Below are 56,117 nucleotides of genomic sequence, written 5' to 3' on the forward strand. Positions count from 1 at the left end.
CGCGAAACGCGGTCGCTAAGGGACTTGGCGTAAAGTCCTGGGTGAAAACCTCGCTCGCCCCGGGGTCGCCGGCTGCGGGCGCCCTGCTCGCCCGTGCCGGGCTGTTGTCGCCGCTGGAGCAACTTGGCTTCGCGATTGTCGGCACCGGCTGCACGACCTGTATCGGCAATTCGGGTCCGTTGATTCCGGCAATGGCTGCGGCAGTGCAGGCTGGCGTCGAGGCGGTGGCGATACTCTCGGGCAACCGCAACTTCCCCGGTCGTGTCCATCCGCAGGTGCGCGAGGGCTTTCTCGTCTCGCCGCCGCTCGTCATCGCTTTTGCGATTGCCGGCGATGCTGCCCGCGACCTTTCGCGTGAACCGCTGTGCCATGGCCCGGACGGGAAGCCGGTCATGCTTGCGGAACTCTGGCCGTCGTCCGACGAGATCGATCATCTCCTCGCAGCGGTCCGGTCGCCCGAAACGGTGCTGGCCTGCCATGCCGATGCGGAGGCAAACCCGGACTGGCGCGCGCTCGATGCCCCAAGTTCGGTGCGCTTTCCCTGGCGTCGCGATTCGACCTATCTGCGTCCTCCACCCTTTGCCCGGATCGAGGGCCGGGTGCCGCTGGACGGTGCGGTGGCGCATGTCCTGTTGTCGCTGGGCGACGACATCACCACCGATCACATCTCGCCCGCCGGTGCGATTGCGGCGGACAGCGGGGCAGCACGCTATCTGATCGCCAATGGCGCGATGCGCGATGACCTCAACGTTTATGCGGCGCGGCGCGGCAATTGGGAGGTCATGGTGCGCGGCCTGTTCACCAATCCATCGGTAGCCAATTTGCTCGACCCGTCGCTCAGGCCGGGATGGACCATATATGCGCCCAGCGGGGAGGCGATGCCGCTCTGGGATGCGGCGCGTGCCTATCGCGAGTCGCGAACGCCACTCGTGATCGTCGCTGGCGAACGCTATGGCGCTGGTTCCTCGCGCGACTGGGCGGCGAAGGGTCCCTGGCTGCTCGGCGTGCGCGCGGTCATCGCGTCCAGCTTCGAGCGGATTCACCGCAGCAACCTGATCAATATGGGTATCCTTCCACTCGAAGCGCCCCAGATCAGCGCGCCGGACCTGCGGTCGCTGGCGGCGGCCGATCGGGTCATCTTTCCCGATCGGCTCACGCTCGATCCGGGCGCACGCCTGCCGCTGCGCGTTCAGAGAACGACCGGAGATATCGGGATCGATGTGCGGCTTGCCGCCGAAACGCGAATGGAATGCGAGGTGCTGGCGCGGGGCGGCATGCTGCCCAACCTGCTTCGCCGCCTGCTCGATGCCGAAGGAACGAAGCAATGAGAATTACGGCGTTGCTGCTGCTGGGGTCCTGTCAGACCAATGCGGCAGCTGTTAGGGGCGGGGTATGCCGCGAAAATCCCGAGCCTTGCCGCCGAGCCCGTTCCGCCGCTTCAACTCGTCACCCGAGGTGATCCGGCTGGTGGTGATGATGTACGTTCGGTTTCCGCTTTCGTTGCGGAACGTAGAGGACCTGCTGTTCGAGCGCGGAATCGACGTCTGCCATGAAACGGTGCGGGCCTGGTGGAACAGGTTCGGCCCGATGTTCGCGGGCGACATTCGTCGCCAGCGTGTTAGCCGAATGCGAGGCTTTCGCCATTGGCGGTGGAATCTCGACGAGATGTACGTCAAGCTGAACGGCGAGATGGTCTACCTCTGGCGCGCTGTCGATCACGAGGGCGAAATCCTGGAGAGCTACGTCACCAAGACCCGCGACAAGCAGGCGGCGCTGAAGTTCATGAAGAAGGCGCTTAAACGTCATGGCGCCCCTGAGGCGATCGTCACCGACGGGCTTCGATCATATGGCGCAGCGATGGACGAGATCGGCAACCGCCAGAAGCAGGAAACCGGGCGTTACTTGAACAATCGCTGTGAAAATAGTCACTTGAGTCTGCGCAGGCGCGAGCGAGCGATGCTCAGATTTCGAAGGATGAAGTCCTTACAGAAATTCGCCTCCGTCCACGCCAATATTCACAACCATTTCAACCAAGAGCGCCATCTCGTCGACCGACAGACCTTCAAGGAACGCCGCTCGGCCGCGATGGTCGAGTGGCGGTCGCTGGCCAGCTAGGCGACCAATCTCAAAGCCCGATCTCCATCCTGTGGAGAGCGGTTCGCGTTAGACTGACAGCACCCTGCCGCGCTTTCGACGCGGCGGCCTTTACGCGAGCGCGCTCAGTAACGGATGCCCTTTGCCGCCAGCCGTGCGTGGAGCGCGGGATCGACGGCATCCTCATGCGCCTTGCGCAGCTGGATCAGCGAGGCGAGCGGGCATTCGACATAGTGGATCGCGCGCCAGCCATCGGGCGTGCGGCGCAGCGTCATGCTGATCCGCACCGGTCCGCCGAATGGCCGGGGGTACAGGCGATTGCCGGGAAGATAGGTGCTCCAGTTGGCGTGGAAGAAGGCGATGGCGACATCCGCCCCCGCCGCGACCGCGGTCAGGTCGTGCCAGGTGAGCAGCCGTTCGGCCTTTGACCGATCGACGCCCCAATAGCCCAGGATCGCGTCCCATCCGATATGCGGCTCGCACTCCTCTGCCAGATAGATCGCGTTCGGCTCGCTCTCGTCCCACAGCGCGCGCATGGCGGACACGTCATAGACGTTCCACGCGGCGAAATAGGCGTCGAGAAAGGTCGAGAGTTCGGCGTGCAGCTGATCGGTCATCGCGGTTCAGGCTCCCATCTTGCGCAGGGTGAGAGGGCGGCGGGGGATGCTGACCGCCTTCTGGCGCGTGTAAAAGGCCTCGGCCGCGCGACCGCCCTCCGCCCCGACGCCGGAGTCGCGGAAGCCGCCAAAGGGCGCGCGCAGGTCGCGGAACATCGGCGTGTTGCACCAGATCGTCCCGGCGGAGATGCGCTCCTGCGCCGCCATGATCCGTTCGATGTCGCGCGACCAGGCATAGCCGACCAGTCCGAAGCGCGATTCATTGGCGATGCGATAGGCGTCCTCGTCGCTGTCGAACGGCATCAACGCGGCGAACGGCCCGAAAATCTCGTCCTGGCACAGGCGGTGGTCGTTCGAATCGACCTCGGCGATCGTCGGCTGGAAATAGAAGCCGCGCTCGAACCCCTTTGCCCGACCGCCGCCGGCGATGATCCGGGCGCCGGTATCCCCGGTGGCCGGCACGAAACTCCTCACATGCTCGTAATGCTGACGGGTGGCGAGCGGGCCGATCTCGGTCGCGGCGTCGCGCGGATTGCCGACACGCACGCGGTTCGCGCGCGCCACGAAGGCCTCGACGAACTGCTTGTAGATGCCGCGCTGGACCAGCACGCGTGATCCCGCCAGGCATTGCTGGCCATTGTTGGTGAAGATGCCGATCAGCGCCCCGTCGAGCGCCGCGTCGAAATCGGCGTCGTCAAAGATGATGTTCGCCGATTTACCGCCCAGTTCCATGACCGACGGTTTCAGGTTCGCCCCCGCCGCCGACATGATGAGCCTGCCCGTGCGCGTCCCGCCCGTGAACGACACGCAATCGATGCCGGGATGCCGCACCAGCCGGTCGCCGACGCTGGCGCCGAAGCCGTTGAGCAGATTGACCACCCCTTCCGGCAGCGCGGCCTGGATCGTTTCGACAAGCAGGGTGAGGCCAAGCGGATCCTGCTCCGCCGGTTTGAGCACGCAGGAATTGCCGAACGCGATCGCCGAGGCGACCTTCATCGACCCCAGCGCCAGCGGCGAGTTCCAGGGCGAGATCAGCGCCGCGACACCGACCGGTTCGCGCCGGACATAGGTGAGGTAATTGGGGTCCTGTTCGTACAATTCCCCCGCCATCTGTCCGATATAGTCGGCAAAGAAGCGGAAATTCCCTGCCGCGCGGACCACCTGGCCGTTGCGGACCTGGGCATAGGGGATGCCGGTATTGGCGCATTCGACATCGGCGATGCGATCGGCCGCTGCGTCGATCGCGTCCGCACATGCGCGCAGTGCCGCCTGCCGTTGCTCCACGCTCATGCACCGCCAGTCGCCACGGTCGAACGCCGCGCGGGCCGAGCCAACCGCCCGATCGACCAGCGCGTCCTCCGCCTCGGGGATTTGCGCGATCACCTCTTCGGTGGACGGATCGACGACGGTGATCGGGGCGCCGGAGCCGGCGACGCGCCGTGCGTCGATGATGGCGGCGGGACAGCTGGTCATTGGTCGATGGCTCCTTGGCGGGGCGGGGAGAGCGCGGCGGCGAGCCGGGGCGCCCAGTCGGTGGGATCGGGTTCGGCAATGCCGATGGCGCGGCACAGGCTGCGCGCGAGGCACAGGTTCGACGACAGGATGACCGGTCCGGCGGGCGGGTCGGCCAGCAGTGCCAGCGAAGGCATGCCGGTGCCGCTGAGCAGCACCGCATCGACATCCATCTGCGCAAGCGCGTCAGCGGCCGGGCGCGCATCGGCGCTGCCCAGCGTGTAGATGCCGCGCGTATCGCCAATGCCGGTTTCGATGCGGCGTACGGACGCCACCTCATAGCCGGCCGCGCGCCAATAGGCGGCCGCCGCATCGACCAGTTCCGCTGGATAGGGGGCGGCCAGCGCGATCCTCCGCGCGCCGATGCGGCGCAGTTCGGCGTCGATCGCATCGGTCGCGGTGACGATCGGATAGCCGAACCGCTCCGTCAGCCCCGCGACCAGCGCGCGTTCGTGCGCGCGATCCGCCAGATAGGAGGAGCCGGTACAGGCAAATCCGTACACCGCCGGGCGCAGCGTATCGAACTGCCCGATCGCGACATGCATCCGCTCAAGATAATCGCGAAGGCGATCGAGCGACGCCGTTTCGGCACTGACCAGCCGCGATACGGCGAGCAGGACGTTGGGCGGCATCAGGATGCGCAGTTCCGCCTCGACTGTCGGGTTCGCCTGGGGCGTGCCGATGCCGACCAGCCCGGCGCGGCCATAGTCGTAACGCTGCCCGCTCATGCCACCGCCTCGGCCTTGCGCAGGCCGTCGATCATCGACGTGCGCAGCAGATGCGCGCGCGCCGTCGCCGGATCGCCCGCCACGCGTTGCAGCTCGGTCAGCATCTCGCGGCGGCGTGCCGGGTCGCGCTCCTGCATCCGTGCGCGGTTGCGATCGGCCTGGGTCAGAATCTCGTTCAGCGCGATCGGGCGGCGGCGGCGGGTATAGCGGTCGAGATGGGCGATCGGGGCGCCGTCGATCACCTCACGCAAGGTGGCGACCAGTTCGAACGCGTCGTGGATACCGCCGTTCATGCCCATTCCGCCCGACGGTGAATTCACATGCGCGGCGTCGCCGGCGAGCAGGATGCGACCGTGGCGATAGGCGTCCACGATCCGCATGTGGATGCGATAGGGGCGGATCTCCTCGACCCCATGGCCTTCCGCGCTGGGCGCGATCTCCTGCAACTTTCGCGCGATGCTCGCCGGTTGCAGCGCATCCTCGATGGTCTCCTCGCCATCGGGATAGAGGCTGCACCGCCACAGGTCGGGAAGGCGCAGCAGGCTGAACGTCCCGTTCGCCTTCCACACATAATTGACGTTGGACAGGCCGGGCAGGTGGTCGTGAAAGGGAAAGCGGGTCGTCGCCAGGATCGTGGTTTCGGGATAGGTCTTCCCCTCGAACGGCAGGTCGAGGCGGCCACGAACCACGCTGCGCGCGCCATCGGCGGCGATCAGGAAATCGCCGTCGAGCCGATGCGCGCCGCCATCGCCGTCGCGGGCGGTGACGATGACGCGATCGTCATCCTGTGCGACATCCTCCAGCCTGATCCCCATGCGCACGTCGCCGCCCTCCGCCACGACGCGGTCGAGCAGGATGCGGCACAGCACCGATTGTTTGCATTGCAGGCGATAGGGGTGTCCCGTCTCGCTCGCGATCGCGGCGAGGTCGAACACCGCACGATCGCCATCGGGGTGCATGCGGATCTGCCAGCTGGGGCTGATCAGGCCCTGTGCGATCAGCGGCGCGGCCACGCCCAGCGTGTCGAGCATGTCCAGCGTCGGGGGATGAAAGGTCGAGGCGCGTAGGTCGTCGGGCAGGTCCGTCTCCGCCTCGATCAGGGTGAACGGCACACCCTGGCGCAGCAACAGCAGCGCGGCGGTCAGACCCACCGGACCCGCACCCGCGATCAGCACCCGCTTCATACCCGATCGCCCCTTCCCATCGCCACCATACCGGCCGATCCCCCTTGCATTCCCATTTGTACTAGATATAAGACTATTCGCAGTCGCAAGCGCCCTTGTCCAGTGCGGAAAATGGCGCATGTGCGGCGCGGCGACCGGTTGGGGCCGTCCGGATATGGAGTATGCGCGATGGCTTCTGAGGCATTGATCGAGCTGCGGAATTCCGCGATCCCCGATATCGAGGCGCTGGCGAAGCCGACGCTGGAAGAGCGGGGGCGCCAGCGTTTTTGCAGCGCGCTGCGCCGTTACGCGATCCAGGACCTGCCGGAGATGCTGCGGACCGATTATGAGGATCGGGTGCGTCCTCGCCTGGCCGCACGGGGCGACGCGCCCGGGGATGCGCTGGAAATCGAGCGGGCGATGAAGGGGGAGGCGTCCTACCGCTTCTATTCGAGCGTCCGTTACAATGCGCAGGAAATGTGTTTCCTGTCGGTGCAGGACAGTATCGAGCGCGCCCTGCCCGAGATGATCGATGTCGCCCGCGACGCGGCGGCGCGCAATCCGGCGGGCGGGTCGCTGCGGCTGGACCCGTCGCTGGAGATGCCGCGCTATCTGACCGCGCTCGACGTCCACCTCACGCCGGGCTGCTTCCACAGCGAATGGATTGCCGACGACGTCGCGCAGGGCGCGGTCGTGAGCCTGGGCGCGCGCGTCTTTTCCGCGACGATGAACCACCGCAGCTGGGGCGGGGTGGCGCGGGTCATTTCGCGCTGGATCAAGCATGAGCGGCCCGATTTCCGGCCGTTGCGCATCCTTGATCTCGGTACGTCTTCGGGCAAGAATCTGATGCCCTATGTCGAGGCGTTTCCCGGGGTTGAGGCGCATGGCGTCGATCTGGCCGCGCCGCTGCTGCGCTGGGGCCATGCAGTTGCCGAACATGAAGGCATTCCGATCCATTTCAGCCAGCAGAACGCCGAGTCGCTCGATTTCCCCGACGGTCATTTCGACCTGATCGTGTCCAGCTTCTTCTTCCACGAAATCCCGGTGAAGGCGACGCGCAGCGTGCTGAGCGAGTGCCGTCGCCTGCTGCGGCCCGGCGGGATGATGGTGCATCAGGAACTGCCCGCCACCGGGCTGGTCGATGCCTGGGAAGATTATTTCTGGAACTGGGATACCGATAACAACAATGAACCCTTTTACACCGCGTTTCGCGCACAGGATCCGATCGCGCTGATGGATCAGGCCGGGTTCGACGTGGCGCGCGGTTTCGCACGCATCCTGCCCGACGTGAACGCCTATCCCGATCGCCACGGCGCGTTCGACTGGGACGAGCCGGGCCGGCCGCGTCATGGCAAGGGCGGCTGGTACGTCTTTGGCAGCAGCATCGCCTAGGCGCCGCAACGGATATTTCGGATTTCAGGACGGGGGAACGCGGTGGAGAAGAACGCAAGCTGGTACCGCTGGTACGTCGTCGTCCTGTTGCTGCTGGTCTTCGTCCTCTCCTATTTCGATCGCTACATCCTCTCGCTGCTGGTCGAGCCGATCAAGAAGTCGATGAACCTCAGCGACTTCCAGATCGGCCTGTTGCTGGGGCCGGCCTTCTCGCTGTTCAACGTCGTGGTGATGATCCCGCTGGGCGTGCTGGCGGACCGGGCCAATCGCAAATGGCTGCTGGTCGTGGGGATCGTCATCTGGTGTACGATGACCGCGATGAGCGGCTTTGCGATGAGCTTTCTGCCGCTGCTCCTGTTCCGCTTCGGCCTGGGGCTGGGAGAGGCGGTGGTCAGCCCCTGTTCGGTCTCGATCATCAGCGATTATTTCGGTCGCAAGGAGCGGGCGCGGGCGATCAGCCTCTATATGGCCGGCCCGTATCTGGGCGCGGGCCTCGCCTTTCTGGCCGGCGGCGCGCTGGTGTCGATGCTGCATGAATCGGGGCCGGTGGATCTGGGCATCCACACCTTCCAGCCGTGGCAGCTGGCGTTCCTTCTCGTCGGCATTCCCGGCTTCGTCTTCGCGTTGCTGATGCTGACCGTGCGCGAACCCGTCCGTACCGAGCGGATCGGGCCGCAGGGCGGGGCGCAGGCGAGTGCGGTGCGCTACATGCTCGAACGCTGGCGCGGGTTCGGCGTGCTGACGCTGGGTGCGACGTGCAATTTCGCGATGAGCACCCTGACGCTGTGGAACGTGCCGCTATTCCAGCGCGTGCATGGCTGGTCGGTGGTCGAGATCGGCGCGGTTACCGGCCTGTTCTACTTCACCGCCGGGCCGATCGGAACCGCGCTGGCGCTGTGGGCGAGCAAGGCGCTGGGCAAGGGCAAGGAGGACAGCGCGATGCGCGTGCTGATCCTTGGACTGTTCATCACCGTGCCGGCCAGCGCGCTCTATCCGATCCTGCCCAGCCCCGAGCTGGCGGTGGTGGCGATGTTCATCGCCTTTATCGGCAAGTCGACCGCGACGGCGGGCGGGCCGGCGGCGTTGCAGATGATCACGCCGGGCGAAATGCGCAGCCGGTCGGTCGCGATCTTCAATACCGTCATCATGCTCGTGGGGCCGCTGTTGGGACCGCCGCTGATCGGCGCGGTCACCGACTGGATGGGAACGCCCAAGGCGATCGGCGTCGCGCTGAGCGGATTTGTGATCGTCGTCGGGGTGCCGACGTTGCTGGTCGTCTGTTTCGGCCTCAAACATTATCGCGCGCTCGCGGCGCAGATGGCCGGAACGCTGGACAATGGCGGCACGACGGGCGGGGAGCCGGGTGTGGCGGACGGAAACCCGGCACCCGCCTGACCCCCGGCGCGGCGCGCCACATCATTGCATCGGGTAATGCGCTTGATTTCGCGGCGCATGCGTGATTTGCTATAAATCTAGTACATATGAGCGTTCGAGGGTGCGGCGCGTCCGGGGAGCGAGAGTGGTCGTTGCGACGGTGAACAGTGCGGAGCGGGCGACGCCCGGCGATGCCGCGGAGACGGATCTGCTGGTGGTCGGCGCGGGTTCCGCCGGGCTGCCCGCCGCGATCTTTGCCGCCCGGCGCGGCGCGCGCGTTCTGCTGGTCGATCATGCCGATCGCATGGGCGGATCGCTGTGGGTGGCGACCGGACAGATGAGCGCCGCCGGCACCCGGCTCCAGCAGGCACGCGGGATCGCCGACACGCCCGACCTGCATTTCGAAGATGTCATGCGGATCAGCCGGGGTACCGCCAATCCCGGCCTGGTTCGGCGCGCGGTCGATCACGCCGCCGCCACCTTCGACTGGCTGATGGATGAGGGGTTCGAGCCGCTTCCCGACCATCCGGTGACGGGGCTGGGCCATGAGCCGTATCGACTGCCGCGCTATTATTGGGGTCGCGACGGCGGCATCAGCATCAAGGACGTTCTGGTCCCCATCGTCGAGCGACTGGTCGCCGACGGGGCGGTGACGCTGTCGCTCGATCATGAGGTCGTCGCGCTGACGACGGACGCGGCGGGCGCGGTCACCGGCGCGCGCATATGCGGCCCGGACGGCGCGGAGCGAGAAGTGCGGGCGCAGGCCGTGCTGCTCGCCTGTGGCGGCTATGCCGGCGATGCGGAGGTCTTCGCGCGGCGTAACGGCACGCCGCATTACAATGCCGCGCCCTGGCCGGGATCGCGCGGCGCGGGCCTTGCCCTGGGCGAGTCGGTCGGCGGCTATGCGCGCGGCGCGGAGAACCTGTTCTGCAATTTCGGGACGCTGTTCGACACCGATGTCTTTCCCGCGCGCCAGATCGGCCGGATCGAGCATTTCCCGGAGCGCCGCCAGCCCTGGGAAATCTATGTCAACGCCGCCGGCCATCGGTTCGTGCGTGAGGATATCGGCAGCGTCGATGCGCGGGAGATGGCGCTGTTCGGCCAGCCCGGGCAGCGTTACTGGATCGTCTTCGATCAGCGCATCCTGACTGAAGCGCCGCCGATCGTGGTCGGCTGGTCACACGACCAGTTGCGCGCTGCATTCGACCGGGGCGGGCCGACCTTCCTGACGGCGGCGACTCCCGCGGAACTGGCCGCGCGGGCCGGGATCGATCCGGTGGCGCTGGAGGTGTCGATCGCGGGCTATAATTACGGCGTCCTCACCGGAAATGATTTCTTCGGCCGGGTGCATCATCCGCTGCCGATCGGCGAGGCGCCGTTTTACGCGATCCGGATGCAGGCAAGTGCGGTGTCCAGTTCGATCGGTCTGGCGGTGGACGATGACCTCCGCGTGATCCGGCGCGACGGCACGCCGATCGCGAATCTGTATGCGGCGGGCGAAATCCTGGGATCGAGCCAGACGATGGGCAAGGCCGCGTGCGGCGGCATGATGGTGACGCCGGCGATGACGTTCGGCCGGTTGCTGGGCGATCATCTGATCCCACTGAAGGTGGCCCGATGACGCTGCCGATCCTCACCGCGCTTCCCGGCGAACGTCGCGGCTATCTCGACGGGCCGTGCGGGCAGATTCACTATCGCAGCCATGGCGACGGCCCGGTCGTCCTGCTGGTGCATCAGGCGCCCTGGGCGTCGATCCAGTTCCGCCATGTCCTGCCGGCGATCGCCGCGCTGGGCCGGCGCGCCATCGCGATCGACCTGCCCGGCCACGGCATGTCGGACCCGCCAGCGCAGCCGGGCATCGGCATCTATGCCGAGGCGCTGGCAGCGGCGATCGCCCAGCTGTCGCCCGCTCCGGCGGTGGTGATCGGGCATCGCGGGGGCGGGCTGGTCGCCGGACATCTCGCGGCGGAGCGACCCGAACTGGTCGCCGGGCTGGTGCTGGACAATGCGCCCTTCCTGTCCTCCGCCGCTCGCGCCGCTCGCGCCGGGCGGTTTCCGGACGATCAGAGCATCGCCGCCGATGGCAGCCATCTGACCGATCGCTGGGCATGGGTGCGGCGCGTCGGCGATCCCGACTGGAGCGACGAGACGGTTCATATCTCGGTGCTCACCTATTTCATGCACGGCCCGTGGAAGGAACATGGGCATTCGGTGATCCCGCTTCATGATTTCGAAGCGGATGTACCGCGCATCACCTGCCCGACGCTCATCCTGGCGAGTCGTACCGATCCGCTGTTCGACTCGGGTGCGCGGCTGCACGGCGTGCGGTCCGACTGGGGGTATGCGGAACTTCCCGGCGGCCCCGGCATGGTGCTCGACCGCCCGGCTGAATGGCTTGTTCCGATTAGGGATTTCCTTGCCGAACGCGCGTGATCGGGCGCCGCAAAAATCGGTTTACAAACCCCAGTTTTGTTATAAACATATAACAAAATAATGACGTTCGCAGGACGCAACCATCAGCCGGAGCGGGCGCGGGGTCCGAACACGGCGGAGCTTCAGGGAGTCGGCCATGATTTTCAAGATGAGCAAGCTGGGATTCGTTGCGGGGGCTGTCCTGCTTTCGACGACATCGGCGATGGCGCAGGCGGTTTCCGCGCCCGCGCCCGCCGCCGATGACGAGCCGCAGGCCGGTGGCGGCGAAAGCGGCGACGGCAACGACATCATCGTCACCGCGCAGCGCCGCAGCGAGCGGCTTCAGGACGTGCCGCTTGCCGTGTCGGCCTTTTCCAGCGAGGATCTCGAAACGCGGCAGGTGAGCAACACGCTCGACCTCGTCAACTATGTTCCCAACCTGATCGGCCACAACAACACGGCGCTCGGGACGGCCAACACCTATTCGCTGCGCGGGCTGGCGAACACCGAATCCATCTCCACCTTCGACCCGCCGGTCGGCACCTATGTGGATGACATCTACATCTCGCGGCAGGGCGCGAACAATTTCTCGTTCTTCGACGTGGAGCGGGTCGAGGTGCTGCGCGGGCCGCAGGGAACGCTGTTCGGGCGCAACACCACCGGCGGCGCGATCAACGTGATCCTGCGCAAGCCGAGCGACCAATATACCGGCTATGTCGATGCCGGCTATGGCCGCTTCAACCGCTTTCAGATGCGCGCGTCCGTCGATGTGCCGATGAGCGAAAAGCTGCTCACCAAATTCTCGGGCTATTACAACCGCGCCGACGGCTATGTTCAGGATCTCGTCACCGGCGAAAAGCTGAACGGCGAAAAGAGCTGGGGCCTGCGCGGCGCGGTGCGGGCGCTGCTTTCGGACAGCGTGACATGGGATCTGACCGCCAGCCAGTCCTATTCGGCGATCGCCAACCTTCCCAATTTCTACGATGCGCAGAACGATCGGCGGATCAGCTACACGCCGCTGCGCACCGATCAGGGTCTGGGAACTGCGCTCGCATCGGCCGGGCTTGCGGACATTCCGCTGGGCAACCGGACGTGGTCGACACTGGTCAGCTCGAACTTCGAAGTGGCGGTGGATGACTCGCTGACGCTCAATTTCATCACCGGCTACAGCTATCTGCGCCAGAAATACATGACCGACAGCTTCGCCGGACTCAGCAGCGCGAGCGTCGTGTTCGACGGGGTCAAGTTCATCTCCGGCTCGCGCGGCACCTCGACGCCGCTGGTCAATGACAGCTGGAGCAAGCAGTTCAGCCAGGAAATCAAGCTGACCGGCAACGCGTTCGGCGACCTGCTGACCTATGTCGCCGGCATCTATTATGTGAACGAGCGCAACTACACGAACTTCGCGAACATCTCGCTTCCGCTGGCCGGCGTATCGGCGGCGCGGGTGAGCGGCGATCGCGTCATGCGCAACGATACCGAGGCCTATGCCGGCTATTTCCAGGGCGACTTCCACCTTACCCCGGAACTGACCTTTACCGCGGGCATTCGCTATACCGACGAGAACAAGACGATCTCGTTCAGCCCGAACGCCAGCCCGCTGGCCCGTTCGTCGGCGATCAACCAGCCGTTCGACACGCAGGACCTGGTCACCGCGGGTATCCCCGTCGAGCTGAAGTCGAAGGTGTGGACCCCGCGTTTCGCGCTGAATTACAAGCTCACGCCCGATGTGATGCTGTTCGCTTCTGCGACCAAGGGGTTCAAGTCGGGCGGCTGGAACTCGCGCGCCTATTACGCGGCGGGCGCGGCGGCGTTCACGAAGGAGACGATCTGGTCGTATGAAGCGGGCCTGCGCTCGGAATTCTTTGACCGGATGCTGAAGGTGAACCTCACCGGCTTCTACTTCATGGATTATGACGCGCAGCTTCCGGGCGGCGGCTATAACCCGGTGACGAACACCATCACCTATCTGACCCGTAACGTCGCCGACATGGAGAATTACGGGCTTGAGGGCGAAATCGCGCTCAACCCGACGCGTGCGCTCAGCCTGTTCTGGAATTTCGGCCTGCAAAAGGCGCGCTACACCAACCTCAATCAGGCGACGAAGGACCAGATCGCGCGCTGCCTGGGCGGCACCTATGCCAACAATTGCAACACCGGCATCGTGACCCCGACGGGTGCGGTCGGCGAACCGACCCGTGCGCCGCGCTTCACCTCGACGCTGGGGGCCAATTACGACTTCGATCTGGGCGGTGGCCTGTCGCTGAAGCCGAGCGTGAACTGGGCCTATGTGAGTGGCACCTGGGTTTCGACCTCGAACGATGCGGCCGGTTTCCAGCCCGCGCACAGCCTGTTCAACGGCGGCCTGACGCTGGCATCCGATTCGGGCTGGTCGCTTGGCGTCGAGTGCAGCAACTGCTTCAACAAGGTCTACAAGACCTCGTTCCTGATCTATCCGTATCTCAGCAATCCGGGCAGCTGGATAGTGCGGGCGCGCTACAAGTTCTGAGGCCGCGCGGAACTCAAGGGAAAGCGGGGGGCCTGCCCTCCGCTTTCCGTCATCTGGATGGAAGGCGATGGCGGAGACGACGAAGACCGATGTGAAGCTGCCGCGGATCAGCAAGGGAAAGCGCTCGCGCTTTTTCGATGATCCGGCGATCGATCAGGTCATGACCTTCCTGCTCGAACTGATGGCCGAAGTCTCCGCGATGCATGAGCGGCAGGATACGGTCGAGCGGCTGCTCGCCGAAAAGGGAACCGTCACGCGTGAGGAGATCGAGGCGTATCGCCCCTCCGCGCAGGTCGAGGCGGCGCGGGCGGACTGGAACAACGCCTTTATTCGCCGCGTGATGCGCCTTCACGATCCCGATTGAATGTGACCGCCTATCCCCATCTGTTCTCGCCGATCCGGATCGGCGGACATCTTTTGCCCAACCGCGTCGTTCACGCATCGACCTCGACCCATTATGCGCAGGACGGGCGCGTCACCGATCGGCTGATCGACTATTATGTCAATCGCGCGCGGGGCGGCGCGGCGTTGCTGGTGAGCGAGCCGATGGCGATGCTGCCCTGGCAGACGCTGCCGACCCGGCCGCAGGTGCTGTCAGGCGTCAACCGCGATGCGCTGGCCCGCTGGGCGGCGGCGGTGACACGGGCGGGCGGCGCGATGCTGGGCCAGGTTCAGGACAATGGCCGGGGGTTTCGCGCTGGCTTTCGCAACCTTGCCGCGCGTGGCGCCTCGGCGCTGCCCGACGATCTGAGCTGGACCGTGCCGGAGGCGCTGACCACCGATGAGGTTCGCGCGATGATCGACGCCTTTGTCGAGAGCTGTGCGAAGCTGGCCGATGCGGGCTTTGCCGGCGTCGAGATTTCGGCAGGCCATGGGCATCTGTTCCACCAGTTTCTTGCCAGCCGGTCGAACCGGCGCACCGATGAATTCGGCGGCGACCTCGCCGGGCGGACGCGGCTTCTGCGCGTGCTGATGCGCGATATCCGGGCGGCGTGCGGTGCGGGATTCATCATCGGCGCCAAATTGCCCGCGTGGGACGGGATGGAGAACGGTATCGACGAGGATGAGGCCGAAGCGATCACCGCGCTCCTCCATGGCGAGGGGGTGATGGACTATCTCACCTATTGCTGGGGCAGTCATTCGGACACGCTCTACACCCATCTTCCCGACAATCACGGCCCGCGCATGCCCTATGTCGAAACGATCCGGCGGCTCGGCCGATCGGCGGCGCCCGGCGTCCCGCTGGGGGCGCTGGGCCTCATCACCGATCCCAATGAGGGCGAACGGATCGTGCGCGACGGGATCGCCGATCTGGTGATGCTCGCGCGTCCGCTGGTCACCGATCCGGCCTGGGCGGCAAAGGCGCGCGACGGCCGCGAATCCGAAATCCGCTATTGCGTGTCGTGCAACAGCTGCTGGCATATGATCACGTCGGGTCGCGGCCTGTTGTGCGACAACAATCCGCGCGTCGGTGCGCCGGACGAGGCGGATTGGCGACCGGAGCCGGCGGCCGTGCGCAAGCGGGTGGTGGTGGTCGGCGCGGGAATCGCGGGGATGGAGGCGGCCTGGGTCGCGGCGGCGCGCGGGCATGACGTCCAGGTCTTTGGCGCGTCGGACCAGATGGGTGGCAAGACCCGCCTCCACGCCATGCTGCCGGGCGGCGAGGGACTCAGCAGCATCTATGATTATCAGGAACTCGCGGCGCGGCGCCACGGCGTGACCCTGCATCTGGGTGCGCGCGCCGATGCCGATGCGATCCTGGCATTGTCACCCGATGCGGTGGTCCTGGCGACCGGATCGACTCCGGCCTGGCCCGATTTCCTGCCGGCGGACTGGCGCGACGAAGGGCTGATCCCCGACCTGCGGGAGGCGGTCCGCCAGCTCGCGGACTATCCCGCGCGCAACCCGGGCATGGCGGTGGTGTGGGATGCCGATCATGGCGGTTTCACCTATGATGCCGTGGAATTCCTCACCACGCGGTTCGAACGGGTGACGATCCTCACCGCGCGCGACCGGATCGCCAGCGACGAATCGCTGATGGTGCGACAGGGGGCCTATTCGCGGCTGTACCGGCGGGGCGTGCGGATCGTCACATCGGTCCGCCCCTTGCCTGCGCCGCGGATCGAGGCGGGCGAGCTGGCCTATTCCAACATCTTCAGCGGCGCGGTCGAGGTGCTGACCGACGTCGCGTTCCTGACCTATGCCACCGCGCGCGTCCCGGACGATGAACTGGCCGCGCCGCTGCGCGCGGCGGGGATCGAGGTGCGGACGGTAGGCGACTGCAAGGCGCCGCGCATCGTCCTGACCGCCACCGCTGAGGGCTATCGCGCGGCCATGGATCTTTAGGAGCGAACAGCATGTATCCCGATCTCGAAGGAAAGGTGGCGATCGTCACCGGCGCCGGGCGCCGCAAGGGGCTGGGCGAGGCGATCGCACGCCGGCTGGCCGAGGATGGCGTGAAGCTGGTGATCCACGATCTGGGTCGGGTGGAGGGCGATCTTGCCCCCGCGCACGGGATCGGGGCGTCGGACGAGATGGCGGCGGTGGCGGACGATCTTCGCCGGATCAATCCGGACATCTCGACCTTTCAGGCCGATATGCGCGAGGAGTCTCAGGTCGCGGCGCTGGTCGCCCATGCGGTGGCGCGGTTCGGGCGGCTCGACATTCTCGTCAACAATGCCGGCGTCGGTTATCTGTTCGGCCCGCTGGTCGATGCGACTCAGGAGATGTGGGACACGGTGATGAACGTGAACCTGCGCGGCGCCTTTTTCGCGACCAAGCACGCCGTGCGTCAGATGCTGACCCAGGACGTGCATCCCGGATGGGGCAGGGGGCGCGTCGTTTCGATTGGCAGTCGCGGATCGAAATCGGGGTCCGCGCTGACCTCCTCCTATATCGCCTCGAAGCACGGGCTGGTCGGCCTGACCCGCTCGGCGGCGATCGAACTGGGGCCGGAGGCGATCACCGTGAACGCCGTCTGCCCCAATCACGTGACGACGGGGCTGGGCAGCTGGCAGAATGATTTCATGGCAAAGGCGCGGGGCCAGACGCTGGACGAATATATGGCGGCGATGCGCGGGCGCATTCCGCTGGGCCGGGTCGGCGAGCCGGAGGATACCGCAAATGCCTGCGCGTTCCTGTGCTCGGGTCAGGCGCGATACATCACCGGCGAGGCGATGAACGTGTCCGGCGGGGAGGAGATGCACTGATCGGCGCTGTGGTGCCGGTGCGGTGGTCAGTCGCCGCCGTCCAGTGCGCCGATCGCGGTTGCCGCGATCCGCTCGTCCTGATCGGCGGTGCCGCCTGAAATGCCGATCGCGCCGGCGACGACATCGTTTTCGGCGCGGATCGGCACGCCGCCCGCCATCGGCAGATAATCGGTGAGCGCCAGCAAGGCGGGATCGGACGCGACACGCTCGGCCAGCACCCTGCTGGGCGCGCGGAGCAGCGCGGCGGTGCGCGCCTTGCGCTGCGCGACATCGGCCGTCAGCATGCCGGCACCGTCCATCCGAGCGAGCGCCAGCGGATATCCGCCGGCATCGGCGACCGCCGCCGTGATCGCCACCCCCTCGCGCGTCGCCGCTGCCAGCGCGGCGTCGATCAGGTTCCGCGCGTCGCGCGCATCGAGATATGGCCTCAATTGCATGGGTATCGGACCTTTGCTGTTGTGGGTTATGGTCGAACCGGCCACCGCCCGGCGACCCTGCCGGGTCGCACGCGACGGACCGGGCCGGGGGCAATATTGGGGGAGTGTGTTTCTTGCCGGGTGAAAACGACGATATCGTCGCGGTCGATCGCGGCCAGGCGGTTCCGCTCTATCATCAGATTTTCCTGCAATTGCGCGAGGAGATCACGAGCGGCGAGCGCGCGTTCGGGTCGCGCATGCCGACGGAGCAGGAGCTGTCGGCCCAGTTCGGCGTCTCGCGCATCACAGCGCGCCGGGCGCTGGACGAACTGGCCGAAAATCATCTGGTCGAGCGCAAGCGGCGCGTCGGCACGACCGTGGTGTTCCGCTCTCCCGCCAAGCCGATCCAGGGCAATATCGAACAGGCGCTCGATTCGCTGCTGACCTTCGGCCGGGCGACGCGGGTCAAGCTGCTTGAGGTGGAAACCGTCCCTGCGCGGGCGCCGATTGACGAGGCGCTGGAGATTCCGGCGAACAGCGACGTGCTGCGCGTCGTGCGCGTGCGCTGGCTGGAGGATCAGCCGGTCGGCTATTTCATCAGCTATATTCCGGTCAGCCTGGGTGCAGGCATGACCCGTGCCAAGCTGAAATCGACGCCGATGCTGGCGCTGCTGGAGGAAGCGGGCGTCCATATCGGATCGGCGCGACAGACGATTTCGGCGACGCTCGCCGATGCCGCGCTGTCGTCGGTGCTTCAGGTCGATATCGGATCCCCGATCCTGCGGGTCAGCCGCACGGTGCTCGATACCCGGGGTGCGCCGGTGCAGCACATCCTGGCGCAATACAGGTCCGACCGATACCAGATCCGTCTCGATCTCAATTCCCCCAGCTCGGCGGCGCAGCTTTTGTGATCGCCGCCTCATTTGATATATAGATATAACAAAAAGGGCGCGCTATCCAGCCTGTCGTGATCGGATGGAGGAGCGCGGGGCAATGAGCGACTGGACGACGGACACGGACCCGGCACTGCTGCGAATCGTCGCGACGACCGCTTGCGTCCCCGATCTCGATGCTGCGGAGGCGGCATATACCGGTGTTCTGGGCTATCGTGTCGTCGAACGCGGGCCGGTCGATGCCGGGCTGGCCAGCCAATGGGGGGCGCCGGCGACCGCCGGGGCGCGGTGCGTCACGATGCAGTCGGACGGTGATGCCGACACATTCGTCCGCCTGGTCGAGGCACCGGCGGTGACCGGCTATCGCCCGCTCACCAGCTTTGGATGGACCGCGTTCGAAATCATCGTCGATGACGTCCACGCGCTCGCCGAACGGCTGGCCGATTCGCCGTTCACCGTCATCGGAGCGCCCCGCCCGTTGCAGTTCATGCCCTCCATCATCGCGATGCAGGCGATCGGCCCGGGCGGCGAATGCCTCTACTTCACGATGGAAAGCGGCGATCGTGACACCTCGATCCTGCCGCCACCCGGCGGGTTCGTCGGACGCACCTTCATCGTCGTGTGCGCCGGTCCGGATTTCACCGCCATGCTGCGCTGGTATGTCGATCGGTTCGCGCTGCGCGAGCGCCCGGTGCGCCAGAGCAAGGTGGAGATCATCCAGCATGCGCAGGGCCTGGCCGCCGACCATGTAATCGAACTGAGCGCGATCGGCATGCGCCAGCGCGGCAACCTGCTGGAACTGGACGGTTATCCAACCGGCCCCGGCAGGATCGCGGACGTGCGGCCGGCGCATCCGGGGATGCTCCCGCCCGGCAACGCGATCGTCACGCTGGAGGTCGCCGATCTGAGCCTGGTTGCCGACCTGCCCGGTGCGGCGCCGGCGGCGCGCGACGAGGCGGTGTATCGCGGCCGTGCGGCGCGGACCGTCATCGGCCCGGCCGGCGAACGGATCGAGCTGATCGCGGCTAGGTAATTGTACTAAGACTATATCAAATGTCTTGCGGTTCGGCGGCAGCCGTGGTTTTCTGTTGCCGATACGCTGTCCACGGGAGTTCAGGATGAAGGTTCGCGACCTGCAACACGAGATGCTGCCCGATACCAGCGTCGAAGCGCGCAGCCGCCAGGAGGCGGTCGTCGCGCTGCGTCGCCTGCTCAACACCCGCGTGCGGCCGCACAACGTCGCGGCGTTCGAGTGCGAGGCGCTTCCCGCGTTCGTCACCGCGAACGGACGCGCACCGCAATCGCCCGACGACGTCCGCGACGCGTTTCTGATGTCGCCCAGCTATCGTCGCTGGAGCGCGGCGAACCGCGCCGCGCAGGAGATGATCTGGGTATCGGTCGGCGAACCCATCTATCGCGATCTCGATCGTATGCGGACCGCCGCGCGCAGCCTGATGGATGCGCCGGATCGCAAGGGCAGCCTGTCGCTCGATCCGGCCTATGATCCCTCGCCGGAGGTGGCCGATACCGACATCCATCTTCAACCCGGCGGCTATGCGCTGGATCAGGGGGAGGACGATGTCGCCGCCGGGGCGCTGTACGAATGCGGCGGCAACGTCTTTTCCTTTGGTCAGGGAATCGGCCGGGGTGACAGCAAGGCCGGGGTGGTGCTGCGCCTGCTGGACGAGCATTTCGAGGGATTTCGCCCGCACCGCATCCTCGACATCGGCTGCTCGGCGGGTGCGGCGTCGGCGGCCTATGCCGCGCATGATCCCGAGGCGGAGGTCCACGCGGTCGATATCGGCGCCGGCATGCTGCGCTATGCGCATGCGCGCGCCGAATCGCTGGGTGTTGCGGTGCATTTTCACCAGATGGACGCCGCCGCGATGACGTTCGCGGACGAGAGCTTCGATCTGGTCGTCTCGCACAATCTGATGCACGAAATCGGTCAGGACAAGCGCCGCGCGATGATCCGCGAGGCGCGCCGCCTGGTGCGGCCCGGCGGGATCGTGATCCATCAGGACGTGGCGATCCGCAACCAGCCCACGCTGGTGCATCAGGTGGAACGCGACTGGGACACGCATTTCAACGGCGAGGTGCATTGGAGCACCTATGCGACCGCCGATCTGCGCGCCGACATGATCGCCGCCGGTTTTGCGCCCGACGAGGTGGTCGAGCATGATCTGGCGGCGCTTCAGGGCTTCGCCAACAACCGCTGGTACGCGATCAGCGCCCGGAAGCCGGCGGCGTGACGACCACCAGCGCGGAGGCATTGATCGCCCTGATCTCATCGGCCCGTGGCGAGCGCCCGCAGAGCATGGGCTGCGCGGAGGCCGAGGAGGTGTTGAACGTGACGCTGGCGTTGCTGGTCGAACTGTCCGTCGCCAGCGACCGGATCGATCGGCTGGAACGACTGGTCGCGGACCTGCGGAACGAGCCGGTGTCCGTGCTCCGCAAGGTCACCTGGGACGGCGACGATGCGGCACGCGAGCGCCAGGAGGCGCGCGAGGCGCTGCTCACCCGGGCGATGCGCATCTTCCTCGATCCGCGCGTCCAGGCGCATGACCCCGCCTGATCAGGTGCTCCGCCAGAAGGCGGGGGCTGTGGACACGGCGCCCGGTCGTCGCGCCGCGCACGTCGATCAGGCCTGTGGCACCCAGCAATCGACCAGTTCGCCGGCGGTCGCGAACCAGGTCGCTTCGTCCTCCGCCAGTCGCGCCAGCATCGTCTCGAACGCGTCCATGCGATAGGGCAGGCCGGTGATGTAGGGCGTGAGGGTGAAGGGCAGGACCCGCCCCGATCGATACCGCGCCGCTTCGCCTTTCAGCCAGTCCAGCGCGTCGCCCAGCTGCTGGGCCACGCTGTCCATCGACTGCTGCTGCACGCCGATCATCTGACGGTCGGACAGTTCGTGGTTGAACGGCACGCTCACGATCGTCCCCGCCGACGTGGTGGCGACGTAGGGAAGGTCGTCATTCACCCAGTCGCACATATAGTCGAACCCCGCCTCGACCAGCAGGCGCGGGGTGTCAAAGCTCTGCGACCGCGCGATCGACTGCCAGCCGCGCGGCGCGTGGCCGATCGCGTCGGCGAGCGTATCGCGTGCCTGCACGATGATCGCGCGTTCCGCGTCCTCCGCCATGCCGCCAGCGATCGTGGCATTCATGTCGGTCGAATGGGCGACGATCTCATGCCCCGCCGACAGGATATCGGCGATGATCGAGGGGTAGCGCGTCGCGATCGCGGCGTTCGCGGCCACCGTCACCTTCACCCCGGCCTTCGCGACGGCATCGAGCAGGCGATAGAAGCCGACCCGGGTGCCATATTCGCGCGCGGTATAGTGGCGATAGTCGGGATAGGGCGTGACCATGTGGCCCGGCGCGCGGAACGGCGTGTCCGCAGGCGTGATCGGAAACCATTCGAGGTTCACCAGCAGTGTCACCGCGACCGGCTTGCCACCCGGCCATACGACCGGCTTGCGCCCCGGCATGGGTGAGGGCGGGTAGAGCGTGTGGTCCATGCCGGCGCGACGCTGCGGATATTCGAGATAGGCGGGATCGAGGGTCATGCCGCTGCTCCGTGATAGCGTGCCGCATCCGCCGCGACGGCGTCATAGCCGCCGGACGACAGGAAATGGTCGGCGATGTCGCCGGACCGGGTGATCCACGCCCGCCCGTCGGCGGCGATGTGGCGCAGCACCTCCTCGAACGGGCCGATCCGGTGCGGCTGGCCGATCAGATAGCTGTGCAGCGGGATGCACATCACCGTCCCGCCCGGGCCGTCCGCCGCCTCCGCATCGGCCGCCAGCCGCTCATATTGGCGGATCAGCGTATCGGCATATTCGCGCGGCGACATGTTGTAGACGAAGAAGCCGTAATGGTCGTTCACCTCGATGCTGTAGGGCATCGAAACCAGCCGCCCCTGCTTCACATGGACCGGCGCGGGCTGGTCGTCATGATAGAGGTCGCAGGTGTAGGTCATGCCATATTCGGCGATCAGGTCGAGCGTGCGTGGCGTGTGCGTGAGTGCGGGCGCCAGCCAGCCGCGGATCGTCTGTCCGGTGGCGTCGCGCACCGTGCGGATCGAATCCTCGATGATCGCGCGCTCCTGGGCCTCGTCCATGCCGTAGCTGTAGCGGGTGTTGTAGATGCCGTGGCTGAAGAATTCCCAGCCCAGGTCATTGGCGTTCGCCACCACGTCCGGATGATGCTGGCACAGCGCGACGGAGAGCGACACCGATCCCTTGAACCCGTGCTTTTCCATCACCTCCGCCATCCGCCAGTGGCCGATGCGGTTCGCGTAATCGCGGTGACCATAGCCGACCACGTCGGGATGCGGCCTGGGCCAGCTCTTGCGCTGGGGATTGGCCGGTGGGTCGATCTCGTAGAATTCGAGATTGGGGGAAACCCACACGGCGACTTTCCTGTCGCCGGGCCATGTCAGTTTCGCCCGGTCGCGCCAGGGGCGGAAATCATACAGGCCGGGATCGGGCTCGCCTTCGCGCATCACCGCGCCTCCAGCCAGCCGATCACCTCATCCACCCCGACGACATCGGCATATTTGAGCTGAAGATCGGTCAGATTGGCGAAGTGATAGCTTTCATGCTTGTCCGCGCATGTCTCGATCGGGACGATGGTGCGATACCCCCGGCTCAGGCTGTCGACCGCGGTGGCGCGGATGCAGCCGGATGTCGATCCGCCGGTGACCACCACCGTGTCCACCTTGTGCCACACCAACAGGCTTTGCAGCGGCGTTTCGAAAAAGGCGGACGGCATGCGCTTGGTATAGATCGCGTCCCGGTCGTGATCGATCTCGCACCGGTCGTCGAATTCGTGGCGGCGCGACCCGTATTTGATGTTCTGGAGCGAATCGGGCGTGTCGGTCCGCGTTCCCCACACGCCGGCGTCGCTCGCATCCTTCATATAGGCGACATGGGTCCAGATCACCGGCATTCCGCGCGTGCGCGCCAGGCGGGAGATGGTGTTCACATATTCGATCTGGCGCGGGTCGGTCTCATAGGCGGTCTTGAACTCGTCGATCCGCGTATAGGCGTTCTGGAAATCGACGTTCACGATCGCGATCTTTTCGCCAAAGCCGAACCGGGCGCGGGCGGGGTTGGCCATCACCTCCTCGAACATCTGGCGCGCGGTCTTGTCCTCGCGGATCATTTTCGTGCCGATCGTCATTCCGCAGCCTCCATCCTGTGCGCGCGTGGTTCGGGAACGAAGCCGAGCGGAAGCCCCGCATCCGGCGTGAATCCATAGAGCGGTTCGCCCGGCAGCGCGTCGATCAGGATGCGCCGCACGTCGAGCAACGCGGCCAGGTCGATGCCCGTGCGAAGCCCCATCGCCTGAAGCATGAACACCAGATCCTCGGTCACGATATTGCCGCTTGCGCCCGGCGCTGCCGGACAGCCGCCGATGCCGCCCAGCGATGCGTCGATCGTGTCCAGCCCGGACTCAAGGGCCGCGACGACGTTCGCGAGTCCCAGCCCGCGGGTATTGTGCAGGTGGATGCCGGTAAGCGCGCGATCGCCCACCACGCCGCGCACCGCGCGCACCATCTTCCGGACGGCGGAGGGATCGGCGAAGCCGGTGGTGTCGGACAGCCCGACCTCGTCGCAGCCGGCGTCCATGAGCCGTTCGGCAAGCGCCAGGATCTGATGGAGCGGGATCGCCCCCTCCAGCGTGCATCCGAACACGGTGGACAGGCTCCCCTCGAAATGGGGGCGACGCTCACGCGGCTGGGCGGCGATCAGCCGGGCGATGCCGCGCGCTTCGTCGATCACCTGGTCGTGGGTGCGCCGCAGATTGGCCAGGCTGTGCGTTTCCGATACCGACAGCGGCAGGGTGATCTTGTCCGCGCCGGCCGCCACCGCCGCCTCCGCGCCGCGCAGATTGGGTACCAGGACCGCGACGGTCAGCCCGGGAATCGTCTTGGCAAAGCCAACGATTTCGGCAGTATCGGCCAGTTGGGGAAGGAGTTTGGCGGGGACGAAGCTTCCCACCTCGATCTCGCGCACGCCCGCCGCCGCTTCGGCGGCGATCCACGCTTTTTTCGCGTCGGTCGACATGATGCGGTCGATGCTTTGCAGGCCGTCGCGCGGCCCGACCTCGCTGACCAGAATTTCGGACGTCATCAAACCTCCGCTTGCTTTATTGTCCTATTTCTATATCAAATAGTCCCGGGCTGTCGAGACGCTGCGACGCAAAAGTTAAGAGAAACAGGGATGACCGAATCGCTGCCGCTTGCCGGTCTGAAGGTGGTGGAATTCACCCATATGGTCATGGGGCCGTCGGTCGGCCTCATCCTGGGTGACCTGGGGGCAGATGTCGTGAAGGTCGAGCCGGAAGGCGGCGATCATACGCGGCGGCTGCTCGGATCGGGCGCGGGCTATTTCCCGATGTTCAATCGCAACAAGCGCAGCGTGACGCTCGACCTCAAATCGGAATCGGGAAAGGCGGCCGCGCGCGATCTGATCGACGGCGCGGACGTGGTGATCGAAAATTTCCGCCCCGGCGCGCTGGCGAAGCTGGGCCTTGGACCCGAGGCGTTCAAGGACAGCAATCCGCGCCTCATCTACTGCACCGCGAAGGGATTTCTGACCGGCCCCTATGAACATCGCACCGCGCTGGACGAGGTTGCGCAGATGATGGGCGGGCTTGCCTATATGACCGGTCCGCCGGGTCGGCCGTTGCGCGCGGGCGCGTCGGTGATCGATATCGCCGGCGGCATGTTCGGGGTGATCGGCATCCTGGCCGCGCTGGAGCGGCGCCACCGCACCGGCCTGGGCGGTGAGGTCAAATGCTCGCTGTTCGAAACCACCGCCTTTCTGGTCGGCCAGCATATGGCGCAAAAGGCGGTGACGGGAACGTCCGCGCCACCGATGCCGGCGCGGATTTCCGCCTGGGCCGTCTATGATGTCTTCGAGACTGCCGATCCGGCGGAGCAGCTGTTCATCGGGGTGGTAAGCGACGCACAGTGGAAGGCGTTTTGCGAGGAGTTCGAACTCACCGACTTCGCGACCGATGAGAGCCTTGCCCGCAACAATGATCGCGTGGTGCAGCGCGATCGCGTGCTGCCGCCGCTCCGGGCGATGTTCGCGGCGATGCCGCGCGCGACGATCATCGCGCGGCTTGAGGTGATCGGACTCCCGTTCGCGCCGATCATGCGGCCCGACGACCTGTTCGAAGACCCTCATCTGCTCGCCAGCGGCAATCTGGTCGAGGTAACGCTCGAAAATGGCGAGAAGGCGAAACTGCCCGCGCTGCCGATCGAATTCGACGGCGCGAAGCCGGGCCTGCGCCGCGACCTTCCCCGCGCGGGCGAGCATGACGACGAGATATTGAGGTCGCCGGCAGGAGAGGATCGTCACCGTTGAACCGGACGATCTTCGACAAGATCTGGGATGCGCACCGCGTCGCCGGTGCGCCGGGCGGACTGGATCTGATCCTGATCGACCGGATTCTGCTGCACGAGCGGACCGGAGGTGTCGCCTTGCGCGGGCTGGAGGAGCGCGGCTTGCCGGTATTCGCCCCGGATCAGGCATTCGCGGTGATGGACCACATCATCGACACGCGCCCTGGCCGAACCGATCACACGCTGATGCCGACCGGGACCGACTTCATCCGTGCGACGCGGGACGCTGCCGGGCGGGCCGGAATCCGCCTGTTCGACCTTGATGACCCGCGACAGGGGATCGTCCATGTCGTGTCGCCGGAACTGGGGATCGTGCTGCCGGGCGCGACGCTGATCTGTCCCGACAGCCACACCTGTTCGCAGGGTGCGCTGGGCGCGCTGGCCTGGGGAATCGGATCGACTGAGGCGGAACACGCTCTCGCCACCGCGACGCTGCGCGTGCGGCGTCCGCCGCGCATGCGGGTACGTGTCGATGGCGAACTGGCGCCGGGGGTCACCGCAAAGGACCTGGCGCTCGCCTTGCTCGGACGGTTCGGCGTGGGCGGCGGCGCCGGCCATGTCGTCGAATATGGCGGACGCGCGATCCGTGCGCTGGATGTCGAGGGCCGGCTCACCCTGTGCAACATGGGGACCGAATTTGCCGCCTTCACCGCGATCATCGCGCCCGATGAAAAGGTGATCGACTATCTGCGCGGCCGGGACTTCGCGCCCGCGGGGGAGCAGTGGGACGCCGCCATCGACCACTGGATGGGGCTGGCCAGCGATCCGGACGCCGAATTCGATATCGAGCATGTCTTCGACGCGCGTGACGTCGCGCCGATGGTCAGCTGGGGGACCAGCCCGCAACAGGTCGCCCCGATCGATGGCGTGGTGCCGGCGCATGACGCGGAGACCCGGCAGGACAGCGACGATGCCCGCGACCGCGCGCTCGCCTATATGGGCCTGACCCCCGGTGACCGGCTGGCCGGCCTGCCAATCGATGCGGCATTCATCGGATCATGCACCAACAGCCGGATCGGCGATCTGCGCCGCGCCGCCGCCCTGCTGAAGGGGCGACGCGTCGCCGATGGCGTGCGGGCGATCTGTGTTCCCGGTTCGACGCAGGTGAAGCGACAGGCCGAGGCAGAGGGGCTGGACGCGATTTTCCAGGCCGCGGGCTTCGAATGGCGTGAATCGGGCTGTTCGATGTGCTTCTTCGCGGGGGGTGAGAGCTTCGGGGCGCAGGAACGCGTGATTTCGTCCACCAATCGCAATTTCGAAAGTCGCCAGGGTCCCGGCACGCGCACCCATCTGGCCTCGCCCGAGACCGTCGCGGCGTCGGCGATCGCCGGGCGGATCGCCGATCCGCGCAGGGTGGCGGCGTGATGCGGCCATTCACCCGCCTGTCTGCGCGCGCCGTGCCGCTGATCCGCGACAATGTCGATACCGACGCCATCATCCCTTCGCGCGAGATGCGCAGCGTTTCGAAAAAGGGGCTGGCCGACGGCTTGTTCGCGGGATGGCGGTACACCCGGATCGGCGGGCGTGATCCACAGGCGGAGTTCGTACTGAACCAGCCCCGCTATGCGGGCGCCGAAATCCTGGTGAGCGGCGCGAATTTCGGATGCGGTTCGAGCCGCGAGCATGCCGTGTGGGCGCTCGCGGAATATGGTTTTCGCGCGGTCGTCGCACCCTCGTTCAATCCGATCTTTCAGGGCAATTGCATCGCCAATGGCGTCGTTCCCGCGATCGTCGATGCTTCGACGATCGCCGCGATCGCTGCCGGGCTTGAAGGCGCCGACCCGCCGATGCTGACGATCGACCTTGCCGCGCAGACCGTGTCGCTTCCCGGCGGCGCGACCTGGACGTTCGCGATCGATGCCGAAGCGCGTGAGGCATTGCTGGCCGGGCGCGATCCGATCGCGCAGACGCTTCAGATGGCCGGGCAGATCCGCGCGTTTCGCGCCGGCGACATGGCCGCGCGTCCCTGGATCTACGATACCGTCGCTCGCGGGTAGGCGGGGCGTGTGATCGCGCCGTAACGAAAAGGCGCCGAGGTCTCCCCCGACGCCTTCGCATTCACAATCGATCGCTGCCCTCAGGCCGCCTTCGCGCGGCTCTGACGCTTGCGCTCGTGCGGATCGAGGAAGCGTTTGCGCAGGCGGATCGTCTTCGGCGTCACCTCGACCATCTCGTCGTCGTCGATATAGGCGATGGCCTGTTCCAGCGTCATCTTCTTGGGCGGGGTCAGCCGGATGGCGTCGTCCTTGCCCGACGAGCGGATGTTGGTCAGCTGCTTCGCCTTCATCGGATTGACCTCAAGGTCGTCCGGCTTGGCGTTCTCGCCGATGATCATGCCCTCGTACAGCGCCTCGCCATGGCCCACGAACAGGATGCCGCGCTCTTCCAGGCTGTTGAGCGAATAGGCGTTCGCCTCGCCCGCGCCGTTGGAGATGAGCACGCCGTTCTTCCGACCCTCGATCGCGCCCTTGTACGGGCCGTATTTCTCGAACAGGCGGTTCATGATGCCGGTGCCGCGCGTGTCGGACAGGAATTCGCCGTGATAGCCGATCATGCCGCGGCTGGGCGCGCTGAAGGTGATGCGCGTCTTGCCGCCGCCCGACGGGCGCATGTCGGTCATCTCCGCCTTGCGCAGGTTCATCTTCTCGACCACCGCGCCCGAATGTTCGTCATCGACGTCGATGATGACGGTCTCATACGGCTCCATGCGCTGGCCATCCTCTTCGCGGAACAGCACGCGCGGACGGCTGATGCCGAGTTCGAAGCCCTCGCGGCGCATCGTCTCGATCAGCACGCCAAGCTGAAGCTCGCCGCGGCCGGCCACTTCGAAACTGTCCTTGTCGGCGGCCTCGGTCACCTTGATCGCGACGTTCGATTCGGCTTCACGGAACAGGCGGTCGCGGATCATGCGGCTGGTGACCTTCGACCCCTCACGGCCGGCCATCGGCGAATCGTTGACGGCGAAGCGCATCGACAGGGTGGGGGGGTCGATCGGCTGGGCGACGATCGGTTCGGAGACGCTGGTATCGGCGATGGTGTTGGCGACGGTCGCGACGGTCAGGCCGGCCAGGCTGATGATGTCGCCCGCCTCTGCCTCGTCCACCGGCACGCGGTCGAGGCCGCGGAACGACATGATCTTCGACGCGCGACCGGTCTCGATCACCTTTCCGTCGGCGTCGAGCGCGTGGATCGCCTGGTTCGCCTTGATCTTGCCGCTGGTCACGCGACCGGTGAGCACGCGGCCGAGGAAGTTGTCGCGGTCGAGCAGCGTCACCAGGAACGTGAAGGGCGCGTCGGCGTCGAGCGCGGGCGGGGGGACGTGATCGACGATCTTCTGGAACAGCGGCTCGAGCGTTCCTTCGCGCAAGGACGGTTCCTCATTCGCATAGCCGTTGCGGCCCGATGCGTAGAGGACGGGGAAGTCGAGCTGTTCGTCGGTGGCGTCGAGGCTGACGAACAGGTCGAACACCTCGTCCAGCACTTCCTGGATGCGTTCGTCCGGGCGATCGATCTTGTTGACCACCACGATCGGGCGCAGGCCGAGCTTGAGTGCCTTGCCGGTCACGAACTTGGTCTGCGGCATCGCGCCTTCGGAGCTGTCGACGAGCAGGATGACGCCATCGACCATGGAAAGGATCCGCTCCACCTCGCCGCCGAAATCGGCGTGGCCCGGGGTATCGACGATGTTGATCCGCGTGCCGTTCCACTCGACCGAGGTCGGCTTGGCGAGAATGGTGATCCCGCGCTCCTTTTCCAGGTCGTTCGAATCCATCGCCCGCTCTTCGACGCGCTGATTGTCGCGAAAGGTGCCGGACTGGCGGAAAAGCTGGTCGACGAGCGTGGTTTTGCCGTGGTCGACGTGGGCGATGATCGCCACGTTGCGGAGGTTCATGTCATTTCCTGAATGCCGCAGAAGCGCGGTTCGGGCGCGCCCTTAGCGGAATTTGTGCGCCGCGCAAAGAGCGAGGGCGTCGGTCATCCAGCGATGTCGGTGTCGATCAGCGCCGATGCGCGTGCTTGATCTCGGTCATCCATCCGGCGCGGATGTCCGGCACGGAGAAATCGGTGCGGCGCTGGCGCGCGTTTTCGAGGCAGATCGGCCCTTCGAATTCAAGGCCGGCAACATCGTCTTTCAGCCAGGCGACGGTCGCCGTGACCGGTTCGGCGCACCCGACCAGGATCGTGACCTGATCGCCCGGAGCCAGTTTCCCCGCCTGCACGATTCGCACGCCCCGGGCCGACAGGTTCGACACGCGGTGCAGCGTCGGTTCGCCGCCCTGATGCCGAAAGACCTGCGCCATCAGCATCAGGCTGACGCGCGGAACGCGTTCGACATGATGGGGCATCGTCCGGAACATCCTCTCTGGCTGCGACTTCAGCGGCAACCATGACGCTGATTTCTTTGAAAATGCTTAATCGCGGAGCAACCGAAGCTGCACGCCGCAGGTCAGCGCGCCCAGCGCGCGACGATATCGGTGCGCACTTCGGTGAGGGCCAGGCTGCGGCCGCGAATTTCGAAGTTCAGCGTCGCGTCGCCGCCGCTGGGGCAGCAATTGCCGTCCTTGTCGCGCCACAGCTTGCTGAAGCCGCCCATGCCCTCGAAATCATAGTCGATGCCCTTCCAGATTCCGAACCCCTTGGGCAGGCGCGCGTCGAGGCCGTCGCGCCAGCTTTCCAGTTCGATATCCTGCCATGCCCCGGCACCGTCGTCCCAGCGGTAGAGAAGGTCGGCATTGCCCTCGCCGGTTCCCGCACGGCGGCCGGGGACCCAGATCAGGCCGCCCTGGGTGATGCGCGGCGGTTCGTAGACGACGCCATCGAACGAGAAGCCGATCAGCCGTGCCGTGCCATAGCCGCTGCCCGCCCAGAGCACGATGCCGGCGCCGACGCCATCGCGCGCCGACGCGCCCTCCATCATCTGCCAGTAGACCGAGCGACCGGACTTGTCCCACAGGATCCCCGAGGCGGTGACGCGGCATCCCTGGTTCAGCCACGACGCCATACAGGTCTCACCACGCGCGGACGGCGTCTTTACATAATCGCGCACGCCCTTCGCCTGCGAAAGCGCGGCATCGAGCTGTTCGATGAAGTCGCGGAAGCGCTGGGCCAGCGCGTCGTCGTCGATCGGCTTGCCATCATAATCGCGCGCGGTCCGGATCTCGCGAAGCGCCTCCGCCTGTCGCGCCTGCCAGGTCGCGGTACGGTTGCCGGTGGCGATCACCTGCATGAACTTGGCATGGAGTTCGGCGCGGAGCGGCGCCAGCGCCGCCGATCCGCAGACGCGGGGGCCATAGGCGGCGGCGCAGGGCGGCGGGGGCGGCAGCGGAGCGGAGGGCTGCGTCTGTGCCAGCGGCGCGGACGGGGCGGCGAACAGCGCCGCGAGCGCCAGCAGGCTAGCGCGCATCGCCGGGTGCATCGCCGGTCGCGGGTTTCAGGCGATAGACCTTGCCCAGATCGACCATCGACGGCTGCGTCGCCGCGGCGGTCGCGACCGGCACCCAGACCGCGATTGAACCGGCAATCATCATCTTCAGCCTGCGTTCCATGTCCTCACCTGTACCGCGTACATCTTAACAGCTCGCCCCATGCGAACATCTGACAAAGCCTGTCGGTTGCGAAGTTGATTATGTGTATTATATGAACGATACACTTGAAGGTGAAGCGGTTCCCGTTCATCTAGTCCGGAACCGCTGGAGAAATGTGGCATGGCGACCGAAACTGCGACTGCCGAAAAGACCGACGACCTGGTGTTGACCGCACCGGAACCGCTGAAGGAACGGCCGATCGAGAAGATGGCCGGGCTGGTGCCGGTCGATGACGCGAAGAAGAGCGAGCTGGTGACCCGGGTCGAAGGGTTCATCGACGATCTGGTCGCTCAGGATGTGAACTCGCCCGAATTCGGCAAGCGGGTCGATGCGATCACCGCGATGGGGCAGAAGGAAATCCGCGACGCGGCGGGCCAGTCCAACCGCTTCCTCGACCGGCCGGTCCGCGCGATGGACAAGGATGCGGGGGTGGGCGGCGACCTTGCCGAACTGCGCCGCACGATCGAGGATCTGGATCCCGGCAAGCGCGGCGACCTGTTGCAGCGCAAGAAGATTTTCGGAATCATCCCGTTCGGCAACAAGCTGCGCAACTATTTCGACAGCTACAAGTCGAGCCAGACGCATATCGCCTCGATTTTGAAGCGGTTGCAGTCGGGCAAGGACGAACTGTTGATGGACAATGCCGCGATCGACGTCGAGCGGCAGAATCTGTGGGCGGCGATGGGGCGGCTGGAACAGATGATCTACATCTCCAAGGAGATGGACCAGCGGCTGGAGGACAAGGCGAACGACCTGGATCACAGCGATCCCGCCAAGGCGAAGGCGATCCGCGAAACCGCGCTGTTCTACACCCGCCAGCGTACCCAGGATCTGCTGACCCAGATGGCGGTGACGGTGCAGGGCTATCTGGCGCTGGACCTGGTCAAGAAGAACAATGTCGAACTGGTGAAGGGCGTCGATCGCGCCAGCACCACCACCGTCGGCGCGTTGCGCACGGCGGTAACGGTGGCCCAGGCGCTCACCGCCCAGCGGCTGGTGCTCGACCAGGTGACGGCGCTCAACACCACCACCGCGAACATCATCGATTCGACGGGCAAGCTGCTGAAGGACAATACCGGCCGCATCCACGAACAGGCGGCGTCGAGCACGATCCCGATCGAAACGCTGCAACGCGCGTTCCAGAATATCTATGACACGATGGACGCGATCGACGTGTTCAAGATCAAGGCGCTCGACAATATGAAGACGACGGTCAACGTGCTGTCGAACGAGGTCGAAAAGTCCAAGGGCTATATCGCCCGCGCGGAAGGTGCGGCGCAGAACCAGGTGTCCGGGGGTGCCGAACAGTTCAAGCTGGAGGCGCTGTAAGCCCCGATGCCGACCGAAATCGACCGCCAGATCGACCGCGCGAGCGCGGTGCTGAATCGATCGCGTGAGCGCTACACGACGCTGAACGCGCGTGCGAAACGCCGGCGCGAGGCGGAGATCCTGACGCGCGTCGGCCGCATCGCGGCATCGGCGGGGGTGATCGTCGTCGGCGCGATGATCCTGGGCTGGTTCGTGCCGCTGGGCATGGGCGGCGCGCTGATCGTCATGGCCCTGTTGATCGCGGTGACGCTGTTCTTTGGCCTGGCGCCGACGCGAGGCGAAGTAACGCCCGAACGGTTCGGTGAGGTGCGGCTGGCAACGCTGCCGCTCCAGACCGAAGAGTGGCTGGACCGGCAACGGCCGATGCTTCCGGGCGCGGCGATGCCGCTGGTCGATGCGATCGGCGTGAAGCTCGAGACGCTGGCGGGACAGCTCAAGACGCTGAACGAGGGGGAGCCGGCGGCGGCCGAGGTGCGCAAGCTGGTCGGTGAGCAGTTGCCCGAGCTGATCAAGGGGTATCAGCGGGTGCCGGAAAATCTGCGCGGGGTGGACCGCTACGGGCAATCGCCGGACAGGCAGCTGGTCGATGGGCTGGGCCTGATCGACCAGGAGATCGCCCAGATGTCGGCACAACTGGCGCAGGGCGATCTCGATGCCCTGGCCACGCGCGGGCGCTACTTGCAGGTCCGCTATCGCGGCGACGACGAGGTCAGCGGATAGGCGTTCCCAGCGCCGCGACCGCGCGGGGACGCAGCCGGTCGGCGGCGGCGGCGTGGATGCCCGGCGCGGTGGCGAGCAGTCCGAAACTTTCCCCGCGCGGCGTGTTGAAGCGGAGTTTCCGGCCCAGCGCGTCGGTGATGGTCGCGCCCGCCTCGCGCGCGATCAGCACGGCGGCGGCGATGTCCCAGTCGGCACCCCAGCGAAAGGTGGCGAGGAGATCGGCCTCGTCCGCCGCGACCATCGCCATGCGCAGCGCGATCGAGTTCGGTTTTTCGACCCGAACCAGATCCGAATCGACCCTGGGCAGGTCGTCGGCCGGCACGCGCGCGCCGGTCAGTTCGCGCCGGAGCGATGCGGCAAGTGCGCGCCCGTCGCGGGTCGCGCCGCGTCCGGCTTGCGCGATCCAGTGTTCGCCCCGCGCGGGCGCGTCCAGCACCCCGATCACCGGCTGGCCATCCTCGACCAGCGCGACCGACACTGCCCAGCCGGGCCGGTGGCGCAGATAGTCGCGGGTGCCGTCGATCGGATCGACCACCCAGACCCGGCGGTGCGACAGGCGGGCAAGGTCGTCGGCGGTTTCCTCCGACAGCCAGCCGGCGTCGGGGAGCAGTGCAGACAGGCGGGCGCGGAGCAGTTCATCGACCGCCAGATCGACCTCGCACACGAAATTGTCGGGCGATTTTTCCCATTTGCGCACGTCCTGCCCGAACCGGCCGAGCGCGAGCCGCCCCGCCTCGGCGGCGATTTCGCTGACGGCGTGGCGCAGCGCGTCATCCACTGGCGACCGTCATCCCGTCGATGCGCAGCGTCGGCACGTTGACGCCGTACCGGAATTCGAGATCGTTCGCGGGGGTGAGGTCGCGGAACATCGATTGCAGCGTGCCGGCAATGGTGAATTCGCTGATCGGACCCGCGATCTGCCCCTTTTCGATCAGGAAACCGGCCGCGCCCCGGCTATAGTCGCCGGTGACGATGTTCACGCCCTGACCGATCAGGTCGGTGACATAGACTCCGTAATCGATGTCGGCGATCAGCGTGTCGGCGGGGACGTTGCCATTTTCCAGATAGAGGTTGCTGGGGGACGCGCCCGGCGCGCCGCCGATCCCGCGACTGGCATGGCCGGTGGGTTCGAGGCCAAGCTGGCGCGCGGCGGCGCTGTCGAGCAGCCAGGTCTGGAGCACGCCATCCTCGACCAGCGCGCGCGGGGAAACCGGAAGCCCTTCGCCATCGAACGGGCGCGAGCGCAGGCCATGGGGCCGGTGGGGATCGTCGAGGATCGCGATGCCCGGCGCGAAAATCCGGCTTCCCATCGCGTCGAGCAGAAAGCTGGTCCGGCGGGTGATCGCGCTGCCGGAAATGGCGCCGGCGAGGTGGCCCAGCAGTCCTGCGCCGACACGCGGGTGGAGGATGACGGGCATCGCGCCGCTGCGCACCCGGCCGGGATTGACACGCGCAGCGGCGCGCGCGCCCGCGCGGGCGCCGACGCTGGCGGGGGATTCGAGATGGCGGGCGTGGCGCGCGCTGTGGTACGCATGGTCGCGCTCCATCGCGCCGGCGGCGCCGGCCAGGACGCTGGCGGAGACGCCGTGGCTGGTCACCGCATAGGCGCCGGCGAAGCCGTGGCTGGTGCCGAGCGCCCAGATCGACCGGCTCGCCCCCGCACCGCCGCCTTCGCTGTTGGTGACGCCGGGGACCGCCCGCGCGGCATCCTCCGCCTCCAACGCGCGGACCCTCAGCGCGGCCGGGTCGCCCAGTTCGCCGTCATCGAGATCGAGATCGGGGATGGTCCCGTGAAGCAGCCGGTCGGCGGGGGCCAGGCCGGCCCATTCGTCCTCGGGCGCCTCCCGTGCCATCGCCACCACCTTTTCCGCCAGCGTGTCGAGCGCGGCGGGGGTGAGGTCGGTGGTCGAGATGCTGGCCGAACGCCGCCCGCAAAAGACGCGCAGGCCAAGGTCCTCATGCTCGGCGCGGCCCACATCCTCAAGGGCGCCGAGGCGCACCGAGACCGAGAGCGACTCGCCGGCCGAAAGGACGGCATCGGCGGCGTCGGCACCCGCCTTCATCGCGCGGGCGATCGCGTCCTGGACGCGGTTCTGTGCCTGATCTGGAACTAGCATCGACGCGATCTAGGAAGCCGGACGCGCCGCGTCAAAAGGCCGTCGTCCCGACGACGAAGCAGGCGGCGAACATCAGCAGCCCGGCATCGCGGTTGGACCGGAACCGCGCGAGCGCATTGGCGCCGTCGGCGCGGTGCAGCGTCGCCACCTGCCACACCAGGTGCAGCGCCATCGGCGCCAGGGCGAGCAGCGCCAGCGGGTCGGGACGGACGAGCCAGAACGCGGCACCCCACAAAGCGAGGGCGAGCAGGTAGAAGGCGGCGACGCCGGGCCGGACCGCAGCGCCCAGCCGTCGCGCCGAGGACCGGACACCGACCAGCGCGTCATCCTCGACATCCTGAAGCGCGTAGATCGTGTCATAGCCGATTACCCAGAAGATCGTGCCGCCGTAGAGGAGCAGCCCGGCGGGCGGCAGATCGCCCGTGACCGCCGCCCAGCCGACCAGCGCCGCCCAGGAAAAGACGAGGCCGAGCCACGCCTGCGGCCACCAGGTGATCCGCTTCATGAAGGGGTATGCGGCGACCAGCAGGAGGCTGGCGAGCGCGATCCCGGCGGCGAAGGGATTGAGCTGGAGCAGGACGACGAGGCCGATCAGGCAGAGCGCGCCGAGCCACGCCCATGCGGCCTTGAGGCTCACCGCGCCGCTGGCGAGCGGGCGGGTGCGCGTGCGCGCGACCTGACGGTCGAGATCGCGGTCGACGATGTCGTTATAGACGCATCCAGCCCCGCGCATCGCGATGCTGCCGAGCAGGAACCACAGGATCAGGTCCCAGCGATCGACCGCTCCGCCCGACAACGCGATCGCCCACGCGCCGGGCCAGAACAGCAGCCACCAGCCGATCGGACGGTCGAACCGGGCGAGCAGGGCGTAGGGCCGTGCAGCGGCGGGGAGCAGGCGCAGCAGCCCGCGATGCTCGGTATCGGGGACGATGTTCGGATCGCTGGCCAAAATTCCTCCGTCACCCTGGCCTTGTGCCGGGGTCCACCGTGCCGCACGCGCTGCGCGTGAGCCTCTATCCCCGGACTTGCCGCGCAGTGGATCCCGGCACAAGGCCGGGGTGACGAAAGATGTGTGTGACGATATGGCTCGGTGATGATCGCCACTCCCGCATGGCCGCCGCAATCGACCCCGCGCCTGTTCGTCGAACCGCCGCTGTCCGCCGGAGGGATGCGCCGGCTCGATGGGCCACAGGGCCATTATCTGGCGAGCGTCATGCGGCTGAAGGCGGGCGATCCGGTCAAATTGTTCGACAATGCGACCGGGGAGTGGCTGGCGGTCGCGGCCGAGGTGCGCAAGCGCGACGTCACGCTGGAAGTGCGCGAGCGGCTGCGCGAGCGCGAGGCGGTGCCTGACCTGTGGCTGTGCGCCGCGCCGATCAGGAAGGGGCGGATCGACTGGGTGGTCGAAAAGGCGTGCGAGCTGGGCGTCGCCCGCGTCGCGCCGGTGCTGACGCGGCGCGCGGTGGTGGACAAGCTGAACCTCGACCGGCTGCGTGCGCATATGGTCGAGGCGGCGGAGCAGTGCGGCCGCACCGCGCTGCCCGAACTGGTGGAGCCGGTGAAGCTGGCGGCGATGCTGCGCGCATGGCCCGTCGATCGCGCGCTGTTCTTCGCCGACGAGACCGGCGGCGCGCCCGCACTGGCGGCCATGCGCGGGCATGCAGGGCCGGCAGCGATCCTGATCGGCCCGGAAGGCGGGTTCGACGCCGAGGAACGCGATGCGATCCGCGCGGTGCCGCAGGCGGTGGGAATTTCGCTTGGCCCGCGCATCCTGCGCGCCGAGACCGCCGCGGCGGCGGCGGTGAGCCTGTGGATGGGCGCGGCGGGAGACTGGTGATCGCCCCCCGGCGATATTCACGGGTAGCCGGGGATTTCATCCCCCCTTTCGCGGATCGTTTCACATCCCTAAATGCGCGCCATGAGCACCAAGACGGTTTCATCCAGCAACGCACCCGTGATCGAGAGCCGCGCGCAGCTCATCGATTATTTCGCGGGAGGCGAGAAACCGCGCGAGCGGTGGCGGATCGGTACCGAGCATGAGAAGTTCGTCTATTCGACGGCCGATAATCACGCCCCATCCTATGACGAGCCGGGCGGCATCCGCGACCTGCTGGGCGAACTGACCGCGTTCGGCTGGTCGCCGGTCGAGGAGGGGGGCAAGGTGATCGCGCTCTCCGGCCCTGACGGCACCGTCAGCCTGGAGCCGGCGGGGCAGCTGGAGCTGTCGGGCGCGCCGCTGGAGAATCTGCACGAAACCTGTGCGGAAACCGGGCGGCACCTCAATCAGGTGAAGGCGGTGGGGGAGAAGCTGGGGCTCGGCTTCCTCGGCCTTGGCATGTGGCCGGACAAGACGCGCGCCGATCTGCCGATCATGCCCAAGGGGCGGTACGGCATCATGCTGAACCACATGCCGCGCGTCGGCAGCCTGGGCCTCGACATGATGCTGCGTACCTGCACGATCCAGGTGAACCTCGATTATTCGAGCGAGGCGGACATGGCGCAGAAATTCCGCGTCGGGCTGGCGCTACAGCCGCTGGCGACCGCGCTGTTCGCCAATTCGCCGTTCACTGAGGGGAAACCCAACGGTTTCCTGTCGTTTCGCAGCCATATCTGGTCGGATACCGATGCCGCGCGGACCGGCATGCTGCCCTTCGTGTTCGAGGACGGGTTCGGGTATGAGCGCTATGCCGACTATGCGCTCGATGTGCCGATGTACTTTGTCTATCGCGACGGGCGGTACATCGACGCGGCGGGGTTGAACTTTCGCGATTTCCTGCGCGGCGAACTGGCGGTGCTGCCGGGCGAGAAGCCCACGCTGGACGATTGGGCCGACCATTTGTCGACCGCCTTTCCCGAAGTGCGGCTGAAGACGTTTCTTGAGATGCGCGGCGCCGATGGCGGGCCGTGGAGCCGCATCTGCGCGCTGCCGGCGCTATGGGTCGGGCTGCTCTACGACCAGGCCGCACTGGACGCGGCATGGGACCTGGTGCGCGACTGGGACATGGCGGAGCGCCAGGCACTGCGCGACAGCGTACCGAAACTGGGGCTGGACGCGCCGCTTCCGGGCGGCGGAAAGCTGCGCGACATTGCCGGTGAGGTGCTGGACATCGCCGGGGCCGGGCTGACGGCGCGCGCGCGGATGAACTCGGCGGGCGATAGCGAGAACGGATTTCTCGACCCGCTGCGCGACATCGTGCGGAGCGGCAAGGTGCCGGCCGAGCTGTTGCTCGATCGCTATCACGGCGAATGGGGCGGGGACGTGTCGAACATCTATGACGGGTCGCGCTTCTGAGCCGGTTGTGAGGCCGTCCAGGCGGTAAGGACGAGCTGGCGATAGACGGGCGCGAATTCGCGCTGCTCGCGCTGCGCGGCACCGTCGAAGCTGGTGTAGGTCGCCACGCGTTCCCGCCCGGCGGCGGCGACCAGCCGGAATTGCCGCAGCGCCGAGGCATAGTCACCCTGTAATCGCGCGATGACGCCGAGCATCAATTCGGTCTGAAGGCGTTCGGAATGCGTCGGCGGCAGCACCGCGCGCTGGATCTCCGCCGCCTTTTGCAGGCGGGCGATGCCGCTGTCCCTTTTGGTGCGCAGTTCGCACATGCCGATCAGGAACTGTGCGCGTGCCGCGTTGGGATGCTGTCCGCGCGCATAGGGGGTGCGGCTGTCGCTGGCGACATAGGTAAATGAATCCAGTGCCTTGCCAGCGAGAATGAGGATTTCGTCGCAGCGATCCTGCATGAACATGCTCTCCGCCTGGCGCAGTTGGGCGAGCGCGATCTCCGGATGCAGCACCGGCAGGCGTTTCGAAAGGATCGCGATCCCGGTGGCGCGCTCCTCGATCGCGCGCGTGCGCTGCCCCTGACGCTCCAGGATCGCGGCGACGGCGATCCGCGCCCGCCCGGTGAGCAGATGATCGGCGCCATAGGCGGCCGTGTAGAGATCGAGCGCGCGGGTGGCGATCGTCACCGCCTCCGGACCGGTGCTGACTTCGGCGAAATCGCGATATGCCTCGGCAAGCCGGGCGGGCGGGGCGTTCGCAGCCTGAAGCCGCGCCACGACACCGCGCTGAATCTCCAGCGCGTCGCGTGCGCGATCGATCGCCACCAGATGCCGGGCATAGGCCGCGTCGGCGTCGATCGGCAGCATCGCGTCGCGCGTCCGGATCGCCCGGGCGCGGACCTCTGCGAACATCGGTTCGGCATCGGCATATTTGCCCATCGCGCTCAGCGCGCGCGCACGGACCAGGAGCATGGCGACGATGGTGGGATGATCCTGGCCGAAGGCACGCTGCGCCGCCGGCATGGAGAAGCGCAGGACCGAGTCCGCCTGGTCCGCGGCGCCGGCGGTCATATAGGTCTCGGCCCCGCGAAGTCCGGCGGCAAGCGCCCGTTCGGCCTTGGCGGGGTTGCGGACATAGTCGGTCTGGATCGACCAGTAAGCGACGAAGCCGGATGCGGCGTCGAACAGATCGCCCTGCGCCGCCGCCGCCTGCGCGCGGAGCAGATGCGCCTCCGACATGTCGTCCCACAGCCGGCGGCGCTGGGCGGCGATGCGGGGGAAATCGGGATCGACCTGTTCCGGCTTTTTCTTCTGAAACTCCGCGCGACCGATCGCATCGTCATAGGCGTCGTCGATCGGGTCCGACACCTTAAGGACCGTCATTCGCGCGGCCTCTGCCACATCGCGCGCCTCGCGATAGCTGCCGGCGGCGAGCAGCGCGCGCGCCCATGCCATCGACAGGTCGAAACAGGCATCGGTGTCCGGATTCGCGCGTCCACAGGCGCGAGCCGCCGCCTCCAGCGACGCAAGGCTGGCGCGCGGGGGGACGGCGACGCGCTGCGCGGCCAGAATCGACTGTGTGGCGGTTGCCCCTGCCGGGCCGGCGCCCACCAGCGCAAGGGCGGGCAGGAAAAGGGCGAATAGGCGCATCGCGGCGATGCTATCACGCCGAACCGCGCAGGCGAGCGACAAATGCTGACGTCACCCGCAGGCCGGGCAGCCGGGATCCTTTGGCAGGACGAGGGTTCGAAAACGCAGCGACAGCGTGTCGGCGATGAGAAGCTTGCCCGCGCTGTCCTCACCGAACGGGACGATCGCCCGGATCACTTCGAGCGCGGCAAGGCTGCCCATGATGCCGGTCAGCGCACCCAGCACGCCGTCTTCCGCACAGCTTCCGCCATGCGCCTGGGGATTTTCGCCGACAAAACAGCGGTAGCAGGGCCGATCGCCTTCCCAGCCGCGAAAGACGCCGAGCTGGCCCTCGAAACGACCGACGGCGGCGGCAACGAGCGGGATGCGAAGCGCCAGCACGGCGTCGGCGACGGCGAGGCGCGTGGCAAAATTGTCGGTTCCGTCGAGCACCACGTCATGGCCGTCGAGCAGACCGGGCGCGCTTGCCGCGTCGATGCGACGTTCGATCGCGGTGACCTGAACATGCGGGTTCAGCCCGGCGAGCGCCTCGGCCGCCGCCCCGGCCTTGGGGATTCCGATATCGGCGGTGCGGAACAGCGTCTGGCGTTGAAGGTTGGAGGCGTCCACCCGGTCGGGGTCGATCACGCTGAGATGACCGACGCCTGCCGCGGCAAGATATTGAAGCGCGGGCGAACCGATCCCGCCCGCCCCGATCACCGCCACCCGCGCGCGCTTGAGTCGGACCTGCCCGGCGCCGCCGATTTCGGGAAGGACGAGATGGCGCGCGTAGCGGGCGAGTTCGTCGTCGCCCAGGCTCACGGCGCCCTGCTCACGAATGCCAGGCAAAGGTGACCGTCGCCCGATACCATTGCTCGGCGGTTGAGGCGCGGGCGGCGAGATTGTTGCGCGCGAAGCTGATGACCAGCCCGGCGGCATATTGTTCGACCATGCGACAGCCGATCGCGCGCGGAACGGTGGTGCGAACGCCCAGTTCGGGGTCGACGAGCACCGCGACCTCCACCCGTAGCGCGGGGCGGCCATCCACCAGCCGGCGCAGCTTGCATCGGCCCGCATAGGCCTGGGCGCGGACATAATCGTGCATCGCCCGCGTCATCTGGGGCGGCTGGCGATAGGGAAGGTCGGGCAGGTTGTTCCAATCGACGCCCGCGACCGGCTGGGGATCGGGCGTGTCCTGGCCGGTCGAACCGGCGCTGGCGAGCGACGCGACCAGCAGCAGAGGCGCGGACAGCATCACCGTCCGGTCGATCCAAAGCCGCCGGCGCCACGCGCGGTTTCGTCCAGCGTCTCGACCAGGTCGAAATCGGCGCGTTGCACCGGCGCCGGTACCAGTTGGGCGATGCGGTCGCCGCGCGCGATCGGAAAGGGCGCGTCGCCCAGATTGGCGAGAATCACCTTCACCTCGCCGCGATAGTCGCTGTCGATCGTGCCGGGCGTGTTGAGGCAGGTGATGCCGTGCTTGAGCGCGAGGCCGGAGCGTGGGCGGACCTGGACCTCGTAGCCGTCGGGAATCGCCATCGCGAAACCGGTTGCGACGGCATGGCGCGCGCCCGGCGCAAGCGTCAGCTCCTCGGCGGCAACCACGTCCATGCCGGCGGCGCCGGCGCTGGCATAGGCGGGCAGCGGCAGGTCCGCGCCATGGGGCAGGCGAACGATGCGGATGCGGATCGGCGCCAGCGTCACGATGCCGTACCCCGGGGCAGCGCCGCGGCGAGGCGGCGCGTGGCGTCCAGCACCTGTGGGTCGTCCAGCACCCTTGTTCCGCCCTTTGGCAGGATGCGGAAATCGGTGGCGATGCCCCGCAGGCTGAGCGCTTCGGCGTAGCTGCGCGCGAATTTGGCGGGCAGGGGGCCGTTATCGGCGCTGCTGACCAGTGCGGCACGCAGATCCGGCGCGATCCCGCCGGCGGTCTGCAACGGATCGAGGCTGTCGACCCTGGCCCGCCAGGGATCGGCCTGCTTCTCGCGCCCGGCCATGTAGCGCCGCCATTCGGGGAGCGCGCAGGGACAGGAAACCAGCACCATGCCGTCGATCGTGCCGGGGCGCAGACCCGCGATATTGGCGACGATCGCTGCGCCGCCGCCCTCACCGATCGCGATCACCCGCGCCTTGCGATAGCGGCTGCGCAGCGCCCGGATCGTGTCGGCGACGGCGCCCACCCGGTCCGCCGTATAGTCATCGCCCGTGCCGGTGCCGCGCACGCCGGGCGACATGTTTCCGGCGCCGTCCGAATAGCCGGGGCGCAGGATGCGGACGACCGCGCTGCCCGGCTCCGCAGCGGCGAGCGCGCCGGCAAAGGCGCTCAGGTCGATATCGGTGCGGCTGGCACCGTCGCCATGGACGATGACGAACAGGGCGGTGGCGGTGCGGGACGGCGCGCCGAGCGTCTGGGTGTACAGCGCCGGTGTCGATGACGCCGTCGTCCGCGTTGCCGTGGTGGCGCAACCGGCAAGCAGCAGCGCGGCGAGGGTCAGGCTAAAACGCATCGGCGATCCGATCGGCAAGGCGGCGCGCGACCTCGCGCTTCGACAGGGCTGGCCAGTCTTCGACGCCGTTCGCGGTGACAAGATGGATGGTATTGGCATCTCCGCCCATCACATCGCCGGAAACGTCGTTCGCGACAATCCAGTCCGCGCCCTTTCGGGTTCGTTTCGCGACGGCATGGTCGATCACGCGCTCGGTTTCGGCGGCGAAGCCGACCAGCAGGGCCGGACGCTTCGCTCCGCCGGCGAGTGTGGCGAGAATGTCGGGATTTTCGGTGAGCGACAGATGCGGTGCGTGCTCGCCCTTCTTGATCTTCTGAACGGCGGCGCTATCGGCGCGCCAGTCGGCGACGGCGGCAACCATCACCGCCGCGTCGGCGGGCAGCGCGGCATCGACCGCATCAAGCATCTCGCGCGCGGTTTCGACGTCGATCCGATCGACCCCGGCGGGGGTGGGGAGCGTGACGGGGCCGGCGACCAGCGTGACCCGCGCGCCCAGCGTCGCCAGCGCACCGGCGATTTCGAACCCCTGTTTCCCCGACGACCGGTTGGCGATGTAGCGGACCGGGTCGATCGGCTCATGCGTCGGCCCGGCGGTGACGACGACGTGCCGGCCCGCCAGCCGCGCCGACGCGGGAGGGGTGAGCGCCGCTTCGATCGCCGCGAGGATCGCGGGCGGTTCGGGCAGGCGGCCGGGGCCGAATTCGCCGCACGCCATGGCGCCCTCATCCGGCTGGAGCACGGTGACGCCATCGTTGCGGAGGGCCGCGACGTTGCGGCGCGTGGCGGCATGTTCCCACATCCGCACGTTCATCGCCGGGGCCACCAGCACCGGCTTGTCGGTGGCGAGGAGCAGCGTGGTCGCGAGATCGTCGGCGATGCCGTTGGCCATCCGCGCCAGCAGGTCGGCGGTGGCGGGGGCGACGACGACCAGGTCGGCGTTGCGGCTGAGCTGGATATGCCCCATCTCCGCCTCGTCCTTGAGGTCCCACAGGGTCGAATAGACCTGGTTTTCGGAGAGGGCGGCCAGCGTCATCGGCGTGACGAAATGTGCGCCGCCGGCGGTCAGGACACAGGTCACGTCGATGCCCGCCTTGCGCGCGAGGCGGATCAGTTCGCACGCCTTATAGGCCGCGATGCCGCCGCCGACGATCAGGAGGATGCGCTTCATCCGACGATCCCTAGCGCCGAACCCGGGTCACCACCACCCGCCGTCCGTCGAACGCGCGGGCGACGAGGTCGCGCAGCCCGTCAGGCACGAACAGCAGGCCGACGAGAAAGACCGGCGCGACCATCAATCCCCAGTAAAAGGTGTCGAGACGCGCGAAGAGGCCGATCGCGAGCGCCCAGCCGGCGAACAGTGCAAGCGCCCGCAGCGCCAGCGGGTCGCGCTGGCCGGTCCAGCCGAACAGCGTCAGCGCGATCAGCAGCGCGGCAAGGAATTGGGGCAGGAGCTGGAGCCCTGTCGCGAGCGTCATCGCCCGCACGAAGAGGCCGAAGCCGTGCAGGCCGCTCCATCCCGGCGATGTGGCGTCGAGCGGGCTGGTGACGCCATGGACGGCGACCGCATGGGCGATCAGCGCGATCGCGAACACGCCGAGCGCCGCACCCCATCCCATTGCCTCGCGTCGGCGTCCCTCCGCCAGCGCGATCGCGCCCATCGCCACGGCATAGAGCGCGGCGGTTTCGCGGATCAGCATCGCGATCAGCGCGACGGCGGCGGCCTCTACCCAGCGGTCCGGCCGTCGCAGCGCGAGGCTGAGCGCGACGAGCAGGCCGGCCCAGATCTCGTGAAAGGCGACCAGGTCGGGCTGGACGAATGCGAGCATGCCCGCGGCCAGCAGGATCGCGGCGGCCAGTCGGGCGGGCAGGCGGGGCAGCATCCGGGCGAGACGAAGGAACCAGGCGATCGTCGTTGCTGCGGCGAGCAAGAGCAGCAGGGCGATCGTCAGCGCCGGGGGCAGGGTCGCCTGTACCACCGCAAGGCCGGGCATGCGGAAGGTGAGGAAGGGCCGCAACGGATAGCCGCCGGCGCGCAGCGCATCCGCCGTCGCGCGATAATAATCCTCGCCATGCGCAACCGCGGCCACGATCGATTCGTACAGCGCGATGTCGGTCTGGCCGGTGCCGTCGATTGCGGCCGGCGGGGGCGGTGGAACCAGGAAGACGGTGAGCGACAGGAGCAGCAGCGCCGCCAGCGCCGCCAGCGCGATCCGCGCCTGCCGCCGGGAGAAGGTCGCAAACCGGCTGGGCGTCGCGAGCCAGATCGGCGCGGGGGGCTGCACGCCGGTCAGGTCAGCAGCAGCGTCGCGGCGACGCCCGCCGCCGCAGCGAAAATGGCGACCGCGGCATAGCGCCAGCCGCCACCGACCCGCACCACCTCAATCTCGCGCAGCGGCGGGGCCGGGGGCGCGCCGCCGGGATCGGGAAAACGACGCTCGATATTGCGGATCAGGCGGGGCAGGCGCGCGAGCGTCTTCAGGTCCTCCGCGATCCGGTCGGCGATGAACGCTTCCGGGCCGAGTTCGGTGCGGATCCATTCGCGGACGAACGGCGCCGCGCTGTCCCACAGGTTGATATCGGGATGCAGGCGCGTCGCCACGCCCTCCACCATCACCATCGTCTTTTGCAGCAGCAGCAGATGCGGCTGGGTCTGCATGTCGAAATCGCGGGTGATGTTGAACAGGCTGTCGAGCATCATGCCGACCGACATGTCCTTGACCGGCAGGCCGCGCATCGGTTCGCCCACGGCCCGCAACGCGGTGGCGAATTCGGCGACGTTATGATGGGCGGGGACATAGCCCGCCTCGAAATGGATTTCGGCGACCCGGCGGTAATTGCCGGTGATGAGGCCATAGAGGATTTCGGCGAGCCAGACGCGGGCGCGCCGGTCGATCCGGCCCATGATGCCGAAATCGATCGCCGCGATCCGGTCGCCGGGCAGGGCGAACAGATTGCCCTGGTGCATGTCGGCGTGGAAAAAGCCTTCCGAGATCGCCTGGCGCAGAAAGGCGCGCACCAGCGTGTTGGCGAGCCGTTCGGTATCGTGGCCGGCAGCGATCAGCGCGTCGCGGTTCGACAGCTTGATCCCGTCGATCCATTCGAGCGTCATGACCTTCCCGGTCGTGCGCTGCCAGTCGATGACGGGTACGGTGAAGTCCGGCTCCGCCTCCATCGATTCGCCGAGTTCGGAGGCGGACGCCGCTTCCCGGCGCAGATCGAGTTCGCGCGCGGTCCAGCGTTTGAAGGTTTCGATGACCAGGCGCGGGCGCAGGCGCGCGGCTTCGCCGCCCATGCCCTCGACCTGAGCTGCGGCCCATTCATAGGTGTCGATCGCGCGCGCGAATTCCGCCTCGATCCCCGGGCGCAGCACCTTTACCGCGACCTGCCGCCCGTCGGTGGTGATGGCGCGATGCACCTGCGCGATCGAGGCGGCGCCGATCGGCACCTCCTCGATGCTGGCGTACAGATCGCTCAGCGGTCGGCCAAAGCTCGTCTCCATCGCGGTGCGGATGACGGGGTAGGGGACGGGGGGGAGCGCATCCTGGAGCCGGAGCAGGTCGGCCGCCGCGGCCTCGCCGATCAGATCGGGCCGGGTCGCAAGCGTCTGGCCCAGCTTGATCGCCGCCGGGCCGATCGCCTGGAGCGCATCGGCGTAGCGCGGCACGTCCGGCACGCGCGCACCGAACCGGGCGATGCGTGCGAGCCGGCGCACGGGAAGCGGCGTGTTGCGATCACGCTCTATCCCGCGCAGCGCACCGTGCCGCGCGAGGATGCGCCCCCATTTCAGCAGGCGCCAGAGATGGACGGCGGGAGCGGTCAAATCTTCCAGCCGCTGTGAATGGCGACCAGGCCGCCCAGCATCGGTTCGACGCGGGTCTGAACGAAACCGGCGTCGCGGATCATCCCCTCGAACGTGGGCATGTCCGGGAAGCGGCGGATCGATTCGATGAGATAGCGATAGCTATCCTCGTCATTGGCGAGCAGCTTGCCGAGTTTCGGCACCAGGCGGTGCGAATAGGCGTCGTAGATGTCCGCGAAGCCCGGCCAGAGCGTCGTCGAAAATTCCAGCACGAAGAACCGCCCGCCACGGCGCAGGACGCGATGTGCCTCCCGCAGCGCGCGGGGGATGTCCGTGACGTTCCGGATTCCAAAGGCGATCGTGTAGGCGTCGAAGAAACGGTCCGGCCATTGCAGCGCCTCGGCATTCGCCTCGCTCCATACCAGGCCGTCGATCCCGCGCTTGGCCGCGCGCTCGATGCCGACCGCCAGCATGTCGGGATTGATGTCGGCGACGGTGACCGCCGCTCCCGATTCGGCCATGCGAAAGGCGATGTCGCCGGTGCCGCCGGCCATGTCGAGGATCGCCTCCCCCGCGCGCGGCTTCACCCGGCGGACGAACACGTCCTTCCAGACGCGGTGCAGGCCGCCCGACATCGCGTCGTTCATGAGGTCGTAGCTGGAGGCGACGCTGGAAAAGACGCCGCCGACGCGGCGGGTCTTCTCGTCGGGCGCGACGTCCTGATATCCGAAGGAGACGGTGTCGGTCATGCGCCTGCCCTTAGCGGCCCTTGTGGGCGGGGCAAAGCCCGCTTAGCTGGGCAAAATGCCCGAGCTTCCCGAAGTCGAGACAACCGTGCGCGGACTGGCCCCGGTGCTGGAGGGGAGGCGGATCGCCCGGGTGACGCTGCGCCGGCCCGACCTGCGCCGGCCGATGCCCGAGGATCTGGGCCAACGGCTCACCGGGGCGCGGGTCGTCGCGCTGGGTCGTCGCGCCAAATACGGGCTGATCGATACCGATCGCGGCGACACGATGATCTTTCATTTGGGCATGTCGGGGCGGTGGCGGGTCGATCCCGGCGAGATGCTGACGCACGACCATCTGGTGCTGGAGACGGAGGCGGGCCGGATGCTCGCACTCAACGATCCGCGCCGGTTCGGATCGGTCGATCTGGTCGAAACCGCCCGAATCGCGGCCTGGCCCGCCTTTGCCGCGCTGGGACCGGAACCGTTGGGGCCACAGTTCACCGCCGCGCATCTGGCGGGCGCGTTTGCCGGGCGGAGCGCGCCGGTGAAGGCGCTGCTGCTGGATCAGCGGATCGTCGCCGGCCTGGGCAACATCTATGTCTGCGAAGCGCTCCACATGGCGGGAATCGCGCCGACCCGTGCGGGCGGGCGGATCGGCGAGGCGCGGCTGGCGCAGCTGGTGCTGGCGATCCGTGCGGTGCTGGCGGCCGCGATCGAGGCAGGCGGATCGACGCTGCGCGATTATGCCCGGCCCGATGGGGAACTCGGCTATTTCTCGAAGCAGTGGCGCGTTTATGGGCGCGAGGGGGAGCCATGCCTGTGCGGCGCACCGGTGCGCCGACGCGTGGATGGCGGGCGATCGACCTTCTACTGCGCGAAATGCCAGCGATAGCGGTGCGAAGCTGCCTGCTTGCGGTTGACCGAATCGCATCCTCCCGCTAAGGGGCGCGCTTTCCCGAGGCCGGGGCAGTGGTTCCGCGCCTTTTTTCGCACAGACAGCAGGAACGAAGATTCATGGCGAACACGCCGCAAGCCAAGAAGCGCATCCGTCGCAACGCCCGCCGCGCCGAAGTCAATGGTGCGCGCGTCGGCCGCATCCGTACCTTTGTGAAGAAGGTCGAGAGCGCGTGCGAATCGGGTGACAAGGCGGCAGCCGAATCGGCGCTGAACGCGATGCAGCCGGAACTGGCGCGCGGCGTGGCGAAGGGTGTGGTTCACAAGAACACCGCGGCGCGCAAGTTCTCGCGCCTGACCAAGCGCGTCGCCGCGCTGGCCTGACGTCCCGCAAAATCAACGGTTTTCAAACCCTGCCGGACGCGTCCGGCAGGGTTTTTCGTGTGTCATCAACCACTTGGTTAACGCGCGTTGAAGATTTCGGCGGAATACCACGAGTCGCGCTGCCACATATTTGTCACGCGCTCAAAAAATCATTTTTAAGCAATGGCTTAATCGATAAATAGCGGTTTTCCGGGGAAGTCTTGAGTCAAGCCTACTTATTTCAGATTCTTTACACCCCGCCCCCTTGATCGACTCAAGAAACCGTCCCTAAAACGAACTCTCGCCGCGACATTCTCGCGTGCGAATCCAGCGAAGGTCTCAGCCCAGTGCGGATGCGATTCCGCCTGAGGGAGCCTTTTGTCTGGACAATTCGGCGCGGCGGCGGGGGCTGCCGCTTGGGGGAACGGCCCGTGTGCGGGCGAGACGGAATTGAGGGCGAGAGGATGGATCAAGCCAAGGCCTGGACACGCGTGCGTGGCAATCTGCGGCTATCCGCAGGCCAGCGGCTGTTCGACCAGTGGCTGAAGCCGATCGTCCTGATCGAAAGCGCCGATGCGGAGACGGTCCGGCTCGGCCTGCCGTCGGCATTCATGACCAATTGGGTCAAGGGCCATTATGCCGATCGGCTGTTGATGGAATTCCGCGCCCAGCTGCCCTCCGTCCGCACCGTGTCGATCGAGACGCTTGCGCGCGAGGTCCGCGAACTGACCGCAGAGGCGGCCGACGCGCCGGTGGCGCCCGCTGCCCCGGCGTCGAAGCCCGCGGTCGAGCGGCCGCGGTTCGATTCGCGCTTCACCTTCGACCGGTTCGTGGTCGATACGTCGAACCGGGTCGCGGTCAACGCTGCCAAGGCGATGGCCGAGCCGGGCAAGCCGCGGTTCAGCCCGCTCTACCTCCACAGCAACACCGGGCAGGGCAAGACCCATTTGATGCATGCGATCGGCCAGACGTTCCTCGACGCCTGTCCGGACGCGACCGCCATCTACATGCCCGCCGAACGCTTCATGTTCGAATTCGTCCGCGCCGTGCGCGAAAAGGACACGTTCGCGTTCAAGGCGCGACTGCGCGGCGTCGATCTGCTGATGATCGACGACCTCCAGTTCATCGCGGGCAAGGAATCGACGCAGGAAGAGTTCTTCCACACCGTGGACGAGTTCATGCGCGAGGGGAAAAGGCTGGTGATCGCCGCCGATCGCAGCCCGCTGGCGCTGGAGGGCGTCGAGGCGCGGCTGGCATCGCGGCTGGGCGCCGGACTGGCGGCGGACATCAAGCCCGCCGAACTGGGGCTGCGCCGCGCGATCCTGGACCGCAAGCTGGAGGACATGCCGGGCGCGAAGGTGCCGGACGATGTGCTCGACCTGCTCGCGATGCGGATTTCGAGCAGCGTTCGCGAACTGGAGGGCGCGCTCAACCGCCTGGTCGCCTATGCGCAGCTCAATGAGGAGCCGGTGACGGTCGCCTTCGCCGAAAACGTGCTGGGCGAGGCGCTGCGCGGCAGCCAGCGGCGCATCACCATCGACGAGATCCAGAAGGCGGTGTCCAGCCATTTCGACGTCAAGCAGCTCGACCTGGTTTCCCAGCGTCGCGCGGTGGCGATCGCCCGCCCGCGACAGATCGCCATGTATCTGGCCAAGCGGCTGACCACGCGTTCGCTGCCCGAGATCGGTCGCAAGTTCGGCAATCGCGACCATTCGACCGTCATCCATGCGGTCCGCCGCATCGAGGAACTGCGCGGCACCGACAGCGAGATCGACGGCGCGGTGCGCAGCCTGATGCGCCAGCTGGAAGCGTGAAGCCGCGTGGCCGCTGAGGTCGCGGTCTATCTGCTGATCGTCAACGTGCTGACTTTTCTGGCGTTCGGGCATGACAAGCAGCGCGCCATCGGCGGTGGGCGCCGGGTTCCGGAGGCGCGGCTGCTGGGCCTGGCGCTGATCGGCGGTTCACCGGCGGCGCTGCTCGCGCGTCAGGTCTTTCGCCACAAGACGCGCAAACAGCCCTTTTCCACGATCCTGTTGCTGATCGTCGCGCTACAGGCGGGCGTGCTGGCCGCCCTGGCCCTGCGCTAGACCAGCAGTCCCATCGTCTCCTGCACCTTGCGCAGCAGCGGCGCGGCAAGCGTGGCGGCGCGCTCCGCGCCCTTGCGCAATTCGGCATCGACGGCGGCGCGGTCCGCCATCAGGCGCACCATCTCGTCGCGGATCGGGCCGAGCTTCGCGACCGCGAGGTCTGCGAGCGCGGGTTTGAACGTGCCGAAACCGTGTCCGGCATATTCGGCCATCACATCCTCTGGCGTGCGTCCGGCCAGCGCGGCGAAGATGGTCACGAGATTGCGTGCCTCCGGTCGCGCGTCCAGTGATTCGAACGTGTCGCCCAGTGCTTCCGGATCGGTCTTCGCCCTGCGGAATTTCTGGGCGATCGTGTCGTCATCGTCGATCATGTTGATCCGCGCCGCATCGGACGGGTTGGATTTCGACATCTTCGCGCTCGCGTCGCGCAGGCTCATGATGCGCGGTGCCGCCTTGCTGATCAGCGGATCGGGCTGAATGAGCAGGTCGATCCCGTAGTCGAGGTTGAACTTGGCGGCGATGTCGCGCGCCAGTTCCAGATGCTGTTTCTGATCCTCCCCGACCGGCACGTGCGTCGCGCCATAGAGCAGGACGTCCGCGGCCATCAGGACGGGATAGTCATAGAGGCCGACGCTCGCGCCCTCGCGATTCTTGCCCGCCTTGTCCTTGAACTGGGTCATGCGGTTGAGCCAGCCGACGCGCGCCACATTGTTGAGCAGCCAGGTCAGCTCGCTGTGCGCCGGCACCCGCGCCTGGTTGAACAGGATCGAGCGGGTAGGGTCGATCCCGCTCGCGATCATCGCCGCGGCAATCTCGAACGTATTGTCGCGCACCGCCTGCGGCTCGATCCATTCGGTCAGGCCGTGCAGATCGGCGATGAAATACATGCTCTCGCCGCCCGCCGCCTCGACATCGTCCTGCATGCCGACCCATTGCAGAATCGCGCCGAGATAGTTGCCGAGATGGAGATTGCCGGTGGGCTTGATGCCGGAAACGACGCGCATGGGGTCTCTCTTGTGGTTCAGGCTTGTGGTTCAGGCGGCGGGACGGCGGCGCAGCAGCGCCCGCAGGTCGCCGATCCGTACCGCCCCCGTGCCGAGGCACGCGACCGCGTACACGACACAGCCCGCGCCGACCAGCGCCAGCATCGCCAGCGTGCGTACGGTCCAGCTGCCGGTAGTATAGGGCGCGAAACGATCGTTGAGAAAGAACATCACCGCGCCCATCGCCAGCGCGGCACCGACCAGCCGCCAGGCGCGGCGCGACAGTTGTGCGTCGGGATGGAAATGCCCGCGCCGTCGCAGCGCGCGATAGAGCAACCCGACATTGACCCACGAGGCGATCGCGGTGGCGAGTGGCGGCCCCATATGCTGAAGCGGCACGATCAGCGCGAGATTGAGCAGCAGGTTGACCGCGATCGAGATGGTCGCGAAGCGCATCGGCGTCTTCGTATCCGACCGGGCGTAGAAGCCGGGGGTCAGCACCTTCACCAGGATATAGGCGGGCAATCCCACCGAAAAGGCGGCGAGCGCCTGCGCGGTGTGGATCGTGTCGCTGCGGGTGAAGGCGCCGTGCTGGAACAGCGCGGCGATGATCGGTCCGCCACAGATCACCAGCGCGGCGGTGGCGGGCAGGGTGAGGAACAGCGCCAGTTCGGCGCCGCGATTCTGTGTCGCCATCGCCTCATCGTCCTTGCCCGCGCCAAGTTGGCGCGCGATCGTCGGCAGCAATACGGTGCCAAGGCCGATGCCGATCAGGCCGAGCGGCAGCTGGTTCAGCCGGTCGGCATAATAGATGTAGGACACCGACCCTTCGGCCAGCAGGCTGGCGGCGAGCGCGGTCGAGATGACGAGATTGATCTGCACCGCGCCGGCCCCCGCCGCCGCGGGCGCGATGAGCGACATCAGCTTGCGCACGTCGGGGCTGAGGCGCGGCATCTGAATGCGCAGCCGCACGCCCGCCGAACGACAGGCGAGGATCAGCCAGACCAGCTGGGCGGCGCCCGCAACCGTGACCGCGATCGCCTGGTTACGCGCGGTGACGAGTACATCGCTGTGATGGAAACCCAGCAGGGCGATGATGAGCGTCAGGTTGAGCAGGATCGGCGCGGCGGCGTTGACCCAGAAGCGGTGAAGCGAATTGAGGATGCCGCCGAGCAGCGAGACGAGGCTGATCAGCAGCAGATAGGGAAAGGTGATGCGCGAGAGTTCGACCGCAAAGGCGAACTGATCGGGCGTCACATCGTTGAACCCGCCGGATAGCGCCCATACCACCGGCCAGGCGGCGATCTCCATGATCGCGGTGAAGCCGATCAACACGGGCAGCAGGACCGACAGTGATTCGTCGGCAAAGGCGAGGGCGGCGCGCGTGTCGCCGTCCGCCTCGCCCACCTTCTTGCTGAACATCGGCACGAAGGCGGCGCTGAACGCCCCTTCCGCGAACAGGGCGCGGAACAGGTTGGGGAGGCGGAACGCGATCAGAAAGGCGTCGGAGGCGAAGCTCGCCCCGACGAAGCGGGCGAACAGCGAATCGCGAACCAGTCCGAGCACCCGGCTGGCGAGCGTCAGCCCGCCGATCGACCCCAGCGCCCGGACGAGATTCATGGCGGCCCGCCCCCTGTACGCCGCGTCAGGCCTGGCCGGCTTCCCCGGCCTCGCCCTGCGCGCGATGCTGTTCGAGCTGCTGGTAATAGAGGCCGTTGAAATCGATCGGTTCGAGCATCAGCGGCGGGAACCCGCCGTCGCGCACGGCATCGGCCAGCACGCGGCGCGCGAACGGGAAGAGCAGGCGCGGCGCTTCGCCGAGCAGGAAGGGCTGCAACGCCTCGTCCGGCACGTTGCGCACGCCGAACAGCCCGGCATAGGACAGGTCGATCACGAACGCGACCTGATCGTCGATCTGTGCGCGCACGTCGATTTTCAGCGTCACTTCATGCACGCCCTCGCCGACTTCGGCGGCGCCGATGTTGAACTGAACGTCGAACGCGGGCTGCGCCTGTGCCTGATAGATGGCGGGCGAGTTGGGATTCTCGAACGAAAAATCCTTCACATATTGCGAGATGACACCGACCGAAGGCGCGGTGTCGGCGCCGTTCGCCAGCGGCTCGCCATTGGGCGCTGCGTTTTCCGGCTGATCCATTTTCGGGTAAATCCTTTGCGTCTGGGATATAGTCGCGGCGATCCGCGTTCGAGTGATCGTCGCGCCTAGCAGGGGCGTTGACCGGTTTCAACGGTGGCGCGAACGCGGTGTCGGTGGTGGCGTTCATCGTACATTTGAATCAGGCGCGTATCCTGCCTATGTGGAAATGGAAACGAGGTGTCGCACGTGTTCTTTGTCGTTCTCTTCGCCGCCATCGCCGCATTTCTGGCGCTGAGGCTTTATTCGGTGCTCGGCAAGCGGACGGGCCATGAACAGCCGTTGCCGCGCCCGGCGGAGGAGCGCGTCGGCGCGCCGCCGATGCCGCGCACGATCGACATCCCTGCCGAAGCGCGCGAAACCGGCCCGCGCACCGTAGAGAGCGGTGCCGAAAGCGGGCTGCGCGCACTGGTGGCGGCGGATTCGTCTTTCGACGTCAACCAGTTCGTGGAGGGCGCGAAGTCGGCCTATCGCATGATCCTGGAGGCGTTCTGGAAGGGCGACCGTGAGACGCTGGGCTGGCTGGTCGAGGATGAGGTGCGCGACAGTTTCATTGCCGCCATCGACGCGCGCGAGGCGGCGGGCGAAACGCTCGACAATCGTCTGATCTCGATCGAGCAGGCGGCGGTGTCCGATATCGCGGTCGAAGGTCGGATCGCGCGGATCACAATGCGGTTCGACGCCGATATCGCGGCAGTCACGCGCGACCGGGACGGCAATGTGATCGCCGGGTCGCTGACCGACGCGATCGAGACGCACGATGTCTGGGTGTTCAGCCGCGACCTGCGCAGCAACGACCCGAACTGGAAACTGAGCGACACCGACGAAGCCTGAACCGGCCGCGGTCACGATAAGAGGGAGGCTCTATGCGCGCCTGGGGGGTCGCGGCGCTGGCCGTGCTGTTGAGTGCATGCGCGTCCGGCGTGGTGCCGCCCGGTCGCCCACAACCGGTCGGGCGAGCGCCGATCCCGGGCAATGTCCCGGTACGCCAGCCTGTCGCCGCCACGCCGATCGCCCCGATCCCGGCGCCCGCCGCGCCGGCGACCGCGCTCACGGCCTCCGCCGCCGGGCTACTGGCGGGGCCGCCGGTCGATCGCCTGCCCATCACCATGGCAGCGGCGGCGCGCGGGCTGGATGCGTTCAAGCTGAGCTGTCCGGTGCTGACCCGGCGCGCCGATGCCAGCGGGCTGACCCGCCCGCAAGACTGGCGCGCGGCGTGCGATGCGGCATCGGGGGTGCAGGAGCGCGAGGCCACGTCGTTCTTTGCCCGTTATTTCGAGGCGGTACAGGTGGCCGATGGAAAGGCCTTTGCGACCGGCTATTTCGAACCGGAAATCGCCGGATCGCGCACCCGGCGTCCCGGCTATGACGTGCCGATCTATGGCCGGCCCGGCGATCTGATCGACGTCGATCTGGGCGCCTTTTCGGACGGCCTGGCCGGCAAGTCGATTCGCGGGCGGGTGGAGGGCGCGAAATTCGTCCCCTATTACGACCGCACCGCCATCGAACAGGGCGCGCTGGCCGGGCGCGGACTGGAAATCGCCTGGGCGGCGGATCCGGTCGAGCTGTTCTTCCTCCAGATCCAGGGATCGGGGCGGCTGCGCTTGCCAGACGGATCGGTGATGCGGATCGGCTATGCGAGCCAGAACGGGCGCGATTATACCGGAATCGGCAAGCTGATGCTCGACCGGGGGCTGCTTCAGCGCGGGCAGGCGTCGATGCAGGGGATCATGGCGTGGTTGCGTGCGAATCCCGAACAGGGTCGCGCGATCATGCGCGAGAACAAGAGCTACGTCTTCTTCCGCGAACTGACCGGCGCGGGGCCGCTGGGTGCGCTGGGCGTGCCGGTGACCGGACAGGGGAGCGTTGCGGCCGACCCGAAATTCGTACCGATGGGCGCGCCGGTATTTCTGTCGATGGATCGGCAGGATGCGACCGGCCTGTGGGTGGCGCAGGATACCGGCGGCGCGATCAAGGGGACCAACCGCTTCGACACCTTTTGGGGCGCGGGCGCGGATGCGCGCGCGATCGCCGGCGGCATGGCCGCGCGCGGAACCGCGTGGCTGTTGCTGCCGCGCGGCACTCTGGCGCGGCTGGGCGTCGCGGGCAATTGATGCGGGCCTGCGGTCGCGTCGCGCGCCGGACGGCCGCGCGGTGACGCCCGAAGAACGCGCGCTGTGGGCGCGGGTGACCTCGACGGTCAAGCCGAT

56 protein-coding genes (1 of these 56 running past the window's edge) are annotated in these 56,117 nt (G+C 67.2%); 28 read left to right on the forward strand and 28 right to left on the reverse strand.

Features of this window, described 5'->3' with window-relative positions:
• Together KF783_RS07765 and KF783_RS07770 are read left to right on the forward strand one after the other, a co-directional pair.
• The coding region (locus KF783_RS07765; protein WP_294077970.1) for an aconitase family protein at positions 1-1,328 on the forward strand (1,328 nt) is incomplete at its 5' end.
• 64 nt (positions 1,329-1,392) lie between these two features.
• Positions 1,393-2,115, forward strand: coding sequence for an IS6 family transposase (locus tag KF783_RS07770; protein WP_294077972.1), 723 nt, complete (start codon positions 1,393-1,395; stop codon positions 2,113-2,115).
• 104 nt (positions 2,116-2,219) lie between these two features.
• Here KF783_RS07770 and KF783_RS07775 read toward each other — a convergent pair whose 3' ends face one another.
• The 4 genes from KF783_RS07775 to KF783_RS07790 are packed head-to-tail and all read right to left on the reverse strand — an operon-like array spanning position 2,220 to position 6,135.
• Positions 2,220-2,711 carry a nuclear transport factor 2 family protein gene (locus KF783_RS07775; RefSeq protein ID WP_294077974.1) on the reverse strand — a complete coding sequence of 164 codons (492 nt, stop codon included), beginning with the start codon at positions 2,709-2,711 and terminating at the stop codon, positions 2,220-2,222.
• 6 nt (positions 2,712-2,717) lie between these two features.
• Positions 2,718-4,184, reverse strand: coding sequence for an aldehyde dehydrogenase family protein (locus tag KF783_RS07780; RefSeq protein WP_294077975.1), 1,467 nt, complete (start codon positions 4,182-4,184; stop codon positions 2,718-2,720).
• Positions 4,181-4,951, reverse strand: a complete 771-nt coding sequence (locus KF783_RS07785) for a hypothetical protein (protein ID WP_294077977.1) — start codon at positions 4,949-4,951, stop codon at positions 4,181-4,183. The genes KF783_RS07780 and KF783_RS07785 overlap by 4 nt, the downstream gene beginning before the upstream one ends.
• On the reverse strand, positions 4,948-6,135 hold the full coding sequence (locus tag KF783_RS07790; RefSeq protein ID WP_294077978.1) for an FAD-dependent monooxygenase: 1,188 nt from the start codon (positions 6,133-6,135) through the stop codon (positions 4,948-4,950). Before KF783_RS07790 ends, KF783_RS07785 begins: the two co-directional genes overlap by 4 nt.
• 168 nt (positions 6,136-6,303) lie before the next feature.
• On the opposite strand from KF783_RS07790, the gene KF783_RS07795 reads away from it, so the two are divergent.
• From KF783_RS07795 to KF783_RS07830, 8 genes are all read left to right on the forward strand, one after another.
• On the forward strand, positions 6,304-7,506 hold the full coding sequence (locus tag KF783_RS07795; protein WP_294077980.1) for a class I SAM-dependent methyltransferase: 1,203 nt from the start codon (positions 6,304-6,306) through the stop codon (positions 7,504-7,506).
• A gap of 42 nt (positions 7,507-7,548) precedes the next feature.
• Positions 7,549-8,901, forward strand: a complete 1,353-nt coding sequence (locus KF783_RS07800) for an MFS transporter (protein ID WP_294077981.1) — start codon at positions 7,549-7,551, stop codon at positions 8,899-8,901.
• A 124-nt stretch (positions 8,902-9,025) separates the two neighbouring features.
• The gene (locus KF783_RS07805) at positions 9,026-10,501 is read left to right on the forward strand and encodes an FAD-dependent oxidoreductase (RefSeq protein WP_294077982.1); all 1,476 of its coding nucleotides are present in this window, start codon (positions 9,026-9,028) and stop codon (positions 10,499-10,501) included.
• The gene (locus KF783_RS07810) at positions 10,498-11,313 is read left to right on the forward strand and encodes an alpha/beta hydrolase (protein ID WP_294077984.1); all 816 of its coding nucleotides are present in this window, start codon (positions 10,498-10,500) and stop codon (positions 11,311-11,313) included. Before KF783_RS07805 ends, KF783_RS07810 begins: the two co-directional genes overlap by 4 nt.
• A 136-nt stretch (positions 11,314-11,449) precedes the next feature.
• On the forward strand, positions 11,450-13,801 hold the full coding sequence (locus KF783_RS07815) for a TonB-dependent receptor (protein WP_294077986.1): 2,352 nt from the start codon (positions 11,450-11,452) through the stop codon (positions 13,799-13,801).
• Between the two features lie 67 nt (positions 13,802-13,868).
• Positions 13,869-14,165 (forward strand): hypothetical protein, encoded by a 297-nt coding sequence (locus KF783_RS07820; protein ID WP_294077988.1) that lies wholly within the window; start codon positions 13,869-13,871, stop codon positions 14,163-14,165.
• 2 nt (positions 14,166-14,167) lie between these two features.
• A complete protein-coding gene (locus KF783_RS07825) occupies positions 14,168-16,147 on the forward strand; it encodes an FAD-dependent oxidoreductase (RefSeq protein ID WP_294078344.1) in 1,980 nt (659 codons plus the stop codon).
• Between the two features lie 11 nt (positions 16,148-16,158).
• Positions 16,159-17,010, forward strand: a complete 852-nt coding sequence (locus KF783_RS07830) for an SDR family oxidoreductase (RefSeq protein ID WP_294077990.1) — start codon at positions 16,159-16,161, stop codon at positions 17,008-17,010.
• Positions 17,011-17,036: 26 nt separating this feature from the next.
• Here KF783_RS07830 and KF783_RS07835 read toward each other — a convergent pair whose 3' ends face one another.
• The gene (locus tag KF783_RS07835; RefSeq protein ID WP_294077992.1) at positions 17,037-17,447 is read right to left on the reverse strand and encodes a heme-binding protein; all 411 of its coding nucleotides are present in this window, start codon (positions 17,445-17,447) and stop codon (positions 17,037-17,039) included.
• Between the two features lie 113 nt (positions 17,448-17,560).
• On the opposite strand from KF783_RS07835, the gene KF783_RS07840 reads away from it, so the two are divergent.
• The 4 genes from KF783_RS07840 (at position 17,561) to KF783_RS07855 (ending at position 20,894) form a co-directional block, all read left to right on the forward strand.
• Positions 17,561-18,337, forward strand: coding sequence for a GntR family transcriptional regulator (locus tag KF783_RS07840; RefSeq protein ID WP_294077994.1), 777 nt, complete (start codon positions 17,561-17,563; stop codon positions 18,335-18,337).
• An 82-nt stretch (positions 18,338-18,419) separates the two neighbouring features.
• Positions 18,420-19,352 (forward strand): VOC family protein, encoded by a 933-nt coding sequence (locus KF783_RS07845; protein ID WP_294077996.1) that lies wholly within the window; start codon positions 18,420-18,422, stop codon positions 19,350-19,352.
• An 85-nt stretch (positions 19,353-19,437) separates the two neighbouring features.
• Positions 19,438-20,571 carry a class I SAM-dependent methyltransferase gene (locus tag KF783_RS07850; RefSeq protein WP_294077997.1) on the forward strand — a complete coding sequence of 378 codons (1,134 nt, stop codon included), beginning with the start codon at positions 19,438-19,440 and terminating at the stop codon, positions 20,569-20,571.
• Positions 20,568-20,894: a hypothetical protein gene (locus KF783_RS07855; protein ID WP_294077999.1), complete on the forward strand. Its 327-nt coding sequence runs from the start codon at positions 20,568-20,570 to the stop codon at positions 20,892-20,894. Before KF783_RS07850 ends, KF783_RS07855 begins: the two co-directional genes overlap by 4 nt.
• A gap of 66 nt (positions 20,895-20,960) precedes the next feature.
• On the opposite strand, the gene KF783_RS07860 is transcribed toward KF783_RS07855, so the two are convergent.
• From KF783_RS07860 to KF783_RS07875, 4 genes are read right to left on the reverse strand one after another with little or no spacing between them, the layout of a single operon-like run.
• Positions 20,961-21,887, reverse strand: coding sequence for a polysaccharide deacetylase family protein (locus KF783_RS07860; protein ID WP_294078001.1), 927 nt, complete (start codon positions 21,885-21,887; stop codon positions 20,961-20,963).
• On the reverse strand, positions 21,884-22,825 hold the full coding sequence (locus tag KF783_RS07865) for a polysaccharide deacetylase family protein (RefSeq protein WP_294078003.1): 942 nt from the start codon (positions 22,823-22,825) through the stop codon (positions 21,884-21,886). Before KF783_RS07865 ends, KF783_RS07860 begins: the two co-directional genes overlap by 4 nt.
• Positions 22,825-23,505, reverse strand: coding sequence for an isochorismatase family protein (locus KF783_RS07870; RefSeq protein ID WP_294078004.1), 681 nt, complete (start codon positions 23,503-23,505; stop codon positions 22,825-22,827). Before KF783_RS07870 ends, KF783_RS07865 begins: the two co-directional genes overlap by 1 nt.
• Positions 23,502-24,458 (reverse strand): hydroxymethylglutaryl-CoA lyase, encoded by a 957-nt coding sequence (locus tag KF783_RS07875; protein ID WP_294078005.1) that lies wholly within the window; start codon positions 24,456-24,458, stop codon positions 23,502-23,504. Before KF783_RS07875 ends, KF783_RS07870 begins: the two co-directional genes overlap by 4 nt.
• A gap of 90 nt (positions 24,459-24,548) precedes the next feature.
• Between KF783_RS07875 and KF783_RS07880 the strand changes: the two genes are divergently transcribed.
• Genes KF783_RS07880 through leuD form a run of 3 tightly spaced genes read left to right on the forward strand, consistent with a single transcriptional unit; the run spans position 24,549 to position 27,735 of the window.
• Positions 24,549-25,700 (forward strand): CaiB/BaiF CoA-transferase family protein, encoded by a 1,152-nt coding sequence (locus tag KF783_RS07880; protein WP_294078007.1) that lies wholly within the window; start codon positions 24,549-24,551, stop codon positions 25,698-25,700.
• A complete protein-coding gene (locus tag KF783_RS07885; protein ID WP_294078008.1) occupies positions 25,697-27,103 on the forward strand; it encodes a 3-isopropylmalate dehydratase large subunit in 1,407 nt (468 codons plus the stop codon). The genes KF783_RS07880 and KF783_RS07885 overlap by 4 nt, the downstream gene beginning before the upstream one ends.
• A complete protein-coding gene (gene leuD, locus KF783_RS07890) occupies positions 27,103-27,735 on the forward strand; it encodes a 3-isopropylmalate dehydratase small subunit (protein ID WP_294078346.1) in 633 nt (210 codons plus the stop codon). The genes KF783_RS07885 and leuD overlap by 1 nt, the downstream gene beginning before the upstream one ends.
• Positions 27,736-27,815: 80 nt before the next feature.
• On the opposite strand, the gene typA is transcribed toward leuD, so the two are convergent.
• The 4 genes from typA to KF783_RS07910 form a co-directional block, all read right to left on the reverse strand.
• The gene (typA, locus tag KF783_RS07895) at positions 27,816-29,630 is read right to left on the reverse strand and encodes a translational GTPase TypA (RefSeq protein WP_294078010.1); all 1,815 of its coding nucleotides are present in this window, start codon (positions 29,628-29,630) and stop codon (positions 27,816-27,818) included.
• Between the two features lie 106 nt (positions 29,631-29,736).
• Positions 29,737-30,084 (reverse strand): PilZ domain-containing protein, encoded by a 348-nt coding sequence (locus KF783_RS07900; protein WP_294078011.1) that lies wholly within the window; start codon positions 30,082-30,084, stop codon positions 29,737-29,739.
• Between the two features lie 101 nt (positions 30,085-30,185).
• Positions 30,186-31,142 (reverse strand): hypothetical protein, encoded by a 957-nt coding sequence (locus tag KF783_RS07905; RefSeq protein WP_294078013.1) that lies wholly within the window; start codon positions 31,140-31,142, stop codon positions 30,186-30,188.
• On the reverse strand, positions 31,132-31,284 hold the full coding sequence (locus tag KF783_RS07910; RefSeq protein WP_294078015.1) for a hypothetical protein: 153 nt from the start codon (positions 31,282-31,284) through the stop codon (positions 31,132-31,134). The genes KF783_RS07905 and KF783_RS07910 overlap by 11 nt, the downstream gene beginning before the upstream one ends.
• 159 nt (positions 31,285-31,443) lie before the next feature.
• Here KF783_RS07910 and KF783_RS07915 point away from each other — a divergent pair, with 159 nt between their 5' ends.
• Together KF783_RS07915 and KF783_RS07920 are read left to right on the forward strand one after the other, a co-directional pair.
• Positions 31,444-32,652, forward strand: coding sequence for a toxic anion resistance protein (locus tag KF783_RS07915; RefSeq protein ID WP_294078018.1), 1,209 nt, complete (start codon positions 31,444-31,446; stop codon positions 32,650-32,652).
• Positions 32,653-32,658: 6 nt separating this feature from the next.
• Positions 32,659-33,372, forward strand: coding sequence for a hypothetical protein (locus KF783_RS07920; RefSeq protein WP_294078019.1), 714 nt, complete (start codon positions 32,659-32,661; stop codon positions 33,370-33,372).
• Here the strand turns inward: KF783_RS07920 and KF783_RS07925 are convergent.
• The 3 genes from KF783_RS07925 to ubiA are packed head-to-tail and all read right to left on the reverse strand — an operon-like array spanning position 33,362 to position 36,438.
• Positions 33,362-34,150, reverse strand: a complete 789-nt coding sequence (locus tag KF783_RS07925) for a 3'(2'),5'-bisphosphate nucleotidase CysQ (protein WP_294078022.1) — start codon at positions 34,148-34,150, stop codon at positions 33,362-33,364. The genes KF783_RS07920 and KF783_RS07925 overlap by 11 nt on opposite strands.
• Entirely contained in the window at positions 34,143-35,489 is a 1,347-nt protein-coding gene (locus KF783_RS07930) for a TldD/PmbA family protein (protein ID WP_294078024.1), read from the reverse strand. Before KF783_RS07930 ends, KF783_RS07925 begins: the two co-directional genes overlap by 8 nt.
• 31 nt (positions 35,490-35,520) lie before the next feature.
• On the reverse strand, positions 35,521-36,438 hold the full coding sequence (gene ubiA / locus KF783_RS07935; RefSeq protein WP_294078027.1) for a 4-hydroxybenzoate octaprenyltransferase: 918 nt from the start codon (positions 36,436-36,438) through the stop codon (positions 35,521-35,523).
• Positions 36,439-36,582: 144 nt separating this feature from the next.
• Between ubiA and KF783_RS07940 the strand changes: the two genes are divergently transcribed.
• Together KF783_RS07940 and KF783_RS07945 are read left to right on the forward strand one after the other, a co-directional pair.
• The gene (locus tag KF783_RS07940) at positions 36,583-37,326 is read left to right on the forward strand and encodes a 16S rRNA (uracil(1498)-N(3))-methyltransferase (RefSeq protein ID WP_294078029.1); all 744 of its coding nucleotides are present in this window, start codon (positions 36,583-36,585) and stop codon (positions 37,324-37,326) included.
• Between the two features lie 81 nt (positions 37,327-37,407).
• Positions 37,408-38,781, forward strand: a complete 1,374-nt coding sequence (locus tag KF783_RS07945) for a glutamate--cysteine ligase (protein WP_294078030.1) — start codon at positions 37,408-37,410, stop codon at positions 38,779-38,781.
• Here the strand turns inward: KF783_RS07945 and KF783_RS07950 are convergent.
• The 9 genes from KF783_RS07950 to KF783_RS07990 are packed head-to-tail and all read right to left on the reverse strand — an operon-like array spanning position 38,760 to position 47,452.
• The gene (locus tag KF783_RS07950; RefSeq protein WP_294078032.1) at positions 38,760-40,418 is read right to left on the reverse strand and encodes a tetratricopeptide repeat protein; all 1,659 of its coding nucleotides are present in this window, start codon (positions 40,416-40,418) and stop codon (positions 38,760-38,762) included. The two genes, KF783_RS07945 and KF783_RS07950, sit on opposite strands and share 22 nt — an antisense overlap.
• Positions 40,419-40,469: 51 nt before the next feature.
• Positions 40,470-41,219, reverse strand: a complete 750-nt coding sequence (moeB, locus tag KF783_RS07955; protein ID WP_294078034.1) for a molybdopterin-synthase adenylyltransferase MoeB — start codon at positions 41,217-41,219, stop codon at positions 40,470-40,472.
• A 10-nt stretch (positions 41,220-41,229) separates the two neighbouring features.
• Positions 41,230-41,652 carry a hypothetical protein gene (locus KF783_RS07960; RefSeq protein WP_294078035.1) on the reverse strand — a complete coding sequence of 141 codons (423 nt, stop codon included), beginning with the start codon at positions 41,650-41,652 and terminating at the stop codon, positions 41,230-41,232.
• Positions 41,652-42,101, reverse strand: a complete 450-nt coding sequence (dut, locus tag KF783_RS07965) for a dUTP diphosphatase (RefSeq protein WP_294078037.1) — start codon at positions 42,099-42,101, stop codon at positions 41,652-41,654. The genes KF783_RS07960 and dut overlap by 1 nt, the downstream gene beginning before the upstream one ends.
• Positions 42,098-42,904: a hypothetical protein gene (locus KF783_RS07970; RefSeq protein WP_294078039.1), complete on the reverse strand. Its 807-nt coding sequence runs from the start codon at positions 42,902-42,904 to the stop codon at positions 42,098-42,100. The genes dut and KF783_RS07970 overlap by 4 nt, the downstream gene beginning before the upstream one ends.
• Positions 42,894-44,072: a bifunctional phosphopantothenoylcysteine decarboxylase/phosphopantothenate--cysteine ligase CoaBC gene (coaBC, locus tag KF783_RS07975; RefSeq protein ID WP_294078041.1), complete on the reverse strand. Its 1,179-nt coding sequence runs from the start codon at positions 44,070-44,072 to the stop codon at positions 42,894-42,896. The genes KF783_RS07970 and coaBC overlap by 11 nt, the downstream gene beginning before the upstream one ends.
• A gap of 10 nt (positions 44,073-44,082) precedes the next feature.
• A complete protein-coding gene (locus KF783_RS07980; protein WP_294078042.1) occupies positions 44,083-45,186 on the reverse strand; it encodes a hypothetical protein in 1,104 nt (367 codons plus the stop codon).
• A gap of 5 nt (positions 45,187-45,191) precedes the next feature.
• Positions 45,192-46,724, reverse strand: coding sequence for a 2-polyprenylphenol 6-hydroxylase (ubiB, locus tag KF783_RS07985; RefSeq protein ID WP_294078044.1), 1,533 nt, complete (start codon positions 46,722-46,724; stop codon positions 45,192-45,194).
• Positions 46,721-47,452 carry a class I SAM-dependent methyltransferase gene (locus tag KF783_RS07990; protein ID WP_294078045.1) on the reverse strand — a complete coding sequence of 244 codons (732 nt, stop codon included), beginning with the start codon at positions 47,450-47,452 and terminating at the stop codon, positions 46,721-46,723. Before KF783_RS07990 ends, ubiB begins: the two co-directional genes overlap by 4 nt.
• Positions 47,453-47,507: 55 nt before the next feature.
• Here KF783_RS07990 and mutM point away from each other — a divergent pair, with 55 nt between their 5' ends.
• The 4 genes from mutM (at position 47,508) to KF783_RS08010 (ending at position 50,772) form a co-directional block, all read left to right on the forward strand.
• Positions 47,508-48,320 carry a bifunctional DNA-formamidopyrimidine glycosylase/DNA-(apurinic or apyrimidinic site) lyase gene (mutM, locus tag KF783_RS07995; RefSeq protein WP_294078047.1) on the forward strand — a complete coding sequence of 271 codons (813 nt, stop codon included), beginning with the start codon at positions 47,508-47,510 and terminating at the stop codon, positions 48,318-48,320.
• A 122-nt stretch (positions 48,321-48,442) separates the two neighbouring features.
• The gene (gene rpsT / locus KF783_RS08000; protein ID WP_294078049.1) at positions 48,443-48,706 is read left to right on the forward strand and encodes a 30S ribosomal protein S20; all 264 of its coding nucleotides are present in this window, start codon (positions 48,443-48,445) and stop codon (positions 48,704-48,706) included.
• A gap of 443 nt (positions 48,707-49,149) precedes the next feature.
• Entirely contained in the window at positions 49,150-50,499 is a 1,350-nt protein-coding gene (gene dnaA / locus KF783_RS08005) for a chromosomal replication initiator protein DnaA (RefSeq protein ID WP_294078050.1), read from the forward strand.
• A 6-nt stretch (positions 50,500-50,505) separates the two neighbouring features.
• A complete protein-coding gene (locus tag KF783_RS08010; RefSeq protein ID WP_294078051.1) occupies positions 50,506-50,772 on the forward strand; it encodes a DUF1294 domain-containing protein in 267 nt (88 codons plus the stop codon).
• Here KF783_RS08010 and trpS read toward each other — a convergent pair.
• Genes trpS through secB form a run of 3 tightly spaced genes read right to left on the reverse strand, consistent with a single transcriptional unit; the run spans position 50,769 to position 53,910 of the window.
• Positions 50,769-51,776, reverse strand: a complete 1,008-nt coding sequence (gene trpS, locus KF783_RS08015; protein ID WP_294078052.1) for a tryptophan--tRNA ligase — start codon at positions 51,774-51,776, stop codon at positions 50,769-50,771. The genes KF783_RS08010 and trpS overlap by 4 nt on opposite strands.
• Before the next feature lie 30 nt (positions 51,777-51,806).
• Positions 51,807-53,375: a murein biosynthesis integral membrane protein MurJ gene (murJ, locus tag KF783_RS08020; RefSeq protein WP_294078054.1), complete on the reverse strand. Its 1,569-nt coding sequence runs from the start codon at positions 53,373-53,375 to the stop codon at positions 51,807-51,809.
• A 25-nt stretch (positions 53,376-53,400) separates the two neighbouring features.
• Positions 53,401-53,910 (reverse strand): protein-export chaperone SecB, encoded by a 510-nt coding sequence (gene secB / locus KF783_RS08025; RefSeq protein ID WP_294078056.1) that lies wholly within the window; start codon positions 53,908-53,910, stop codon positions 53,401-53,403.
• A gap of 186 nt (positions 53,911-54,096) precedes the next feature.
• Here secB and KF783_RS08030 point away from each other — a divergent pair, with 186 nt between their 5' ends.
• The 3 genes in view from KF783_RS08030 to KF783_RS08040 are tightly spaced (at most 40 nt apart) and all read left to right on the forward strand, a layout consistent with a single transcriptional unit that may run on beyond the window.
• Positions 54,097-54,741: a Tim44/TimA family putative adaptor protein gene (locus tag KF783_RS08030; RefSeq protein WP_294078347.1), complete on the forward strand. Its 645-nt coding sequence runs from the start codon at positions 54,097-54,099 to the stop codon at positions 54,739-54,741.
• Positions 54,742-54,773: 32 nt separating this feature from the next.
• A complete protein-coding gene (locus KF783_RS08035) occupies positions 54,774-56,021 on the forward strand; it encodes a murein transglycosylase A (RefSeq protein WP_294078058.1) in 1,248 nt (415 codons plus the stop codon).
• Positions 56,022-56,061: 40 nt separating this feature from the next.
• Positions 56,062-56,117, forward strand: partial view of a Smr/MutS family protein gene (locus KF783_RS08040; RefSeq protein ID WP_294078060.1) — the beginning only. The gene runs 502 nt beyond the window's last position; 56 of the gene's 558 nt are visible here — the first part of the coding sequence; its start codon is at positions 56,062-56,064; its stop codon lies off the right edge, out of view.

The sequence above is a fragment of the Sphingomonas sp. genome (assembly GCF_019635455.1).
Classification (GTDB): Bacteria; Pseudomonadota; Alphaproteobacteria; order Sphingomonadales; family Sphingomonadaceae; genus Sphingomonas.

Bases quoted from the DNA above. Each gene is read 5' to 3' on its own strand.
- KF783_RS07865 (WP_294078003.1), bottom strand. From the start codon at position 22,825: ATGCGCGAAGGCGAGCCCGATCCCGGCCTGTATGATTTCCGCCCCTGG.
- KF783_RS07790 (WP_294077978.1), bottom strand. From the start codon at position 6,135: ATGAAGCGGGTGCTGATCGCGGGTGCGGGTCCGGTGGGTCTGACCGCC.
- KF783_RS07775 (WP_294077974.1), bottom strand. From the start codon at position 2,711: ATGACCGATCAGCTGCACGCCGAACTCTCGACCTTTCTCGACGCCTAT.
- KF783_RS07940 (WP_294078029.1), top strand. From the start codon at position 36,583: ATGATCGCCACTCCCGCATGGCCGCCGCAATCGACCCCGCGCCTGTTC.
- KF783_RS07990 (WP_294078045.1), bottom strand. From the start codon at position 47,452: ATGACCGACACCGTCTCCTTCGGATATCAGGACGTCGCGCCCGACGAG.
- mutM (WP_294078047.1), top strand. From the start codon at position 47,508: ATGCCCGAGCTTCCCGAAGTCGAGACAACCGTGCGCGGACTGGCCCCG.
- rpsT (WP_294078049.1), top strand. From the start codon at position 48,443: ATGGCGAACACGCCGCAAGCCAAGAAGCGCATCCGTCGCAACGCCCGC.
- KF783_RS07860 (WP_294078001.1), bottom strand. From the start codon at position 21,887: ATGACCCTCGATCCCGCCTATCTCGAATATCCGCAGCGTCGCGCCGGC.
- KF783_RS07785 (WP_294077977.1), bottom strand. From the start codon at position 4,951: ATGAGCGGGCAGCGTTACGACTATGGCCGCGCCGGGCTGGTCGGCATC.
- KF783_RS07810 (WP_294077984.1), top strand. From the start codon at position 10,498: ATGACGCTGCCGATCCTCACCGCGCTTCCCGGCGAACGTCGCGGCTAT.
- KF783_RS07880 (WP_294078007.1), top strand. From the start codon at position 24,549: ATGACCGAATCGCTGCCGCTTGCCGGTCTGAAGGTGGTGGAATTCACC.
- leuD (WP_294078346.1), top strand. From the start codon at position 27,103: ATGCGGCCATTCACCCGCCTGTCTGCGCGCGCCGTGCCGCTGATCCGC.
- secB (WP_294078056.1), bottom strand. From the start codon at position 53,910: ATGGATCAGCCGGAAAACGCAGCGCCCAATGGCGAGCCGCTGGCGAAC.
- KF783_RS07850 (WP_294077997.1), top strand. From the start codon at position 19,438: ATGAAGGTTCGCGACCTGCAACACGAGATGCTGCCCGATACCAGCGTC.
- KF783_RS07770 (WP_294077972.1), top strand. From the start codon at position 1,393: ATGCCGCGAAAATCCCGAGCCTTGCCGCCGAGCCCGTTCCGCCGCTTC.
- KF783_RS07845 (WP_294077996.1), top strand. From the start codon at position 18,420: ATGAGCGACTGGACGACGGACACGGACCCGGCACTGCTGCGAATCGTC.
- KF783_RS07960 (WP_294078035.1), bottom strand. From the start codon at position 41,652: ATGCTGTCCGCGCCTCTGCTGCTGGTCGCGTCGCTCGCCAGCGCCGGT.
- KF783_RS07905 (WP_294078013.1), bottom strand. From the start codon at position 31,142: ATGCGCGCTAGCCTGCTGGCGCTCGCGGCGCTGTTCGCCGCCCCGTCC.
- KF783_RS07820 (WP_294077988.1), top strand. From the start codon at position 13,869: ATGGCGGAGACGACGAAGACCGATGTGAAGCTGCCGCGGATCAGCAAG.
- KF783_RS07900 (WP_294078011.1), bottom strand. From the start codon at position 30,084: ATGCCCCATCATGTCGAACGCGTTCCGCGCGTCAGCCTGATGCTGATG.
- KF783_RS07950 (WP_294078032.1), bottom strand. From the start codon at position 40,418: ATGCGCCTATTCGCCCTTTTCCTGCCCGCCCTTGCGCTGGTGGGCGCC.
- KF783_RS07970 (WP_294078039.1), bottom strand. From the start codon at position 42,904: ATGCGTTTTAGCCTGACCCTCGCCGCGCTGCTGCTTGCCGGTTGCGCC.
- KF783_RS07930 (WP_294078024.1), bottom strand. From the start codon at position 35,489: ATGCTAGTTCCAGATCAGGCACAGAACCGCGTCCAGGACGCGATCGCC.
- KF783_RS07780 (WP_294077975.1), bottom strand. From the start codon at position 4,184: ATGACCAGCTGTCCCGCCGCCATCATCGACGCACGGCGCGTCGCCGGC.
- KF783_RS07815 (WP_294077986.1), top strand. From the start codon at position 11,450: ATGATTTTCAAGATGAGCAAGCTGGGATTCGTTGCGGGGGCTGTCCTG.
- KF783_RS07920 (WP_294078019.1), top strand. From the start codon at position 32,659: ATGCCGACCGAAATCGACCGCCAGATCGACCGCGCGAGCGCGGTGCTG.
- KF783_RS07915 (WP_294078018.1), top strand. From the start codon at position 31,444: ATGGCGACCGAAACTGCGACTGCCGAAAAGACCGACGACCTGGTGTTG.
- KF783_RS07830 (WP_294077990.1), top strand. From the start codon at position 16,159: ATGTATCCCGATCTCGAAGGAAAGGTGGCGATCGTCACCGGCGCCGGG.
- trpS (WP_294078052.1), bottom strand. From the start codon at position 51,776: ATGCGCGTCGTTTCCGGCATCAAGCCCACCGGCAATCTCCATCTCGGC.
- KF783_RS07910 (WP_294078015.1), bottom strand. From the start codon at position 31,284: ATGGAACGCAGGCTGAAGATGATGATTGCCGGTTCAATCGCGGTCTGG.
- coaBC (WP_294078041.1), bottom strand. From the start codon at position 44,072: ATGAAGCGCATCCTCCTGATCGTCGGCGGCGGCATCGCGGCCTATAAG.
- KF783_RS07795 (WP_294077980.1), top strand. From the start codon at position 6,304: ATGGCTTCTGAGGCATTGATCGAGCTGCGGAATTCCGCGATCCCCGAT.
- dnaA (WP_294078050.1), top strand. From the start codon at position 49,150: ATGGATCAAGCCAAGGCCTGGACACGCGTGCGTGGCAATCTGCGGCTA.
- KF783_RS07835 (WP_294077992.1), bottom strand. From the start codon at position 17,447: ATGCAATTGAGGCCATATCTCGATGCGCGCGACGCGCGGAACCTGATC.
- KF783_RS07870 (WP_294078004.1), bottom strand. From the start codon at position 23,505: ATGACGATCGGCACGAAAATGATCCGCGAGGACAAGACCGCGCGCCAG.
- KF783_RS07875 (WP_294078005.1), bottom strand. From the start codon at position 24,458: ATGACGTCCGAAATTCTGGTCAGCGAGGTCGGGCCGCGCGACGGCCTG.
- KF783_RS08035 (WP_294078058.1), top strand. From the start codon at position 54,774: ATGCGCGCCTGGGGGGTCGCGGCGCTGGCCGTGCTGTTGAGTGCATGC.
- KF783_RS07945 (WP_294078030.1), top strand. From the start codon at position 37,408: ATGAGCACCAAGACGGTTTCATCCAGCAACGCACCCGTGATCGAGAGC.
- murJ (WP_294078054.1), bottom strand. From the start codon at position 53,375: ATGAATCTCGTCCGGGCGCTGGGGTCGATCGGCGGGCTGACGCTCGCC.
- typA (WP_294078010.1), bottom strand. From the start codon at position 29,630: ATGAACCTCCGCAACGTGGCGATCATCGCCCACGTCGACCACGGCAAA.